This is a genomic window from Actinomyces procaprae (genome assembly GCF_004798665.1).
GTDB lineage: Bacteria > Actinomycetota > Actinomycetes > Actinomycetales > Actinomycetaceae > Actinomyces > Actinomyces procaprae.
Map to the genome: position 1 here is coordinate 1,728,057 of NZ_CP039292.1, position 57,671 is coordinate 1,785,727.

Genomic DNA, 57,671 nt, shown 5'->3' on the forward strand with positions numbered 1-57,671 from the left:
GGCAGTGGTCCGGCCCGAGGGTGCGCAGCATGGTGCGGTAGGTCTCCTCAGGAGCGGCATGGAATCCGTCCCGGTCGCCCGTCTCCAGGAGGATCTGGTACAGCTCCCCGAAGACCTCCTCAGCCTTGTCCGTCTCATCGTGGTAGGTGAGCTCGGTGTTGCGCAGCGCCTTGCGCACGTCACGGCGTCCGCGGGGCTTGAAGGAGGCCAGGAAGGCCTCGTCGTCGGCGCGGTCCACATCCAGGATGACGGTGTGGTCGTAGGCCATGGTCTGTAGCAGCTCACGCAGCCCGGGGTCGGGGTGAGTGAAGTGCAGCCGGACGAATACGATCGCCGGGTCGTGGAACCGCACTCCCTCAACCAGCAGTTCCCGCAGTTCCGCCTCCTCGGCGGCGGTCGGCTCCGCGCCCAGCCACACCGGGGCGTGCCGCGCCCACAGATAGGGGAAACCGCGTACATCCATGCGTGTCAGCGCGATCAGGGCTCGCGGAGTGCCGTCGGCGGTCTCGTACACGAGCCGTCCCCACGGCTCCCGTCCGTCCATCGCAGCATCGAAGGCGTCCCAGGCTGAGGTCTGCTCGATCGGCAGCGTGGTGGCGGCGTCCTCTGCGATGCGGCGGAAGGTCTCCCAGTCGATGCGCCGCATGGAGCCGCGGGATGCGAGCGGGCTGGCGTTCTCAGGCAAGGTCATGGAGTCGATTCCTGTCCTGTCTTCATAGCTGGTGTGGTCTCGCCGCCGCGAGCGAAGCCCGTCGGCCGGTCTCACGATAGACCACGAGTCCAGGCTACGGGGCGGTTGCATTGGTGAGACGTGTCGGCGCGCGGGATCGGCGTGGCAACATGTGCGGTGCATATCCGCCGGTAGCCTGAAGCAGTGCCAGACATTCCTCGCGTGCAGCCTCGTGAACCGGCTGCGCCCACTATGCCGGAGCGCTTCCGCACTGCCCTGGAGTCGCTGCGCATCCCGGCCCGGCCACGCGGCCTGATCCTTCAGGAGGTCCCAGCGCCGGCGCGGCTGGCCCCCTACGCTGCGGCCTTGACGGCGGAGACCGTGCAGACGGAGGCGGGCACACCGATCGCATCCGGTCGCTTCGTGGTGCTGCACGACCCCGCGACGCAGGCCGCCTGGGACGGTGACTTCCGTCTGGTTGTCATGGTGCGCGCGCGAGTGGACGAGGAGATCGGCACCGACCCGCTGCTCGGTTCCGCGGCCTGGTCCTGGCTCACCGATGCGCTCGACCATGCGGGTGCCGGCAGGCACGCCCTGGTGGGCACAGTGACCCGGGTGCTGTCAGACACCTTCGGCGGCCTGGAACTGACGGATGCCTGCGCCCATGTGGAGATTCGTTCCTCCTGGACGCCGTCAACACCAGATCTGTCCCCGCATCTTCTGGCCTGGTACGAGCTCATTCACCTCACCGCCGGGAACGAGCCGGAGAGCGCTGTGCCCCTGGGCCTGGCGGGGGCATCCCGGTGACCGGCCGCTCCACGCCAGTGCCGGTGAGGGTGCCCGGCACGACCGACTCCCCCGTTCCTGACGACGCCGTAGTCGCCTATCGGCGTCCGGCGGAGGGGCTTCCCCCGGTGACCGACACGCCGGCGGCGTTGGCGCATGCGGCCGCTGCACTGGCTGCGGGCACCGGGCCGATTGCGGTGGATGCCGAGCGCGCCTCCGGATTCCGGTATGGGCAGGACGCCTACCTGGTGCAGCTGCGCCGACAGGGCGCGGGAACAGTACTGATCGATCCGCTCGGCGCAGGAGACATGTCCGCCCTCGCCTCCGTCCTCGACGGGCCGGAGTGGGTGCTGCACGCCGCAGACCAGGACCTGCCCTGCCTGGCGGCGCTCGGGCTCAGGGCCTCCTCCTTGTTCGACACCGAGTTGGCGGCGCGACTGCTCGGACGTGCACACGTGGGGCTGGGCGCCGTAATTGAGGAGACGCTGGGCCTACGTCTGGCAAAGGACCATGCGGCCGCCGACTGGTCGACCCGGCCGCTTCCGGAGTCCTGGCTGACCTATGCGGCGCTCGACGTCGAGCTGCTCCTCCCCCTGCGCGCGGCACTCGCCCAGGAGCTCGAAGCCTCCGGCAAGGCCGAATGGGCGGCGCAGGAGTTCGAACACGAGCGCGTCCGCCCCCAGCGGCCGCCCCGGGTTGATCCCTGGCGGCGCACGCCGCGTTCAGGCCGAGCCGTTCGCACACCCCGGTCGCTCGCCGTGTTGCGCGAGCTGTGGACCGCGCGGGAGGAACTTGCACGGGAGCTGGACGTGACTCCCTCGAAGGTCCTGCCCCATCGTGCGCTGGTGGCGGCCGCCGTCGCCCAGCCGTCGTCGCGACGGCGCCTGGCATCCATCCGAGAGTTCTCCTCACGCTCTGCGCGCCAGCACCAGGAGCTGTGGTGGCGGGCGGTGGAGCGCGCGCTGTCGCTGCCCGAGGATCAGCTTCCGCCACTGCATGCACCACTGGCTCCCGGTGAGCTGCCGCAGCCGCGGTCGTGGGCCCGGCATCATCCCGAGTCCGCCGCGGTGTTGGAGCGGGTGCGCGGCACCGTCCGTGCGCGCGCCGAGGAGCTGCGGGTGCCCCACGAGCTTCTGCTGGGCACAGATGCGCAGCGACACCTCTCCTGGGATGTCGGAGAGGCGTTGGCCTTGGGCGAGCACGTCGACGTGTCCGTGGCCGCAGTGTCCGCGCGCCTGGAGGCCTTGGGCGCCCGGCCCTGGCAGGTGGAGCAGGCGGCGGGCCCCCTGTCGGCGGCCCTGTCCTGAGCTCCTGCCCCACGATCCCGACCGCCTGCCACACGCACATGGCAGGCGATCCGTGATCGCGTTGGGCACGCCCGAGCCGCACACACGTTCCGCCGGATGACCCCAGTTTTGAGGCGCTTTGCGTTTGAGGGTGTGGATGAAGCCGGGAGTCGGCTCGCCAGCATGCTGTGCGCTGACCTCGTCGACTACGCCGGTTCGGTGTTTACTACTCCGGTTAGGTGTCTGCTGAAGAGTTCTGAGCCCTCCAGCAGAGGTCGAACAGGCGTAGCAGAGGCCGAAGGGGCGTACCCAACGGAGCCTGTCAAGGTTTCTGTGTAAGCGGGTTGTTGTTACAGGTAGGGGCGGATTCGTTCGGGGTAGGCGGCGGCGAGCTGGGCGAGGGCTTGTTTCCAGTTGGTGGTGACTTGTCCTTCGACCATGCGGCCCTTGGCCTTGCGTTTGCTGGCGGGTAGGTTCTTCTCCTTGTCCCGTTCTCTGGCGCGCTTGTCCTCGATGTTGCAGATGGCCAGCCACAACAGCTCCCGCGGCGGCCTCGTCGGAGGGGAACTGGCCCCGGTTCTTGGACACCTTGCGCAGCTGGTAGTTCAGCGACTCGATGGAGTTGGTTGTGTAGATGACCCGGCGCAGCATCGGCCGGAGTACGCCAGGAACGGCGTGAAACGCTCCCAGGCCCTCTCCCAGGTCGCCACCGCCTCGGGATACTTGCTGCTCCACTGGTCGGCGAAGTCGGCCAGGGCCTCCAGGGCGGCCTCCTCGTTGGGGGCGGTGTAGACGGGCTTGAGAGCTTTAGCAGGCCTGCTTGCGGTCCCCATAGGCCACGAACCGCATCGAGGCGCGTATCAGGTGCACGACGCAGGTCTGGACCAGGGAGTTGGGCCAGGTCGCCTCGATCGCCTCGGGCAGGCCGGTCAGTCCGTCGCAGCACACGATCAGCACGTCCCTGAGGCCCCTGTTGGCCAGCTGCGCGCACACGTGCGCCCAGAAGGAGGCACCCTCCTCGCCCCTGGACCCAGATGCCCAGCACGTGCAAGATAGCCGTCCATATCGACCCCTACGGCGATGTGGGCTGACCTGGTGGTCACGCGGTGGTCGGCACGGACCTTGATGCGGATGGCATCGAGGTAGATGACCGGGTAGAACTCCTCCAGGGGTCGGTTCTGCCACTCCATGACCGCATCGCACACCGCGTCGGTGACCTGTGTTGATCGCCCCCGGCCGACAGCACCCGCCCCCAGGGTGGTCTCCAGGTGGTGGCGGATCTCCCGCACCGTCATACCGCCCGCGTACAGGCTCACAATCATCGAGTCCAGGCCGTCCATGCGCCGCTGGCCCTTACGCACCAGGCGGGGCGTAAACGAGCCGGCCCGGTCCCGGGGGACCACGGGTCTCGAAGGAGCCCACCTCCGAGTCGATCGTCTTGGTCGTGGTGCCATTACGGGCGTTACCGCGGGCGGCCTTGGCCGGCTCGCCCTTCTCGTAGCCCAGGTGATCGGTCAGCTCCGCCTGCAGGCCCCGCTCCAGCGCCTCCTTCAACAGCGCCGGCAGCAGACCGTCAGCACCAGTGAGCTCCACCTTGCCGGACCCGGGCCTGCTCAAACAGGTCATCCAACGCACCAGAGGCGGCCAGCTCCTGGGCCACACCACTACCAGTTGGAGCAGTCTCCCACGGGGCGGTCTTCTCCTTATCAGTCACACTCATCAGGGTCAGTCCTCTCAATCAGGGCTTACACAGACCATTGAACACGCCCACCCAACGACTACCCCTGGTCTCGATCCCAGCTCGCTCTACGTCCGTGACGCCGCCCCGAGGACGTCCCCGCCGCCTGCGACGTCGTCGTCAGCCCGAAAACGTCCGCACAAGCCCCACACCGACCCCGCCCGGACGCCCGAACACGACCACCCGCGAGCCCGAACCACCACACCCCGCAATCGCGAAGAGCCTATAACCCGTGGTGGGCGCGGCCACCACACTCGCCGGGGCCGCCAGGTCCGGTTGCGTGAGTGCTCGAGTGGCGGTGCGCGGTCAGGTGTCTGTGTGCGTCGTCGTCGAGCCCTCCAGTTGGACCCCTGTCCCGCCGTTGGACCCCTGCGCCCCCGTTGGACCCCTGTCCCGCCGTTGGACCCCTGCACCCCCGTTGGACCGCCGTAGCCGCCGTTTACAGCGGTCCAACGGGGCGGAAGCGGTCCAACGGGAAATAAGCGGTCCAACGGGGCGGAAGCGGTCCAACGGGAAGTAAGCGGTCCAACCAGGGCGGCGCAGGACCCAAGCGCACTGGACAACCGCCGAGGCATCAGACCCAAGCCCGAAGCAGGCCGCCGGGCGCGCAAGGGCTGGGACAGCCACCCGACCGGCACACCCGCACCGCACACTCGCGCCGACAACGCGAACAAGAAGGCCGGCCGAGCCCAGAATCGGGCTCGGCCGGCGCATCGGCGGGATCAGTCAATGGCGGGATCAGTCAATGCACATTAGTCGTCGCGCATCAGTCAGTGAACCGTGAATCCGTGTGCGCGGAAGATCTCACGGGTCGACTCAACCAGCTCCGGCTCTGGCGGGCGGGTGTCCCTGAGCCGGTACTCCAGCTTGAGAGCGTCCCACTTGTCGGTGCCCATCTGGTGGAATGGCAGCACCTCCACGCGGGAGACCACCGGCCGCCACCGTTCAACAATCCGAGCCACGTTCTCAACGTTCTCAGGATCATCGGTCAGGTCTGGGACCAGGACGAAGCGCGCCCAGGTCTCAATACCCCTCTCGGCGAGCCGGTCCCCGAAGGCGATGGTCGGAGCCAGCTCCCGGCCGGTGACTCGCTTATAAGTCTCCTCATCCCCGCTCTTCACATCGAGCAACACCAAATCGATGTTGTCCAGCATCTCGTCCGAGGCGTTGGCCCCGAGATAACCGGAGGTGTCGATGCAGGTATGGATGCCCATGGCCTTCGCCCCGGACAGGATCCGGTCGGCGAAGGCGGGCTGCATGAGGACCTCACCGCCTGACAGGGTTATACCGCCCCCGGTCGCCTTGAAGACATTCCGGTAGCGCCTGATCCGACGCAGAATCTCATCGACCTCGACCGGCTCCCCGTCACGCATCAGGAACGTGTCCGGGTTATGGCAGTACAGGCAGCGCAGCGGGCAGCCGTTGAGAAAAATCGTCATGCGTGTCCCGGGTCCATCGACCGCAGTCACCAGCTCCCAAGAGTGAATCGACCCAAGGGTGCCCTCACGCATGCGCGCCAGGCGCTCTGAACGCTCAAGGTCGGTGAGTTCCTCGAGCGCACCGATTCCGGCCCCGCGCAGACGGGCGGCCGGGGCCAGAAAGTCCTGGTCCCGGCCGCCCGCCTGTTCCGGGGTGATGGTCTCAGCCATCTGAGTCCTTCACCCGCTGCGGCTCAGGCGCCGGCGTGGAAGGTGCGGTTGAGCACGTCCAGCTGCTGCTCGCGGGTCAGCTTGACGAAGTTGACGGCGTAGCCGGAGACGCGAACCGTCAGGTTGGGGTAGTTCTCCGGGTGCTCCATGGCGTCCTCAAGGGTGGAGCGGTCCAGCACGTTGATGTTGGCGTGGTACAGACCCTTGACCCCGCCGTTGTCGTCACGCTGAGCCTTCATGGACTCCAGGCGCTCCTCATATGTGGCCATAGCAGGCCCCTTTCTGATGTGTGAGTGAAATGTGTATTCGGATGGTCTGGTGGCCCGCGCCCGCTTGGGCGGCGGGATCAGACCTCGGCGCAGTCGTCGGGGACGAAACCGGCGTCGAGGATGCCCACGAGGTTGGAAACGCGCTCGTCGAGCGTGCGGCCCAGGCCCTGGGGCGTGATCGTGTTGGTCAGGGAGATGCCGTCAAGGGCATCGTTGTAGTCGAGCTTGCCGACACTCAGCATGGAGGCGACCATGCCGTGGGTGTCCATGCCGTTCTCCGGGTTGGCTCCCGGGGAGAACGGGGTGCCCTTCTGGTGGCCGGACGGGAAGGAGCCGGTGGCCTTGCCGTAGACGACGTTGGAGGTAATCGTCAGCACGGACTGGGTCGGGATGGCGTCCCGGTAGAAGGGCTGCTCCTTGATCTTGGACATGATCGTGTGGACCACGGTCGCGGCGATATCGTCGGCGCGGTCGTCATCGTTGCCGTAGATCGGGAAGTCGCCCTCGGTGACGTAGTCGACCACCAGGCCGGTCTCATCGCGCACCGGAGTGACCTTGGCGTACTTGATGGCACTCAGCGAGTCGGCGACGATCGAGAGCCCGGCGATGCCGCAGCCCATGGTGCGCACGATCTCGGAGTCGTGCAGCGCCATCTCGATGGACTCATACGCGTAGCGGTCGTGGCAGTAGTGGATGATGTTCAGGGCCTCGACATAGGTGCCGACCACCCAGTCGAGCATCTTCTCGTACTTGTCCCACACCTCGTCGAAGTCGAGCGGGCCGTCGCCCTCGATCCCGGGCAGACCGGTGACGACCTGCTTGCCGGTCATCTCGTCGCGCCCGCCGTTGATGGCGTACAGCAGCGCCTTGGCGGAGTTGACTCGCGCACCGAAGAACTGCATCTGCTTGCCCACGCGCATCGGGGAGACGCAGCAGGCGATGGCGGCGTCGTCACCCCAGTGCTCGCGGATCTGCTCGTCGGCCTCGTACTGAATGGCCGAGGTGGTGATGGAGATCAGGGCGCAGAAGTCCTTGTAGCCCTTGGGTAGGTCCTCGTTCCAGAAGATGGTGATGTTCGGCTCGGGGGCGGGGCCGAGGTTGCGCAGCGTCTGCAGCAGGCGGAACGAGGTCTTGGTGACCAGCGGCCGCCCGTCCTCGCCGAAGCCGGCGTCCGACCACGTGGCCCAGTAGGGGTCGCCGGAGAAGATCTGGTCGTAGTCCGTGGTGCGCAGGAAGCGGGTGATGCGCAGCTTCATGACGATGTTGTCGATGAGCTCCTGGGCGCGGGACTCATCGATCACGCCGGCCTTCAGGTCGCGCTCGAAGTAGATGTCGAGGAAGGCGGACAGGCGGCCGATGCTCATGGCCGCGCCGTCCTGGGACTTCACGGAGGCGAGGTAGGCGAAGTAGGTCCACTGCACGGCCTCGTGGGCGTCCTTGGCGGGCCCCGAGATGTCGAAGCCGTAGGAGGCGGCCATGTTCTTGAGCTTCTTCAGGGCCTTGATCTGCTCGGAGTGCTCCTCACGGTAACGGGCCCAGTGCTCCGAGAAGGGCTTGTCCGCGACGGCGTCCTTCGCCTTCTGCTTGAGCTCGATGAGGCGGTCGACGCCGTAGAGGGCGACGCGGCGGTAGTCACCGATGATGCGACCGCGGCCGTATGCGTCCGGCAGGCCGGTGATGATGTGAGAGCTGCGTGCGGCCCGGATGCGCGGGGTGTAGATGTCGAATACCGCGTCATTGTGGGTCTTGCGGTAGCGGGTGAAGATCTTCTTGACCTCGGGGTCGACCTCCTTGCCCGCCTCCTTGATCGCCTGCTCGACCATGCGCCAACCACCGTTGGGCATCATGGCGCGCTTGAGCGGGGAGTCGGTCTGGAGACCGACGATGACGTCGTCGTCCTCGCTGATGTAGCCGGCGGGGAATGCGTCGATGTCAGACGGTGTGTGGGTGTCGACGTCGAGGATGCGCACCTTGCGCTCCTCCGACAGGTAGTTCTTCTCCAGGGTGTCCCACAGGCGCAGGGTCTTGTCGGTGGCGCCGGCGAGGAACGAGGCATCGCCGGTGTAAGGCGTGTAGTTGCGCTGGATGAAGTCCCGGACGTCGATATCCTCGGTCCACGGGCCCGCGGTGAAGCCCTCCCACGCGTCGTGGCTGGTGGTCTCCTCCGCAGTGGCGGATGCTGTGACCTCGGTTGTCATCCGTGCCCTCCTATAGGGTGAGTGGCCGCGGCCACTCGCTTGCTTGCGCCCTTGTGGGGCGTGGCGGTACATCGTTGCGCCGTCGACTCAAGCCTAGGCCAGACGTCCCGGCTTGTGTAAGGTCAGCCGAAGCCGCCCCGGTGTGATCACTCACAGGTAGCCTCAAGACATCACTAGCCTAGGACTTTAGGCCCACCTCAATGGGGACTCACCCCAGGTCCTCACCACCGGCTCATGACAGCAAGGAAGGGCAGAATCCCCGCGATTCACGGCCGGTTCGACGACTCCGGGTGACGGCCACCACCCAGACGCCGCCCTCCCGGGACACGTCACCCGGCGCGACGCATCCGCCCCGAGCACCATCGCCCTCGCACTCCGCGCGGAACCCGCCGCGCCCCACCCCACATCTGGGACCGCCGTCCTACGGCCGCTGCGCCCCGCCCGCCAGGCGCCGGGCGGCCGCGCAGATCCCTCCGCAGTCCATCCCGAAGTCCGCCAGCAGCTCCTCGCGCGCCCCGGTGGGGAGGAAGCGCCTGGGCACGCCCAGCCGGGCCACCCGCGCCACCGCGCCCACTCCCTCGGCGAGCGCCGCATCCTCAACGGCGTCACGCAGCTGCGAGCCGACACCGCCCTCCACGAGCCCGTCCTCCACGACCAGCACGCCGTGCGCGTCCCGAGCCATGGCCACCAGCGCCAGGGGAACGGGAACCGGCCAGCGGGGGCAGACCACTCGCACGTCCAGGCCCTCGGCAGCCAGCTGCCGCCCCGCGTCGAGGGCCGTACCCGCCATTGCACCCACGCCGACCAGCAGCAGTCGGCCAGCTGCCTCACCCGCACTGCCCGAAGCGGTGCCACCCTGAACCGGGGCCGACTCGGCGCACGGCTCCAGCAGCACATCCACCGCGCCGAAGGGGCCGTCCTCCTCCCCCACCGTACGCACCGCGGGCAAGGGCGCCGGGAGTGAGCCCTTGGGGTAGCGCACCACCGTGGGGCCATCGTCCACCCCGACCGCGTCCCGCACGGCCTGCCGCAAGGTGGCCTCGTCGCGGGGCGCGGCCAGATGCAGTCCGGGCACGTGCGCCAGCAGCGCCATGTCCCACATGCCATTGTGGCTGGCACCGTCGGTACCGGTGATGCCGGCGCGATCCAGCAGGATGGTCACGCCCGCCCGGTGCAGCCCCACATCCATGAGCACCTGGTCGAAGGCGCGGTTGAGGAATGTCGCATACAGGGCGACCACCGGGTGCATTCCGGCGAAGGCCATGCCTGCTGCGCAGGTCAGCGCATGCTGCTCGGCGATCCCGACGTCGACGACGCGCTCGGGCAGGGCGTCGGCCAGCGGCTGCAGTCCCACCGGCTGCTGCATGGCCGCCGTGATGCCCACGATCCGCTCATCGGCGCGGGCCAGATCCACCAGCTCCTGCGCGACGACGGCCGTCCAGCCGAACCGGGAGGGCACCACCGGCAGGCCCGTCTCCGGGTGGATGCGCCCGACCGCGTGGAAGCGGTCGGCGGTGTCCTTCTCCGCTGGGGTGTAGCCGCGGCCCTTCTGGGTGATCACGTGCACGATGACCGGCTCGGCGTACTCGCGAGCACGGGTGAAGGCGAACTCCAGCGCGGTCTCGTCGTGCCCGTCCACCGGCCCCGTGTACTTGATCCCCAGGTCCTCGAAGAACGCGGAGGGCACCAGGATGTCCTTCAGCCCGCGCTTGAGTCCGTGCAGCGCCTCGAAGGCGGCGCGGCCGGGCGCGCCCTGGGCGAGCAGGGTGTGCTTGACGCCCGCGAGCATGCGCTCATAGCCGGGATTGGTGCGCAGCGCGTCCAGGTGATGCGCCAGGCCGCCGATGGTGGGGGCGTAAGAGCGGCCATTGTCATTGACGACGATCACCAGATGCTTGTCCGCGGAGTCCGCGATGTTGTTCAGCGCCTCCCAGGCCATTCCCCCGGTCAGGGCGCCGTCCCCGATGACCGCCACGATGTGCCGTCGGTCGTGCCCGAGCAGGTGGTTGGCGCGAGCAATGCCGTCCGCCCACGACAGCGCGGTGGAGGCGTGGGAGTTCTCGACGACGTCGTGCACCGACTCCTGCCGGGAGGGGTATCCCGAGACGCCGTCGCGCTCGCGCAGCCTGCTGAAGTCCTGACGGCCGGTCAGCAGCTTGTGCACATAGGCCTGGTGGCCGGTGTCGAAGACAATGGTGTCCCGCGGCGACCGGAAGGTGCGGTGCAGCGCGAGGGTCAGCTCCACGACTCCCAGGTTGGGCCCCAGGTGCCCGCCGGTGCGCGCCACCGTTGCCACGAGATAGCGGCGGATCTCGGCCGCGAGCTCCTCAATCTCCTCACTGGTCAGGCCACGCAGATCGGCGGGCCTGCTGATGCGGGACAGCAGCGGCGTGGCGGGCAGGAGCACGGGCCGGTCCGCCCCGCGGTCCTCCGCACCGACCACAGCAGTGTCTTCGCTCATCGGTGCGGCTCCTCCTCGTCCTGGTCTCCGGCGCTCCGGACCGCCGCGGCGTCGGGGCGAGCCGTCGGCACTGCCTCTCAGCATATGCATATCGACCAGGCACCGCCGCCACGACCCGCGCCGGACGGCGCCGGACGCCGCAAGAACACGTAGGGTTGGCACCGGAACGCGTGCACCGCCCGTCGGCCGGGCGCGCACCCACCGCACCGCCTTCAGGAGGAACGATGAGCACGACAGCGCCGTACGGGACCTGGCCCTCGCCGATCACACCCGGCACCATCACCACCCGCACCCTCTCCCTGTCGCAGGTGCGCGTCGACGGCGGAGACACCTACTGGGTGGAGCAGCGCGCCTCCCAGGCCGGGCGCCAGGTGCTGCTGCGCCGTGACGGCGACGGCCAGATCGGTGAGGTTCTGCCGCTGACTCCCTCCGACGAGCTCGTGGACGCCCGCACCCGGGTGCATGAGTACGGCGGCCGCGCCTACGCGGTTGACTCCGGCATCATCGTCGTGTCCCACGCCGGGGACGGCCGGCTGTACCGCTACGACGTCGCACACCGCATGCGCGGCCTGGTACCGCTGACCATCTACGGTGATGTGCGTCACGGCGACCTCGAGATCGACACGGCCCGCGCCCTGGTGTACGCGGTGCGCGAGGACCATCGCGGCGATGGGGAGGCGGTGAACTCGCTGGTGGCGATTCCGCTGGACGGCTCGGCGGCTCGTGACGACTCCGCCGTGAAGACGATCGTGTCCGGCACCGACTTCGTGGTCTCCCCCACGCTGTCCCCCGACGGCGAGCACCTGGCCTGGATGACCTGGAACCACCCCGACATGCCGTGGGACAACGCCTCGCTTCACGTTGGCGACCTGCGTCCGGACGGCACCATCGGCTCCCAGACGGTGGTCGACGGCGGCTCCGGCTACTCGGTGTCCGAGCCGCGCTGGACCGAGGAGTGCGAGCTCGTGCACGTCTCCAACGCCTCCGGCTTCTGGAACCTGTACCGCACCGAGGGCTTCCCCCGCCGCGGCACCAACCGGGAGGGCTGGACCGAGTCCCTGCGCACCCGTCCCCTGTACCCGGTCGACGCGACCTTCACCTCCCCCGCGTGGATTCTGGGACCGCACCACTTCGACGTGCTCGACGGCGAGCACCTGATCGCCTCCTGGGCGCGCGACGGCGTCTGGCACCTGGGCACGGTGAAGCTGTCCAACGGGGAGCTGGAGGAGTGGAACGTGGGCTGGCAGCCGCTGGGCAACGTCGCCTCCTCCGCGGGCCGCGTGGTCATGCTCGCCGGCAGCGAGACCGACCTGCCGAGCATCGTTGAGGTGCGCGGCCGCCAAGTGGAGGTCCTCCGGGGCTCGGGCGACTTCAACGCATACGACGTCGGCATCTCCTTCGCGGAGCCCCTGTCCTGGCCCACCACGGACGGCGCCACCGCACACGGCTTCTTCTACCCGCCGGCCTCCGCCGCCTATACGGGCCCCGACGATGAGCTGCCGCCCCTGATCGTGGGCGTGCACGGCGGTCCCACGGCGATGGACCGCACCGGCTACGACCTGCGCATCCAGTTCTGGACCAGCCGCGGATTCGCCTACCTGGCCGTCAACTACCGCGGCTCCACCGGATACGGCTCTGACTACCGCCGTCTGCTCAACGGCAAGTGGGGCGTGTACGACGTCGACGACGTCGTCTCCGGCGCCCAGTTCCTGGCCGCTTCCGGCAAGGTGGACCCGGCCCGCATCGCGGTGCGCGGCGCCTCCGCCGGCGGCTTCACCGCGCTGGCCGCGCTGGTCCGTTCCGACGTGTTCAGCGCCGGCACATCCCTGTACGGGGTCGCCGACCTGGCCCAGCTGGCACGCACCACCCACAAGTTCGAGTCGCACTACATCCAGCGGCTGGTGGGTGAGGACGACCTGGACGCTCCCGTGTACGCGGAGAGGTCACCGCTACTGCACATCGACGACATTCACGCCCCGCTGCTACTGCTGCAGGGCAGCGCGGACCCGATCATTCCCGCGGTGCAGGCCACCAGCATGTACGAGGCCGTCAAGGCCAAGGGCCTACCGGTCGCCCTGGACGTGTTCCAGGGCGAGGGCCACGGCTTCAACCTCGCCGCCAACGTCCACCGCGCCCTCCAGGATGAGCTGAGCTTCTACGCCCAGGTCTGGGGCCTGGAGTCGCCGGCGACCGAGCGCGCGGTTCTGCGAGTCGACAACCTCGACCGCTGACGGCGCCGCTGGGAGTGGAGGCGGCAGTGGGCGCGCCGTGGCGGGCGGCCACCGGCCGGCTCCGGTCCCGGGCGTTGGGCCTGCTGCGCTACCACCGCACCGGACTGTTCATCCTGGCGGTTCTCACCGGCCTGTCGGCGGGGGCGGGCGCAGTCGTCTTCCGGATGGGCATTGACCTGTGGACCCGGGTACTGACCGGCACCACCGACTACACCGCGGCGTTGGGCGCCTCGACGGGTGCTCTGGCCGCGCTCGGACCCTGGTTCGTGGTGGCCGCACCGGTGCTCTCCGGTCTGGCGGTCGGACCGCTGATGCACCGCCTGGGCACCAACACCACCGGCCACGGCGTCTCGGGGGTGATCTGGGCGGCACGCCGCTCGGACGGGACCGTGGCGCCCGGTCCGGCCGCGGCGGGGGTACTCGCAGCCACCCTGACCATTGGTGGGGGGCGGCTCGGTGGGTCCCGAGGGCCCCATCGCCGAGCTGGGCGCGTCCACGGCCACCGTCTTCGGGAGGCGTCTGGGCCTCCCCCGGCGCTCGGTGCGCCTACTGGCGGCCGCTGGCACCGCGGCGGGGATCGCCGCCGCCTTCAACACCCCGCTGGCCGGGGCGTTCTTCGCCCTGGAAGTGATCCTCATGGACTTCACCGTTGACGCCTTCGCCTTCGTGGTGCTGGCCTGCGTGTCCGCCACGGTGCTGTCCCACCACCTGCTGGGAACCACGCTGTCCCTGTCCCTGCCGGCCCTCGACCTTGGGGGCGACGCCCAGCTGTTGTGGGTGGCGCTGCTCGGGGTGCTGGGCGGCGCGGTCGGAGTCGGCTTCTCCCGGTGCAGGTACCTGGTGGCCGACGCGCTCGGCGCCGTCGCCGACCGGTTGCGGCTACCGGCCTGGCTCCGACCCGGGGTCGGTGGACTGCTGGTGGGCGCGCTGCTCCTGGCCGCCCCGGAGATGTACGGGGAGTCCGCCGCCGTCCTGGATCGGGCACTGGGAGGCGGTTACACGGCGGCGGCGCTGCTGGGGCTGGCGACGGCGAAGATCGTAGCCACCTCGGTCACGCTGGGGGTGGGCATGGCGGGCGGCGTATTCGCGCCCTCGCTGTTCATCGGTGCCGCCCTGGGCGCGGCCTACGGGACCGCGCTCGCTCCGAGCAGCCCCGACGCGGCCGCCGTATTCGGCGTGATCGGCATGGGGGCCGTTTTCTCCGGTGCGGCGCGGGCGCCGATCACTGGCACCGTCCTGATCATTGAGATGACCGGCCAGTACAGTCTGCTGCTGCCACTGATGCTGGCGGTGGCACTGTCAACCACGATGAGCCGGTTCCTGACCCGTACCACGATCTACACCGAGGAGCTGCGCCGTCGGGGCCACGACATCGACGACCCGGTTCACGCCACACTGATCGGGCGGGCGACCGCACGCGGCGTCATGAACCAGCCCCCGGCGGTCCTGGCGGCCAACAGCTCGCTGGCTCAGGCCGCGGAGGCGCTACGGGCCGCCGGCGTGCCCCGCCTACCCGTCGTCGTTCCCAGTACTCCCCTCGCCCGGGCGGGTGCCCGAACCCGGGCCGGCACGGGCGCGCGGTGGCGCGGCTGCGTCTCCGCCGTCGCCGTCGCTGAGGCGCGTTCGCGCACCGACGGCGAGCGCCCGGAACGGGTGATTGAACTGCCACTGGACCGGGTTCACGTCACCGTCGACGACGACGTGGCGCATGTGCTGGAGACGCTGATCGAGTCCCATCTGGAGGCGGTGCCGGTGACCGAGCCGATCGCGGACGGCGACGGCGAACTGCGCCTGGTCGGCTGGGTCAGCCAGGAGGACATGGTGCGCCGCCTGTACCGGCAGCAGCGGCGTGCCGTCGCGGCCGCTGAGCAGCGCACCTCCTTCGGCTCGCGCACGCAGGCGTGGATGCGGCGCCGTCGAGCGCGCCGGGGCAACGGGGTCGGATCATGAGCGGTCGCGGTGGACCGTCCCCTGAATGGTGTCAGAGATATCGGTGATGCGCTCGGCGTTGGTGACGATGCGGCGCGGATCCGCCAGCCACAGCTGGACGGCGCCGACCAGCGGCAGCAGCACCGGCAGGTACCACAGCGCCGCGCCCCACTGCGACCAGGCGGTGCCGGCAAGGCCTGAGGCGTTGACGGCGAGCAGGCCCAGTACCTCAACCGCCAGGCACGCCCAGCCGACGCGGCGCATGCGCCGACCATTGTGCGCCACGGCGACCGCCAGTACCAGGTAGACCAGTCCTGCCAGCACGCTGAGCGCGGCCGGCAGCCGACTGCCCTCGCCCGCGCGGGCGAGGGCGACGAATGCGGGAGCGAGGACCACCACGCCGAAGATCGCGAAGACTCCGACGAGTGCACGCCCCCAGCCGTGCGCGGGACGGCGCGTGTCATTCAGAGCCCGCGGCTGGGAAGACTCATCCATGCAGTAGCTGACCTCGTGTTGAACTGCGGGCCCGTGGTTCGGGCCGACGGAGCCGGGCGGCGCCCTGGCCGGTAGCCGACCCTGCGACGTTACCATTCCCCGCATGACAGAGATTATGACTTCCAGCCTGCCACCGTCCGCCGTGGGCGGTGATGTGCTGGTTCTGGCCGTGCGTTCCGGCGAGGACGCCCCGGAGCCGCTTACTTCCAATGCCCTCCCGAGCACGCACCCGGGGTGGTCAGCCCTGGCGGCGCTGCTGCCCTCACTGGGCTTCACCGGTGCGCTCGACACACTCGTGCGCGTGCCCGCAGCTGCACTCGGCCTTGACGAACCCGGAGCGCTCCCACCGACCGTACTGGTGGTCGGCACCGGTGACGGATGCGACGCCAATGCCCTCAGACGCGCGGCGGGGCGGGCTGCCCGCGACCTGGCGGGAACCGACCATGCCGTATTCGCGCTGCCGGCCGACACCGCCGAGGCCCTGGCAGCGGTCGCCGAGGGGGCGCTGGAGGGCGCCTACGCGTGGTCACGGCGGGTGCCCGCTGCCACCGCTCCCCTGGCGCGCGCGACGGTACTGACCGAGCTCGCCCAGGGCCGCCGCCCACTGCTGCGCCGCAATGCGGAGGACCCGGCCGCGCCGGTCGTCAAACGCGCCCGTATCCTGGCCGACGCCGTCGCCGGGGCCCGGGACCTGGTCAATGACCCGCCCGCACGTCTGACCCCCGCGGCCTTCGCCGATCATGCCCGGCGGGCCGTGGACGCCGTCGGGCGGGGTCGGGGGCGCCTGGACATCGAGGTGTATGACCACAAGCGGCTGGAGGCGGAGGGGTTCGGCGGCATCGCCGGGGTCGGCCAGGGGTCGACCCATCCTCCCCGCCTGGTCCGAGTCGAGTGGACCCCCAAGGCACGTCGCGGTGTCGCGCATGTCGCACTGGTGGGCAAGGGCATCACCTTCGACTCCGGCGGCCTCTCCCTCAAGCCCCCGGCGTCGATGCCGTCCATGAAGTCCGACATGGCCGGGGCGGCCACGGTGCTGTCCGCCACACTCGCCGCGGCGCGCCTGGGCGTGCAGGTGAAGGTGACCGCGTGGCTCGCCCTCGCCGAGAACCTGCCCGGAGGCTCGGCGCAGCGTCCCAGTGACATTGTGACCATGTTCGACGGAACCACCGTGGAGATCACCAACACGGACGCCGAGGGTCGCCTGGTCATGGCCGACGCCCTGGCGGCGGCGGTAGCGGAGGGACCCGACGCGGTGCTCGACGTCGCCACCCTCACCGGCGCCCAGATCGTGGCGCTCGGTGAACGCACCGGCGCCGTGATGGGGGCGGTACGCGATGAGGTCGTGACTGCGGCCGAGCGCGCGGGCGAGGACTTCTGGCCCATGCCGCTGCCGGAGTATCTGCGCTCCAATCTGGATTCCCCCTTCGCCGACCTGCGCAACGCCACGATGGGCTACCGGGCCGGCGGCATGCTGGTGGCCGGACTGTTCCTGCGCCAGTTCGTCGGGACCACGCCGTGGGGACACCTCGACATCGCCGGCCCCGCCTATAACGAGAAGGCCGCCTGGGGACTGACCCCGCAGGGCGGTACCGGGTTCGGCGTGGCGACTCTGCTGACCTTCTTGGAGGCACGCGCCCAGGATGGTGGCGGCAGCTCACACTGAGCGGACGAACACGCCCCGAGGGATGGGCCTTGCAGCGGGTCATGCCGTAGGCTGTCTGGGACTCAGGTCCCCCGCTTGCGGGACTGCGCCCGCCGCAGGGCGCCGATGCTCAAGGCCAATACGTCAGCGCCGCAGTTCGCGCCACCGACAAGGAGTGTACAAATGACCGATGCCAGTGCAGTTGATGGGATGAGCACCCCCGAAGGACGCGTGTACGACATGGTCGTGCTCGGGGGCGGATCGGGTGGCTACGCCGCGGCGCTGCGCGGCGCCCAGCTCGGTCTGAGCGTGGCACTGATCGAGGCCGACAAGGTGGGCGGCACATGCCTGCACCGCGGCTGCGTCCCCACCAAGGCACTCCTGCACTCGGCGGAGACCGCCGACGCGGTGCGTGAGGCGACCGCCGTCGGCGTGCGGGCCGCCTTCGAGGGTATCGACATGCCCGCGGTCCAGGAATACAAGAACAGCATTGTCAGCCGCATGTACAAGGGCCTGCAGGGGCTGGTCTCCTCGCGCGGCATTGACCTGGTCAACGGTTGGGGCCGCCTGGTGGCAGCCGACACCGTGGAGGCGGCGGGCCGCCGCTACCGGGGCCGGAACGTGGTGCTCGCCTCCGGCTCCTACCCCAAGACCGTGGGACAGGAGATCGCCGGCCCCGTCATGACCAGCGAGCAGGCACTGGAGCTCGATCACGTGCCCGGGTCCGCGGTGATCCTGGGCGGCGGGGTCATCGGGGTGGAGTTCGCCTCGGCCTGGGCCTCCATGGGCGCGCAGGTCACCATCATTGAGGCCCTGCCGCACCTCGTGCCCAATGAGGACGAGGCGATCTCCAAGCAGTTGGAGCGCGCCTTCCGCAAGCGCAGGATCGGATTCAAGGTGGGCACCCGCTTCGAGTCCGTCGAGCGCACGGACGGCGGCGTGAAGGTACACACCGCGGACGGCGCGGCCATTGACGCGGAGGTGCTGCTCATCGCCGTCGGCCGGGGCCCGGCGACCGCGAACCTGGGCTACGAGGAAGTAGGCGTGGCCATGGAGCGCGGTTTCGTCCTCGCCGACGCCCACGGCCGCACCAACGTTGACGGCGTGTGGGCGGTGGGCGACATTGTTCCCGGCGTCCAGTTGGCACACCGGGGCTTCGCGCAGGGCATCGCCGTCGCTGAGCGCATCGCGGGTCTCGACCCCGCCCCGGTCGACGACGTCAAGGTCCCCAAGGTGACCTTCTGCGAGCCCGAGATCGCCTCGGTCGGACTCTCGCAGGCGCGCGCCGCTGAGATTCACGGCGCCGAGAACATCGTCACCAGTGAGTTCAACGTCGCCGGAAACGCCAAGTCCCAGATCCTGGGAACCCAGGGCTTCGTCAAGCTGGTGGCTCTCAAGGACGGACCAATCCTCGGATTCCACGCCATCGGCGCCCGCATGGGGGAACAGGTGGGCGAGGGCCAGCTGATTGTTTCTTGGGAGGCCGACGCGAACGACGTCGCCGCCCTGGTGCACGCCCACCCCACGCAGAACGAGACCATCGGCGAGGCGGCCATGGCCCTGGCCGGCAGGCCACTGCACAACCACGGCTGACCGGTTCCGCTCCGGTCGGTCACCTAACCGTTCAAACACTCGATTCAACAACAAGAGACGGAGAGTCGATCATGTCCGAGTCCGTGAAGATGCCCGCGCTGGGCGAATCGGTCACCGAGGGGACTGTCTCCTCCTGGCTGAAGTCCGTGGGAGACACCGTCGAAGTCGGTGAGCCGCTGCTGGAGGTGGCCACCGACAAGGTCGACACCGAGGTGCCCTCCCCCGTGGCGGGCACCCTGCTGGAGATCCGGGTCGCCGAGGACGAGACCGTTGAGGTCGGCACCGTGTTGGCGATCGTAGGGGATGCGGCGGAGGCGGGCAGCGCCCCTGCAGCCCCCGCGCCCGCATCCCAGGAGGCGGAGCCCGAGCCGACGGCGCCGGTCGCCGCCGCCCCGGCGGCACCTGCGGCTGCGGCCGCCGCCGAACCGGCCGCGGCGCCCCCGTCGGCCGCCTACGTAACCCCGATTGTGCGCAAGCTTGCCCGCGAGCGGGGCGTTGACCTGGCCACTGTTACCGGAACCGGTATCGGCGGACGCATCCGCAAGCAGGACGTGGAGGCCGCGGCCGCCGCACAGGCCGAGGCCCAGGCTGCGTCGGCTCCGGCACCGGAGGCCGTTCCCGCGCCGGCCGCCCCTGCGACCGCGCCCGCCGACGCTGCGCGGCGCGCTTCCGCGACAGACGGCGCGGACCTGCGCGGTCGGACCGAGAAGATGAGCAGGCTGCGCCGCGTCATCTCCGAGCGCATGATGGCCTCGCTGCAGACCTCCGCCCAGCTCACCACGGTCGTCGAAGTGGACGTCACCCGCGTGGCCGCACTGCGCGCCCGCGCAAAGGATGAGTTCCTGACGCGCAACGGCACCAAGCTGACGTACCTGCCGTTCTTTGTTGCCGCCGCCACCGAGGCGCTCAAGGCGCACCCGAAGCTGAACGCCACCATCAGTGGGGACCAGGTGACCTACCACGACGTTGAGCACATCGGCATCGCGGTCGACACGCCTCGGGGCCTGTACGTCCCGGTGATCAAGAACGCCGGTGACATGAACGTCCCGGGCCTGGCCAAGCGCATCAACGATCTGGCGGCGCGCACGCGGGACAACAAGGTCGAGGCCGGTGAGCTGTCCGGTGCCACCTTCACGATCACCAACACCGGATCTGGCGGCGCCCTGTTCGACACCCCGATCATCAACCAGCCCGAGGTGGCCATCCTGGGCCTGGGCGCCATCACCCGCCAGCCGCGCGTGGTTAAGGATGCCGACGGCAATGAGGTCATTGCCGTGCGCTCGGTGTGCTACCTGTCGCTGTCCTACGACCACCGGCTGGTGGACGGTGCGGATGCCTCCCGGTACCTCATGACCGTCAAGAAGCGTCTTGAGCAGGGCGACTTCTCCGGCGAGCTGGGGCTCTGACACAGTAAGAACACGGCCAGAGCCGGCATAGCCACTCCGACTCCCAATGGGGCCCGCACCCTTGCGTGCGGGCCCCATTGTCATCGGTAGGCGCCTGCCACGAGGACGTTCCTTCTGGGGAGGGCGGTTGGGTAGGTCTCTTCCGGTCTGCCGGAGTGGTGGGTGCCCGGTGACGATCGTCGGCCCGGTCAGGAGGGACCGTCATAGGCCCAATCGAATGAGCCACTAGGTCGTGTCGGGTAAGTGGTTTGTGGTGGTGGGGCGGTGCTGGCGATGTGGGTGGTGCCTGGTAGCAGATGGCGAGTTGGCGTGCCTGGTGGCAATGGGGCTCCAGTTTGAGGGCGCTGTGTGCGCCCGTCGAGGGGCGAGTGGGTCTCGCGCCGCCCTGGTTGGACCGCTCACGCCCCGATGGACCGCTCACGCCCCGATGGACCGCTCACGCCCCGTTGGACCGCTGTCAACGGCGGCTACGGCGGTCCAACGGGGCCACAGGGGTCCAACCGGGGCACAGGGGTCCAACCGGGGCATAGCGGTCCAACTGGCAGGCTCGACGGCCACGCACACAGACGCTCGACCGCGCACCGCCACCCAAGCACTCACATAACCGGGCCTGACGGCACCGGCGAGCGCGGTGGCGGCGTTGCGGCGACTCACCGAGTCCCTGGAACTCGCACAGGTCGAGGCCGCCCTGCGTGCCGACATGGGGTGGACCGAAATCGCCACACATCTGGGTGTCACCCGCCAGGCCATCGCGCGTCGACCAATTCGCACCGCAGCAGCCGAAACCCCGAACTCAAGCACCGCGGCAGTGCCGATAACTCAGTGCCACAGCAGTGCCGACAACTCAGTACCGCGGCGGATAGCAACAACGGTTGACAGCACCACCCATGTCAACGTACGTTGCTTACATGGGTTCTTCAAACACGCCAGCACCCGACCAGGTGGCCTCCGCCGCAGCGGATACAGCTGATCCCGCTGCCGGCCTACGTGCGGTGGCGGCGTTGCGGCGACTCACCGAGTCCCTGGAACTCGCACAGGTCGAGGCCGCCCTGCGTGCCGGCATGGGGTGGACCGAGATCGCCACACATCTGGGTGTCACCCGCCAGGCCGTACATAAGAAGTACGCCAAACGCGTGGAGCCGGGTCTGGCTCCCATACGAAGGAGGTCACGTTGACCATGAGTACGACCACACACCTGCTCGCCTTGATCACCTGCTCCTGGCATGAAGCCGGTCGACTGCGCCATCCCGAAGTCGATCTGGACCATCTGCTCCTGGGCCTGCTTGCTGAGGGCGGCGCGGCCGCGGCCCTACTGGGCGCCCACGGCGTCACTCTCGCCAACGCCCGAGGCGCGATACGGGATGTGGCTGACGCCGATCTAGCCGCTATCGGCGTCGACGTCTCCGCCATGCCGCAGAACCTTCCGGAAAGTGTAGGCACGGAACCATTGGCCAATTTCGGTGAGATACCCATGTCCGCTCGGGCCGAACAGCTCGTGAACGACCGAAACACCTCGTTCAAAACCTCACTGTCCGCGCTGCAGGCCCTGCTGGGCACCGAAGTAGCGATTCGCCCACTCGTCCTACTCGGTGTTGATCCGGATCACCTACGCAACGATGTTGCCGCCTACAAACAGCGCCGTCCGAACCCGGTGGCACGCCGTGCCGGCGTCATGGTCGACCACACGCTGCTTGCCGAACAGCCGTCGGCCGCTGAGCGCCTGAGCCGGTTCATCTCCGCACCGCCGGCACAGGTGCACGGCGTCCTGGCCGATCCGTCACTATTGTCCAGTTGGGCGGTTCTCGCCACGGAGATACGCGCAACCCGTCCGGACGGCATCATCACCCGTAGCGGCTCACGGTCCGGAAGCCGCCACATGGACCTGCGCTGGAGGCGCTTCGAACCGACGCCAGATTCAGTCGTCTGGGTCAAGACGATGTTGAACGGACCCGCACCCGGGCGGGGCATCGCATATGACCGCTTCGATCTTGCACCCGCCCCCGGCGGATGCGCGCTCACCTTCACCCGTGCTCACCGGATCTGGAACCTGTCCGGGCGGTTGCTGCACCCGGTTACGCAGCGGCTGACACGCATCGGCATGGTCACGGCCCTCGGCGCCCTGGCCCGGACCGTAGCCGCATCCGAGTGAGGCTCAGCGTCGGGGCGTTGCGCGCATTGGCTCTATGCGGCGCGCACCTCGGCCACACGCCACGGGCCCGGAACCAGCACCAGCACCACCTCACGTGCCGCCTGCGCCGGCACAGTACGCACGGCGCCGTCCGCGGCCGTCCTCGTTGACGCCGGCTGCGACTGTCGGACCCGCACCGCCCGGGCACTCGTCCAGGTCTGCGCACAGTCGTCCGGCACCTCGACCTCGACTACGCCCAGCACCGAGGTGTCCAATCCGCTCACGCTCTCCCCCGCCTCGTTGAGCGCCTCCAGCACCGCCGCATCCGCTGCCGCCGCCGGCGAGCCCGGGACGGTGGTCTCGGCGAGAGCGGCCGCGTCGCCCGCGTTCAGAGCGGCGTCGCGCCGCCCCGCCAGGTCCACCACCACATCCCGGAGCGACTCCTGCCCCGAGGCCACGGGCGGCTGCGCGGATGACGTCGCGACGGACGCCCCCGAAGCGCTCGCCGTCGCCGAGACCTGGGCGCCTTGACCGGCGCCGAGCATCCCTATGACCGCCGCGACGCCGACGAGCCCGACCAGGGCGACGCCTCCCAGCCGCGCCCCGGCGGCGAGTCGGCTGCGGCGCTCGGGGCGCAGCCGACGGCGCGAGGGAACAACTCTTGTGGGCCGAGCCACTGCGGCCCGCAGCGCACCTGCCGCGAGTCGGGCGCCGTCGGGGAGGGCGACGCCGCCCGGCTTGGCGATCTCGGGGGCGCGGGCGGCGAGTGCCCGCGCACTGGGGCGTCGTTGCGGGGACGTGGCGAGTGCGTCCGCGAGGATCCGGTCCAGCCTGGTCCGCAGCATCGCGGACTCGGTGGCGCACTCGCGCAGGAGCGCCGCCAGCGCGTACACATCGGATGCGGGAGTGGCTGGGCCGCCGCCGCGCCGCTCCGGCGCTGCGCAGCGATCGGTTCCGGATTCGAGGATGCCGCCGAACAGGTCTATGAGCACCAGGCCGCCCTCGGTGGTGACCATGACATTGGCCGGCGAGACGTCCCCGTGCGCCAGTCCGTGCGCGTGCAGGTGCGCCAGGGCGCTGCCGACGTCGTCGAGGACCTTGGCGGTCTCGGCCCGGGTAAGCCCGCCGCGCGCTCCGAGGACCACCGCGAGATCTGCGCCGACAACCAGGTCGACGGTGACGGCTGCGCAGCCTCCGGGGAGGGAGATGATCTCGCGCACGGGGGCGATCCCCGGGTGGGTGAGCGCACGCAGCTCATCCAGGCGTCGCAGCGTGCGCGCGCCGGAGGCGTCGTCGGGCAGGTCGAGCAGGTGAATCACCACGTCCCGGCCGGCGGCGTCAAGTCCGCGGCGGGGCGCCCGCCGCCCCGGACTGTCTGCCCCCAGGGGCGCGCCGACGGCGAGTCCCGCCCGGATCAGCGCATCCTGGAGTTCCGGCTCGAGTGCTTCGGGGTCCTCCGGCCGGCCCCCGATCCGGGGGCTGCGGTTACGGTGCTGCTTGGTGCCCATGACCACCATGGTCCAGTGCCCGGGGACAAGGTCGCCAGAGGCAATGTGGCGCCTGTGGATAACCGATCACATCCAGGTCCTCGGCACCCGGCTCCGCGCTCATGTCCGCAGGTCGGCGCGAGCGTCACCCATTGAGGCGCTACCGGGCGCGTTCCGCCGGTCCAGCCCTGTGGCCGCACTCGTCTAGGCTGTCCGGGTGCAGCACCTGGAACGCGTGGACGTAGGCCTGGGAACCCGGCACGTGCCCTATGCGGAGGGCTGGGAGCTCCAGCGCGCCGTGCACGCGGCCGTCGCCGCCGGCCGCCGCCCTGCGACCGTGCTGCTGCTGGAGCACGAGAGCGTGTACACGGTCGGTCGGCGCACTCATTCCTGGGAGCGTCCGGAGGGGCCGTTCGCGGGGCCTGAGCGCGTGCCCGTGGTGGATGTGGACCGTGGCGGCAAGACCACCTGGCACGGCCCCGGGCAGCTGACCGCCTACCCGATCGTGCGCCTGGCCCCGCCGATCGACGTCATCAAGTACGTGCGCGCGCTCGAGGCCTCGGTCATGGATGTGTGCGCGGAGCTCGGCGTCGACACTGTGCGTGTTGAGGGGCGGTCCGGTGTGTGGGTTCCCGCCGTGCCGGGTCGTGAGGGCGGCGACGTGGCGCGCAAGGTCTGCGCCCTGGGTGTGCGGGTTGCCCGCGGGACGACTATGCACGGCATTGGCCTGAACGTGGATCCCGATCTGGCCGCCTTCGACCTGGACCGGATCATTCCTTGCGGTATCTCCGACGCCGGAGTCACGTCGCTGACGGCCCTGACCGGCGTCCACTACGAGGCGGCTGAGTTGGCGGCGCCGCTGATGCTTGCGCTGGAGCGCCATCTGCGGCCGCTGCTTGCCGACGCGTAGCGGGGCGCCCCGGGCGAGCCTGGTCGAATGCGCCGTGTCACACCCAACCCGCCACTAGGCCCTCAGTCCCATTTTCCGTCGTCGCGGGCATAGACTGTCGGCCCATGGTCCTACGTTCCAGAGGAGTGCCAGTGCCAGACGCCGTCGCCCCCGAAGGCCGCCGCCTGCTGCGCGTGGAGGCCCGCAACGCCGAGACGCCGATCGAACACAAGCCGAAGTGGCTGCGCACCCGCGCGGAGGTCACGCAGACCTATCAGGACGTGCGTAACCTGGTGCACAGCAATGAGCTGCACACGGTCTGCGCCGAGGCGAACTGCCCCAATGTCTACGAGTGCTGGAACGACCGCGAGGCCTCCTTCCTGGTGGCGGGGAGCATGTGCACGCGCCGCTGCGACTTCTGCAACATCGCCACTGGACGCCCCACCGAGTACGACCCCGGCGAGCCTGCCCGGGTGACCGCCTCGATCGCGGAGATGCGGCTGCGCTACGCCACCGTGACGGGGGTCTGCCGTGATGACCTGCCCGACGGCGGCGCCTGGCTCTACGCCGAGACCGCCCGCCTGGTGCACGCGCGCGTGCCCGGCTGCGGAATCGAGCTGCTGGTGCCCGACTTCAGGGGCCGGCAGGACGCGCTGCAGGAGGTCTTCGACTCCCGTCCCGAGGTCTTCGCCCACAACCTGGAGACGGTCCCCCGCATCTTCAAGCGGATCCGCCCGGCCTTCTCCTATGAGGGCAGCCTGGAGGTGCTCGCCCGTGCGTCGCGGGCGGGGCTGCTGACCAAGTCGAACCTGATCCTGGGCATGGGTGAGACTCGGGAGGAGATCGAGCAGGCGATCGCCGACCTGGTGGAGGTCGGCGTGAACATCCTGACAATCACCCAGTACCTGAGGCCCTCCAAGCTGCACCACCCGATCGACCGCTGGGTCAAGCCGCAGGAGTTCGTGGAGCTGGCCGCACTGGCCGAGCGAATGGGCATCAACGCCGTCATGAGCGGTCCGATGGTGCGCTCCTCATACCGCTCGGGCATGCTGTGGGCGCGTGCGATGCGCGCCACCGGAAGGACGATTCCCGCGAACATGACCGATCTGGCCGAGCCCGGCACCGCCAGGCAGGAGGCCTCCGCGCTGCTGGCCGCCGGGGCAGGCGGCCGCGCCGCCTCCTGACCATCGCCGCCGTCGGCTACAGTGGTGTGCGTGAGCACAGCCCAGAGCGCCCAGCCGAAGAAGAGAAGGCGCCTCGCCCAGGTCGCCCAGAACATCAAGGACTCCTACACCATCTCCCGGCGCAGTTACCCGTGGATCGGGTGGGCGCTGCTCGGCATCGTCGTGGCGCTGCTGGTGCTTGCAGGTGTACTCGCCGCCGTGACCAGCCAGGCGCTTTGGTACTGGCTGCTGATGGCCCTGGTGTTCGCGCTGATGGTCGACATGATCGTGCTGAGCCTGGCGACGCGCCGCGCCTCCTACATGCAGATCGAGGGCCACCCCGGTGCGGTGAAGGCCGTGCTCGACCAGGCCGGTCGCGGCTGGTTCGTGGAGTCCAATCCGGTCGCCTTCAGCCCCAAGGGGCAGGACCTCGTGTGGCGGATGGTTGGGCGTCCGGGCGTGGTCCTGGTTGCCGAGGGCTCTCCGGGCCGCACCCAGCACCTGATTGAGGATGAGAAGAAGATGCTGCACCGGATCCTGTCCACCGTCCCCGTGCACGTCATCTCCGTGGGAACGGCAGAGGGCCAGGTGCGGCTGATTCATCTGGAGCGCGCCCTGCGGCGGCTCCCCACCAAGCCCACCAAGCTGACCAACACGGAGATCGACCGGGTTGCGAAGCGGCTGTCCTCCCTGTCCGCCAAGGGCCTGCCGATCCCCAAGTACATGGATCCGAACAACATCCGCCCCGACCGCCGCGCCATCCGCGGGCGCTGACGCCGGGGCCCGCTCCCCGCATCGCCTCTCCCGAAACACTGCCGACACATTTGCGGCACCTCGGTGACACTCCGCCGCCCTAGCCTGCGTACGCCCGCCGGGCACCCGTACCGCACCCTCTCGTCACCCCCTTGGAGGAAACTACATGTTCAGTGACGCATCCGAAGCGCTGGCCTTCATCGAGAAGCAGGGGGTGCAGCTGGTCGATGTGCGTTTCTGCGACCTGCCCGGCGTCATGCAGCATTTCACGATCCCTGTGGCCGCCTTCAAGGACGAGGCGCTGACGGACGGATTGATGTTCGACGGGTCCTCCATTCGCGGCTTCACCGCCATTCACGAGTCGGACATGAAGCTCATCCCGGACGTGACCACGGCCTTCCTCGATCCCTTCCGCGAGCAGCGCACGCTGGTAATCAACTTCTCGATCGTGGACCCCTTCACGGATGAGGTCTACTCCCGGGATCCCCGCTCTATCGCCGCCAAGGCGGAGGACTACCTGCGCTCCACCGGTATCGCGGACACCTGCTACATCGGCGCCGAGGCCGAGTTCTACCTGTTCGACTCGATCCAGTATGAGACCACGCCCGCCTCCACCCGCTACCTGATCGACTCCGCCGAGGCGGCCTGGAACACCGGCCGTGACGAGCCGGGCGGGAACAAGGGCTACAAGACCGCCTTCAAGGGCGGCTACTTCCCCGTCTCCCCCAATGACCAGATGGCCGATCTGCGGGACCGGATCGTAAGCACCTGTATCGAGGCCGGACTTGACATCGAGCGTGCCCACCACGAGGTCGGCACTGCCGGCCAGCAGGAGATCAACTACCGCTTCGACTCCCTGCTGGCGGCGGGCGACGACATGATGAAGTTCAAGTACATCGTCAAGAACGAGGCCTGGCGCAACGGCAAGACCGCCACGTTCATGCCCAAGCCGATCTTCGGCGACAACGGCTCCGGCATGCACACCCACCACTCCCTGTGGAAGGACGGCAAGCCGCTGTTCTTCGATGAGCGCGGTTATGGGCAGCTGTCCGACCTGGCCCGCTGGTACATCGGCGGGATCCTGCGCCACGCCCCGAGCCTGCTGGCCTTCACCAACCCGTCGGTGAACTCCTTCCACCGCCTGGTGCCCGGCTTCGAGGCCCCGGTGAACCTGGTGTACTCGGCGCGCAACCGCTCCGCCTGCATCCGTATCCCCGTGACGGGCTCCTCCCCCAAGGCCAAGCGCATCGAGTACCGCGTCCCCGATCCCTCGGCCAACCCCTACCTGGCCTTCGCGGCCACGTTGATGGCCGGCATCGACGGCATCCGCAACCGCATTGAGCCGCGCGAGCCCGTGGACAAGGACCTGTACGAGCTGGCCCCGGAGGACTACCACGACATCGACAAGCTTCCGGGCACACTGGATGAGGCCCTGGAGGCTCTCGAGGCCGATCACGACTACCTGGCTGAGGGCGATGTGTTCACCGCGGATCTGATCGAGACCTGGGTGGACTACAAGCGCACCAATGAGATCGCCCCCATGCGGCAGCGCCCGCACCCGTATGAGTTCGAGCTGTACTACGACCTGTAAGCCGTCTCCCAGTGGGGCCCGGAGCAGACGTTTGCATATGTATGCCCTGATCTGGATATCCTAACGGCGGCTGTGGCCCCCTACCGGAAGGAACCGCGATGAGACTGGCCCGCAAGCGCTGTGCCGCCCTCGCAGGCGGGCTGTGCCTGGCGCTCTCGTTGACACTGCCGCTGTCCGCCTGCACGAATGCGGCGGACTGGAGGGCGACCGGGGAGGACGGCGCGGCGGCCTTCACCGGCTATGACACCTCCGGCGTCCAGGCACAGCAGGACATCATCGACATGCTCCCCGAGGGCGCCCTGGACGACGGCGTACTGGACGTGGCCGCCTCCACCGATTACGCGCCCGCGGAGTTCCTGGACACGGACGGGACCGCCATCGGCTACGACGTCGACCTGACCAAGGCGATCGCGGCCGTGTTGGGGGTGAAGTCGACCACCCACACCGCGGAGTTCGACTCCATCATCGCCGCCGTCGGCTCCAAGTACGACGCCGGCATCTCCTCCTTCACCGTGACCGCCGAGCGGGAGTCGGAGATGGACATGATCGCCTACATCAACGTCGGCTCCCGCTTCAACGTGGTGGCCGGCAACCCTGAGGGCGTGGACCCCTCCGACCACATGAACCTGTGCGGCCTGACCATCGGGGTGCAGACGGGGACGGCCCAGGAGGACGCCATGAACGCCGATTCCGCCGCCTGCACCGATGCGGGGCTGCCGGCGATTTCGGTGCGCTCCTACTCCTCCCAGTCGGAGGCCACCACCGGCCTGATCGGCCACGTGGTCGACGCCGTCTACTCCGACTCCACCGTCGCCGGGTACGCCGTCGAGCTGACCGACGGCGGGGTGGAGACCATCGGCGAGATCGAGGACGCGCTCCCCCAGGCCATCGTCCTGACCAAGGACGACCCGCAGTTCAACGCCGCCATCCAGGCGGCCGTCCAATACCTGATGGATGAGGGCATCTGGGAGGAGATCCTGGATGCGTGGGGGATTGAGGACGCCGCACTCACGACCGCAGAGCTGAACCCGAACGTGGAGCAGTGATCACCACCATGACAGCGACAGCCCAAGCCGATTCCACCGCAGCTGCGCCCGGCGCCGAGCAGCCGGTGCAGCTGAACCGCCTCAAGCCGGTTCCCCGCCCAGGCACCTGGATCAGTGCCACCATCGTCGCCGTCCTCGGCGCGATGCTGGCCCACGCCCTGCTGACCAATGAGAAGTTCCACTGGAGCACGGTGTGGTTCTTCTTCCGGGAGGTCCACGTGGTGCGGGCGGTGGGCTGGACGCTGCTGCTGACCTTCCTGGCCATGCTGATCGGGATTGTGCTGGCGGTGACGACGGCGGTGATGCGCCAGTCGTCGAACCCGGTGCTGCGCGGGGTGTCGCTGGCGTACCTGTGGTTCTTCCGGGGCACCCCGATCTACACCCAGCTGGTGTTCTGGGGGGCGCTGTCCGCCCTGTACCAGTACTTGAGCCTGGGGGTTCCCTTTGGGCCGGAGCTGATCACCTTCCGCACCACTACGGTGTTCACGCCGTTCGTCGCCGCCGTGCTGGGGCTGGGCATCAATGAGGGCGCCTACCTGTCGGAGATCGTGCGGTCGGGCCTGGCCAGCGTGGACCCCGGCCAGACCGAGGCGGCCGGCGCACTGGGCATGAGCCGGGGGCAGATCCTGCGCCGCATCGTCCTGCCGCAGGCGATGCGGGTGATTGTGCCGCCCACCGGCAACGAGACCATCTCCATGCTGAAGACCACCTCGCTGGTGCTGGCGGTGCCCTTCACGCTGGACCTGACCTTCGTCACCAACTCCTACGCCTCCTACACCTACCAGACCATCCCCCTGCTGATCGTCGCGGCCCTTTGGTACATCATCATCACTTCGATCCTGATGGTGGGGCAGCACTTCATTGAGCGCTACTACGGCCGCGGCTTCGACGGCTCCACCAAGGCCAGTGGCAGGCGGGGCATGTCAGCGCGCCAGCAGGCGATCCTGGACTCCCACACCACTAAGGAAACGCCCTTCCTGGAGGTCACCCCGTGAGCGCATCGAACGCAACTCCGGCCACGTCCGAGTCGGCCGTGCCCAAGGTCCGCATCGCCGGGCTGCACAAGTTCTTCGGGGAGCTGCATGTTCTCAAGGGCATCGACCTGACGGTGGAGCCCGGCTCCGTGACGGTGCTGGTGGGCCCCTCCGGCTCCGGGAAGTCGACGCTGCTGCGCTGCATCAATGAGCTGGAGACCATCGACGCCGGGCGCGTGTGGGTGGATGGCGAGATGATCGGCATGCGGGAGGAGCGGCGCCCGGACGGATCGGTGCGGCTGCACGCCCTGACGGACAAGCAGCGCGCCGCGCAGCGCTCGAAGATCGGCATGGTGTTCCAGCGCTTCAACCTGTTCCCGCACATGACGGCGCTGGGCAACGTCATTGAGGCGCCCATCCACGTGCGCCGCATGGACAAGCAGCAGGCGCGGGCGCGCGGTGTGGAGCTGCTGGAGCGGGTGGGGCTGGGCGACCGGCTTGACCACTACCCCTCCCAGCTGTCCGGTGGGCAGCAGCAGCGGGTGGCGATCGCCCGGGCGCTGGCCATGGACCCGGAGCTGATGCTTTTCGATGAGCCCACCTCCGCCCTGGACCCGGAGCTGGTGGGTGAGGTGCTGCAGGTGATGAAGGACCTGGCCGCGGATGGCATGACCATGGTGGTGGTCACCCACGAGATGGGCTTCGCCCGGGAGGTAGGGGACCAGCTGATCTTCATGGACGGCGGCCTCGTGTGCGAGTCCGGGGATCCGGTTGAGGTACTGGACCACCCCAGTCAGGAGCGCACCAAGGCCTTCCTCGCGTCCGTATTGTGATCAGGTTGCGCATACCCCCACTCCTACGGCCACTAAAGTGATGTAAGGCACGCTTATTCCTCTTACTTCCCTGGAGCCTCATGGACACGCAGCTGATCAAGGGTCGTATCGGTGATCAAGAGGTCCTGATTGAGGTTGTTCGCGCCCCCGGAAGCCAGGAGCTGTCAGGCGTGCGGGAGCGGGCCGCGGACCTGTTCGAGCGGGCAGGGGATGTGGTTGATGCCGCGGCAAAACAGGCCGCGGGCATGGTCCGTCGGGTGTGCGACCAGGCGGAGCCACCGGATGAGATCACGATCCAGATGGGACTGAGCCTGTCTACCACTGGCGCGATCGTCGTCGCCTCCTCCACCACTACGGCTTCGCTGGCGGTGTCCATGAAGTTCACTAACGCCTCCGGCAACCGGGGCGCCGTATGACGGCCGCCGCGGTGCCTGGCTACCTCGGGGTGGTTCTGAACGACTCCGATGAGGCTGTTGGCACCTGCTGGCTGGTGAGTCCCGGAAGGGTGGTCACTGCGGCGCACGTTCTGAGCGCCGTAGGCGTGAATCTGGTGCAGGCACACGCCGCCTTGGCGGTACCCGACGCCGCAGCACCCGTCCCCGAAGGGAACTCCCCCGCTCCGCAAATCCGGCTGCGTCAAGGCTTGAGTTCCACCGCGGCCACCCTTCGCGCTCGCGTCCTGCACCTCGACCTGGTTCTGGACTTGGCCCTGCTGGAGGTGGAGACCTCAGCTTGGTCGGCCGAGCCGGCACGGCTCGCAACCACCGCCGGGATACAACCTGGTGCCGCCGTACGCATTACCGGTGCCTCCAGCCGCCCCGATCCCGCTGCCGAGCGCGGTGTTACTGCATCCAGCACCAGCGGTCAGTGGGACGGCTGGGATTTCTACAGTGACATCACCACCGAGTTGCTGACCGTCAAGGCCTCCGGCGCGCAGCCCGGAATGTCGGGAGCGCCGGTTGTGCTGGCCGACGGCGGGGCCGTCATCGGCATGGTGACGGGGCGCTACAACTCGTCCGACGGCTGGAGCCGGGACCTGGTGTTCGCCGTTGGCGCGGAGTCGCTGGTCAGGTCATGTGGCGGCTGGCTGGAGGTTGAGCTTGAGGGAGAGCCGCGTCCCACCGAGGCCTTGCAGGCAGAGATACGTCTGGGACCGGGTGACTCGGTGACCGTGTCCTGTCCGGCGCTGAGCGTTGAAGTGAGCGTAACGGTCGGCTCCAAGGCTGCACTGTTTGGTCCCGCAGAGCGTCTGCGGCTGGCTCGGGCGGGCAGCCCACTGCTGGGGAACCACTCAGCGCCCCAGAATCGGAACCACACCCCGCTGTTGGATGCGCTGGATGAGATGGGCGCAGCGCTCACTCGGGTCTTCCTGCCGGGCGAGGCCGGAGCAGCGCTCTCCCAAATCATTGCCAAGGCTGAGGGTCAGACGGTGCCAGTAGAGCTGGCGCTTGATCTGTCCGTACGGCAGGACCTTCGCAACCTCCCCTGGGAGGCCATGCATGTGCCGGGAACCAGACGGCCGCTGGCGCTGCACTACCTGGTGACCTTCTTCCGCAAGGCCGTCGCCGCGCCGACCCCACGACGCGTGCCCGGACCACTGCGGATCGTGGTGGCCATAGCCTCTCCGATTGAGGGCGGGGGCGGCGCCCTGGACTACCAGGCGGAGTTGCGCGCTATCACCACCGCCGTCCGCGAGGCGCGTAGCACCAATGCGCGGGTGCGAATAGTCCAGTTCGCTACCACCGGAGAGATCCGGCGGGCTTTGGAGCAGGAGAACCCGCATGTTCTGCACATCTCGGGTCACGGTGCCGCAGGCCTGCTCGTACTCGAGGACGAGCACGGTGCCGCCCGGCGTGTCAGCGCAAAGGAGCTCATTGAGGAGGCGATCCCGGCCGGCGGTATGCCGCCGCTGATCTGCCTGGCAGCCTGTGAGTCCAATGCGTCTGCGGGCAACGAGGCTACCTCCTTCGCCGATGAGCTTGTGGCTGCGGGAGCGCCAAACGTCATTGGCACAGAGGACGCGGTCTCTGACCACTATGCCACTCTGGTGTTCTCCAAGGTCTACGCCGAGCTTGCTGCAGCAAGGAACCCGGATCCCGTTTACGCCCTGGCCCAGGCTCGTCGGGAGGTCCGACGGATATGCGCTGAAAGCTCCAATCCGCGCCAGCAAACCGAGCAGGTGCTGGCGGGCTGGAGCATGGTAACGGTCCAGGCCTCCGGCTGTGGGCAGGCGATCACCGCACCACCAGAGAAGGAAACGCAGTCGTCGGCGCCGATGACTTCCGTGCGTGCAATGAATTCACTGCCCTCGTTGGGCACCGGATTCTTCGTGGGACGACGCCGGGAGCAGCTGCGCGTGCCCCAATTGCTGCTCTCCGATACCCATGCCGGCGTGGTATTTCATGGGATTGGCGGCATCGGGAAGTCAACACTGACAGCGGAGGTCCTCCGCCGTACCGCTGAGCTGCAGCCGGTGCTTGTGGTTGATATGCGTGGCATAGTACGAGTTGAGGAGCTCTTCCAGCGAATCGCGTCCCGCCTGCGCATCAGCCTCGGCAATCAGGCCTCTAACCCCCAGGTGAATCAGCTGCTGGGGCTACTGGCCAACACCGAGATCGGTTGGTCCGAGCGCCTGGACCTGCTGCAAGGCACGCTGCTGCAGCAGATTCCCCTCATCCTGGTGCTGGACAACTTCGAAGACAATCTCACCTTCATCGACGGCGCCTATCGCCTGACCGATCCCCTGCTTGCCGAGTTCTTAGTGCAGTTTCTGACTGTTCTCGGCCGTGGCAGGCTGCTGGTGACCTGCCGTTACCGTTTCAGCCTGCCCGAAGATGCTACGGCGGCGCTAGAGTGGATTGCCCTGGAGCCCTTGAGCTTTGCCGAGACCACTCACCTGGCCTGGTCCCTGCCGCAGCTGGATGCTCTGGAGGTCGCCGACCTGCGGACCCTGTGGGCAGGTGTGGGTGGGCACCCCAGAACCCTGGAGACAGTGGATGCGCTGCTGAACCGTGGAAGGGGGCGCCTGCCTCGAATAACCCGCGAGCTGCGCGGCCGATTGCGTAGCAGCCTTCCCGAAGGCGTTAGTCCGGAGGAATGGCTGGCGGAAGGGCGTACGCTTGATGCCGCCATCGCTGACGCTGTTACGGTCGCGGCCGACGATGTGCTCCTGCCGCAGTTGCTGGCGACTCTTAGCAGCGACGCCCAGCGCCTCCTGCTCGGCATGTCCGTGTTCCGGGAACCGGTTAGTCCTGCCGCGGCACTCTTCGCCGTGGGCGACGAGGTTCCTCCTTCTAAGGCCTCCGATGAGGATTCCTCCCTCGGTCTGCCGAGTACGGATCTGCCGCTAAACGATCTGCTCCATGAGCTCGTTGGATCCACGCTGCTCACGGTCATCACGCCCGGGGACGGCGAGGACACCAGGTTCTTCGTTCACCGTTGGCTGGCGGAGGCACTGGAACGCGTTGTGGCTGCCGCTAGCCCGAATGCCGAGGTGGAAGAGCTTGCCGCCGAACGGCATCGGCGCGCCGCGGAGTACTGGCGTTGGAGCTACCGGATGCGCCCCCAGGGTGCGAGTTCTGGTCCCATGGATGCGCACGACTTGCTCGAGGCGCGGCACCATCACTCCCGCTCTGGCGACGCGGAGGCAGCCGATGACGTTGCGCAGAACGCTGCGGATATTCTTCACACCGTCGGTTGGTGGGATGAGGATTTCTCTCTCGCACATCAGCAGCTTAGCGGCAGTAACCTGTCCGACATCCGCCGTGCCACCTGGATACACCATCTCGGCATCCTCGCCCAGGCCCGTGGCGACTACGAACAGGCCGAGGAGCACTACCACCACTCCCTCAAGATCAAGGAGCAGCTGGGCAACCAGGCCGGCATCGCCAGCGCCCACCACCAACTCGGCATTCTCGCCCAGAACCGTGGCGACTACGAGCAGGCCGAGAAGCACTACCACCACTCCCTCACAGTCTTCGAGCGGCTGGGAGACCAGGCCAGCATCGCCACCACCCACCACCAGCTCGGCAACCTCAGCTATCTCCGTGGCGACTACCAGCAGGCCGAGAAGCACTACCACCACTCCCTCAAGATCAAGCAGCAGCTGGGCGACCAGGCAGGCATCGCCAGCGCCCACCACCAGCTCGGCATGCTCGCCCAGAACCGTGGCGACTACGAGCAGGCCGAGAAGCACTACCAGCGCTCCCTCGCGGTCTTCGAGCGGCTGGGAGACCAGGCCGGCATCGCCGCCACCCACCACCAACTCGGCATGCTCGCCCAGAACCGTGGCGACTACGAGCAGGCCGAGAAGCACTACCACCACTCCCTCAAGATCGCGGAGCAGCTGGGCGACCAGGCAGGCATCGCCACCACCCATGGGCAGCTCGGCAACCTCAGCTATCTCCGTGGCGACTACCAGCAGGCCGAGGAGCACTACCACCACTCCCTCAAGATCGCGGAGCAGCTGGGCGACCAGGCAGGCATCGCCACCACCCATGGGCAGCTCGGCAACCTCAGCTATCTCCGTGGCGACTACCAGCAGGCCGAGGAGCACTACCACCACTCCCTCAAGATCGCGGAGCAGCTGGGCGACCAGGCAGGCATCGCCACCACCCATGGGCAGCTCGGCACCCTCGCCCAGGCCCGTAGCGACTATGAACAGGCCGAGGAGCACTACCAGCGCTCCCTCGCGGTCTTCGAGCGGCTGGGCGACCAGGCCAGCATCGCCACCACCCACCACCATCTCGGCATCCTCGCCCAGGCCCGTGGCGACTACCAGCAGGCCGAGAAGCACTACCAGCGCTCCCTCGCGGTCTTCGAGCAGCTGGGCGACCAGGCCAGCATCGCCACCACCCACCACCAGCTCGGCAACCTCGCCCAGAACCGTGGCGACTACCAGCAGGCCGAGAAGCACTACCACCACTCCCTCGCGGTCTTCGAGCAGCTGGGAGACCAGGCCAGCATCGCCACCACCCACCACCAGCTCGGCAACCTCGCACAGGACCGAGGCGACCCGGCAGAGCAGGCCATCCACGCATATAGCGCCGCCATGGACCACGCAGCGCGCTGCTCCACATCGGTTCAGGTCCTGGCAATCGCGACCTCGGTTGCTTCTCGCGCACAGGACCTTGGCGCACCTAAGCTCGCCGCTCGGGCGTGCCTATTCCTCGTCCGTAGAGCACCGGAGAGCGCCAATCCCAAAGATGCTCTCGCACAGGGGTTACTAGGTCTGAAGTCGCTTTTCGCCGCGGGCTATCAGGCAGAAGTTGATGCGTTGCTCTCGCCGTTCCTGGCCGAGCTGTCGCCTGACTTTGCACGCTCTATTCGCAGCTTCATACAGGGCGAATCAAACCCCGAGTGAAGGCCGTCCGGCAATCTCCGCAACCGTCTGAGCCGCCCACCTACCGCACGGCGTCGGTCCGCCAGCTGCCCTCGTCCCAGTCGACCAGCCGCCAACCCGACTCCGGGTCGCCCTCCACCACGCTGACCGCCGTGTTGCGCATGGGATGGTCCGCGATCCAGGCGGGGTCCGCGCCCCCGGCTGCGGCCGCCGCCAGCGCCACCCACAGCCGCAGGATGGTGCCGTGCGCCACCAGCAGGGCGGTGCCGCCGGTGCGGGTGGAGTTGTAGATCTCCTCCACCACGCCGTTGAAGCGGGCGAAGGTGTCGGCACCGTCCTCCGGGCTGCCGGGGATCCGCGCCGCCGTTCGCCCCACCATCCAGGAGCGGGTGGTGTCCGTGTAACAGGCCACCGAACGCACATCCGTGTTCATCTCGATATCGCCCGCCAGTACCTCACGCAAGCCCGGGCGGATGCGGGCAGCCAGGCCCGTGGCCCGCTCAATCGGCGCGATCGTCTCCCGGGCACGCTGAATCGGCGACACCCACAGTGAGGAGATCGCGTCCAGGTCCCCGCTGGACTCCAGGCGGGCGGGCAGCAGGGATGCCTGCTCCACGCCGACCGCGTCGAGGGAATTGCCGGGGAATGCGGTGTCCAGGGCGCCGGCGACATTCGCAATGGTGCGGCCGTGGCGGACGAGAAGAAGCTTCACGGCGCCTATCCTGCCAGGCGCCCGGGGACTCCCGCGAGGCCCCCAGGGGACGTCACGACCACGGATAGGGGCCACCGCCATGGGCGCCGCCCCCACGTCCCCGCCCACCGGCACGTGTCGGCGCCTTCCGCGGCGTTGCCGCGCGCGCCGCGCCCGCAGCACCCCGCCGCCCAGCGGTGGCCGCCCGCTGGGCGACGGCGGGCCGGACCGGGGCGGCATCGCCGAACACCACATGCTCCACCACACGCCGGGCGTGCCTGGCCGTACGCCGGTAGATGTCCTCCAGGTCCCGCTCACTGCCCGCCGGGATGCCCAGCAGTCGGGCCACCAGGCGGATCTCCCGCTGGTCCGTGGGCAGCACCTGCACCCGTTCCCCGCCCTCGCGGCCGGTCCCGAGCACCGTCGCGGCCCGCACCCGGGAGGCCAGGACCCAGGCGGCGGTAAGCCTGGCGGCATCATCCACCTCAACCAGGCCCGCCCTGGTGGCCGCAGACAGCGCCTCCAGTGTGGAAGTCGTGCGCAGGCCCGGCACCCGGGCCGCCTGGGTCAGTTGCAGCACCTGCGCCGACCACTCGACGTCGGACAGGCCGCCCGGGCCGAGCTTGACGTGCCGGCTCGGATCAGCGCCACGCGGCAGCCGCTCGGCCTCCATACGCGCCTTCAGCCTCCGGATCTCCCGCAGCCCGGCCTCGTCAAGGCCGTCCGGGCTCCACCTCAGCGGACCAATCAGCGCCTCGAAGCGCTCCCCCAGGTCCCGGTCCCCCGCGCAGGCGCGGGCGCGCAGCAGCGCCTGACGCTCCCACACCGCGCCCCACCGCTGGTAGTACTCGGCATAAGACTCCAGGCTCCTCGATACCGGCCCCTGCCGTCCCTCCGGGCGCAGGCCGGTATCCACCACCAGCGGATGCGGGCGCGCCTGGGCCAGCAGGCGCGCCACCAGCTTGGCGACAGCCTCCGCCTCCGCGGCCGCCACGTCCGGGTCCGCGCCGGGCAGGGGCTCATGGACGAACAGCACGTCCGCGTCGGAGGTGTAAGTGATCTCCCGCCCACCCAGCCGGCCCATGGCGATGATCGCGTGGCGGGCCGCCGCGGCGGGCCAGCCCCCATCCTCATCCGGGCCGGCGGCAACCGCCCCCTGCCCCTCCCGCTGAGCAACCACCAGGCCCGTGGCCACGGTCAACGCCGCCCCCAGGGCCGCGTCGGTGGCATCCCCGAGAATCCGCGCCGTCCGTCCCGGGTCGACGCCGTCCAGGGAGTCCGCCAGCGCAGCCCGGATCAGCTCCCGGCTGCGCACGCCCATAACCGCGCGGATAGCCTCAGTGGCCTGCCGCTCCAGGCCCGCCGCGTCACCGGCGGTGAAGGCGCGCCGACGCAGGACCCGTTCGGTCTCCGCACAGATTGAGCCGGGCGGGCGGGGGGCGAGCTCGGCGTCGTCGTCGAGCCACGCAATCGACTCGGGGCGCTCGGCCAGCCGGTCCGTGGTCCAGCGGGCACCCGACAGCACCTGGCACAGGCGGCGCGCGGCCACCGGCGAGTCCCGCAGCATCGCCAAGTACCAGTGGGAGCCGCCGATCGACTCCGACAGGCGCCGGAAGGAGAGCAGCCCGTTGTCCGGGTCGGGTCCCTGCCCGATCCACCCGATGATCACCGGCAGCAACTGGCGCTGAATGGCGGCACGACGACTCACCCCCTCGGTCAGCGCCTGAATGTGGCGCAGGGCGCCATCGGGGTCCAGGTAGCCGAAAGCTGCCAGGCGCTCCCGGGCGGCGTCGGGGGTGAGTGTCAGCTCCTCGGAGCTCAGGCTGGCGGCGGCACTGAGCAGCGGGCGGTAGTAGATCTCCTCGTGCAGGGCCCGCACGCGGCGCCGCACCGAGTTGAACAGCTTGCGCACCGCCGGCGGATCCTGCAGGCGGCGCCGGTCGATTCCCCGTCCGATGCGGCGCAGGTCCGCGTCACCGGCGGGCAGGTCGTGGGTGCGGCGCATCCGCAGCAACTGCGAACGATGCTCAAGCAGCCGCAGCATCCGGTAGCAGTCGCCGAGCTCCGCCGCATCCGTACGCCCCACGTAGCCGCTCGCCGACAGCTGCGCGAGCGCATCCAGAGTCCCCGCCACGCGCAGCCGCTCGTCCACGCGCCCGTGCACCAGCTGCAGCAGCTGCACGGTGAACTCCACGTCCCGCAGGCCGCCCGGCCCGAGCTTGATGCGGCGGTCGTCGGAGCCCGGGTGGGCCGACTCCGTCTCCACACGCCGACGCATGGCGCGGGCGTCGTCAACGAAGTTCTCCCTACGACTGGCCGACCAGACCAGCGGGGACACCCCGGCCTCGTACGCGGCGCCCAGCTGCCGGTCCCCGGCGCAGGCGCGCGCCTTTAGCAGGGCCTGGAACTCCCAGGAGGACGCCCACCGCTCGTAGTAGGCCAGGTGGGAGTCCAGGGTGCGCACCAGCGCCCCGTCCTTGCCCTCGGGGCGCAGCGCCGTGTCCAGCGGCCACAACGGCGGCTCGGTTCCGGAGGCGGAGGTGACGCGAGCGATCTCAGTGGCGAGCTGAGTGCCGATCCGGACGACGGACTCCTCATCCGCACTCCCGGCACCATCCCGGCCGGCCGGCCCCACCACGTACACGACGTCGACGTCGGAAATGTAGTTCAGCTCCCGGGCGCCGGTCTTGCCCATGGCGATGATGGCCATCTCCACCTCGGCCGCACCAGGGCCGACGACGGCGCGCGCCACGGCCAGCGCCCGCCTCAAGGGCCGCGTCGGCCAGCGCGGTCATGCGGCGGCCCACCACCGGCATGTGCGCCAGGGGCGTATCGCAGGTCAGATCGTCGGCGACAACCGCGAGCAGGCGGTCACGATAGGCCACCCGCAACGCACTGACCGCCAGTTCAGCAACCTCGCCGGACACGGGGCACGGGCACGCCATCCAGCACCGCGGCGACGGCGTCGTGCAGGACCGCTTCAGGCGCCGGCTGCTCGGGAGCGTCCCAGGCGTGCCGGGGGGCAAGGGCTTCGAGGTGCTCGGGGTGCGTGACGAGGAAGTCGCCGAGCGCCTGGGAGGCACCGAGCACGCAGACCAGGCGCCGCAGGTGGGCGACGCGGGCCGCGTCGGTGTCCTGCGGGCCCTCCCCGGCCGCCACGGGTTGCGCACCGCCAGTGGGCACGCGCGCCGCGGCGCCATCCCCCTGCAGCAGGGTGCTCAGTGTGCGCGCAGGCGCCCCCAGGCACTCCTGCGCGCCGTCGTCCCCGCCAATGACGGTGCATGCCTCCGCCAGCCGGACCAGGGCGAGCAGGGCGAGGTCCGGATCGGCGGCGCGGCCGAGCTCGTCCACAAGCTGTTCCCGAGCCGGGTCCAGCGGTGGCAGCTCACCCGGAGCCGGGGATTCGGGCTGGGGCGGGGCGGGAGGAAGGAAGGGCGCCAGCGCCGGGTCGGTGAGCAGCCCATAAGCACGCCGCACCTCAGTGAACCCGGCCCACAGCAGCCGCGCCCGCGTGCTCGGCCAGCGGCCACGCCGATTACCCGCCGGGCCGCCAGGCGCCGGCACCTCGGGCGTCAACTCGTCACGCCGTCCCCTCGTCTCCCCGCGACCGCTGGACATTTCCGCCTCACAGCCGTGGGAAGAACTGGCTGATCTCGAAGTCGGTGACCTGCGCGTCGTAGGCCAGGTACTCCCGGCGCTTGTTGCGGCGGAAGAACTCGAAGGCGTCCTCCCCCAGCGTGTCCGCCACCAGGTCCGACTCGGCCATCGCCGCCACCGCACTCTTCAGCGAGGTGGGCAGGGCGCCGATGCCAAGCGACTTGCGCTCCAGCTCCGACAGTGCCCACACGTCATCCTCCGCCTCCGCGGGCAGCTCGTAGCCCTCCTCGATTCCCTTCAGGCCGGCGGCGAGGATAACGGCGAAGGCCAGGTAGGGATTGGCCGAGGAGTCGATCCCCCGGTACTCGATGCGCGCGGACTGCGCCTTGCCGGGCTTGTGCATGGGCACGCGCACCAGGGCGGAGCGGTTGTTGTGGCCCCAGCACACGTAGCTGGGGGCCTCGTCGCCGCCCCACAGCCGCTTGTAGGAGTTGACGTGCTGGTTGGGTCACCGCGCAGATCTCGGTGGCGTGGTGCAGCAGGCCGGCGATGAAGGCGCGGCCGGTGGCGGACAGCTGGTACTGGCCGGCCGGGTCGTGGAAGGCATTGCGGTCGCCCTCGAACAGGGAGAAATGCGTATGCATGCCGCTGCCGGGCTGGCCGATGAACGGCTTGGGCATGAAGGTGGCCTGACAGCCCTCTTGCAGGGCCACCTCCTGGACGACGGCCCTGAACGTCATGATGTTGTCGGCCATGGACAGTGCGTCGGCGAAGCGCAGGTCGATCTCATTCTGGCCCGGGGCCGCCCTCATGGTGGGAGAACTCCACCGAGATGCCCATCTGCTCGAGCATCAGAATGGCGTGGCGGCGGAACTCGTGCGCCGTGCCCCCGGGAACGTGGTCGAAGTAGCCGGCGTAATCGGTGGGGGTGATCCGGCCGTCACCGTTGCGGTCCACCAGGTAGAACTCGATCTCGGGGTGCACGTAGCAGGTGAAGCCGGCGTCGGCCACCCGGGCCAGCTGCCGCTCCAGAACCGCACGTGGGTCGGTGCGGGCGGGCTCGCCGTCGGGGGTGAGCACGTCACAGAACATGCGGGCAACGCTGTTGACCTCCTCCCGCCACGGCAGCATCTGGAAGGTCGACGGATCCGGGGAGAGCAGCATGTCGGACTCGAACACGCGGGTGAGCCCCTCAATGGCGGAGCCGTCAAACCCGATGCCCTCCTCGAATGCGCCCTCAACCTCCGCGGGCGCGATTGCAACCGACTTCAGCTGCCCGAGCACATCGGTGAACCACAGGCGGATGAAGCGGATGTCGCGCTCCTCAATGGCGCGGAGCACGTACTCCTGCTGCTTGTCCATGACGTCTGCATTGCCTCCCTGCACGGCACTGACACGCGCTGACCCGCGACGGGCCGCCGCTGTCACCTTCCACGGCCAGCCTATCGGCTGAAGCAGTCCACCGGGCTTCACGCGGCGGTGTGGCGGGCACGGCTGGACCCCTGTGCCCCCGTTGGACCGCTGTCCCCCCGTTGGACCGCTGTAACCGGCGGCTACGGCGGTCCATCGGGGCGTTGAGCGGTCCAACGGGGCGTTGAGCGGTCCATCGGGGCGCGAGGGTGCTCGCGAAGGCGACTCCGCGTCCTCCACGGGCACACGCAGCCCACCCGAACTCGGGCCCCGCTGTCCCGAGTTGCCGGCGCGAACGCGCGCCTTTGCCCGGTGGCGTGCCGTGCGGGGCTGTCAAGGCACGGGGCTCGACAGCCCCCGCGCCCGCCAGCGGGGCCAACCACCACGCACTCCGCGTCTACTACGCCACTTCGGGGTTAACAACGCCAGTTAACCGTCTGCTGAAGGGCTCCGGGCCATACAGCAGAGCGTTAAGTAGCGTTGTTAACGCCCAACCGGCGCAGCAGAACCCCCAGTCCACTCACGCACCCGCCCCCCGGACCCCTGCTCCCGACCGGCCCGCAGACACCACACCCCCAAACCGGAAGCGCCCGAAGTGTCCCATTCGCTGTACTCCTGAGCGCCACACCGGCCGGGGTCTCGTCATCGGCGCACGCTCAAGGACCGGGCTCGGGAGCGTGATCCGCATGATTCCGCGGTTTTCCCGCACGGCTCAAAACACCACCAGGGCTCCAGCGTACGGCAAGGCCTCCGGCGCACGCTGGAGCGTTGCAGCAACTTCACCCCGATTTCACGGTTCGGCATAATTCCAACGAAAAACCGAGCTCATCCACATGCTCGCGACAGTTCGAGCGTGCAGCCCTCAACCGTCATACCGACAACAACCTCGCACCCCGGCTCCGCAGCCGCTCGTCGCCGTCAAGGAATCGAATGAGTAGCTCCGCACGGCGAGTAGGCTCCGGACATGAGCACTTCCGCTTCCGACCAGTCAGCCGCTAACACCACCGCGGTAGACGCCTCCCCCGCCACCGACCGTCCTGCCGCCGAAGTCACCACCCCGGCCGCAGCGGGGCTGCAGCTCTCACAGGTCAAGAAGGTGCGGGTACACCACCTGCTCAGCGCCAAGGAGCGCGGCGAGAAGCTGACCATGCTCACCGCGTACGACGCCGTCACCGCGCGGATCCTGGACGCGGCCGGCACCGACATGCTGCTGGTGGGCGACTCGCTGGGAAATGTCATGCTCGGCTATGACTCCACCATGCCGGTCACCCTGGATGAGATTGCGGTGGCCACTCGCTCCGTGGCTCGTGCCACCGAGCGGGCGCTGGTGGTGGCTGACCTGCCCTTCGGCACCTACGAGGCCGGCCCCGAGCAGGCCCTGGCCAGTGCGGTCCGGCTGATGCGCGTAGGCGCCAACGCCGTCAAGCTCGAGGGCGGACGCCCACGAGCGGCCACGGTGCGCGCACTGTCCGACGCAGGCATCCCGGTGGTCGGCCACCTCGGCTTCACTCCCCAGTCGGTCAACAAGCTCGGCGGATTCCGCGTGCAGGGCCGCGGGCAGGAGGCGCAGGAGGCACTGCTGGCCGACGCCGTCGCGTTGGCAGACGCGGGTGTGATCGGGATGGTGCTGGAGATGGTGCCTGAACCGGTGGCGGCGCGCATCACGCAGACCGTGCCGGTGCCCACGATCGGCATCGGCGCGGGGGTCCACTGCGACGGCCAGGTGCTGGTGTGGACCGACATGGCGGGCATGACCGCCTGGAAGCCGCGCTTCGCACGGCAGTTCGGCCAGGTGGGTCAGGCCCTGCAGCAGGCCGCCCAGGACTACAACACCGCGGTACGCGACGCCTCATTCCCAGGACCGGCGGAGAGCTTCGAGGCTTAGAAGAGGCCAAGAAGCTGTACCCGCCGGACTCATCCGTCGGGTACAGCCGCCCGCCGCGGTGGCACCCGCACTTATACGCGGGCGTCAAGCGCCAGCTTCGTACCGAATCCGAGCAGTACGCCGCCGGTGACCCGGTCCGTCCAGCGCTCCAGCGCGGCACCCGCACCGGACTCGAGCCGGGGCGCGATCCACGCCGCCCCGACTGCCAGTGCACCCATCCACACCACGCAGCACAGCCCGTGCACTGCGGCAAGCAGCACACCCATGAGCAGCGGTGGCACCCCGACGGCCATGAACTGCGGAATGGTGGCGAGGTAGAACACGCCCGCCTTGGGATTGAGCAGATCGGTCGCCAACCCGGTGAGCCAGCCCCGCCACAGTGGAGCACCCCCGCCGGCGGCAGCACCCGCGCCCGTTGCCGTCGATGCGTCCCCCGCCGCAGTCCCCACCTGTGGTGCGCCCGCCCGCGCGCCGATGGCGGAGCGGGAGCGAGAGCCACGGCTGAATGACCGAAGCAGCATGCCTGCGCCCATCCAGGCCAGGTAAAGGGCACCGGCCAGCGACAACAGCCGGTAAGCCGTGCTGGATGCGGCCAGCACCGCCGTCGCCCCGACGCCGGCGGCCGCTCCCCAGACGATCAGGCCGGTGAAGATGCCGGCGACCGTCGCCAGGCCGTAGCTGCGAGAGTGGTTGAGCGCGCCCCGCAGCACGACCGCGGTGTCGAGTCCGGGAACGAGCGTCAGCACAACCACGATGGCCGCGAATCCGATGAGCGCCTGAGGCAAGGTCATGCATCGGCCCCAACCACGTCGGCCGGGCCGGCTGCCAGGCCCTCCGGGTGCTCCCAGTCAATGGGCACGGGCACGACCCCCGCGAAGGCGTCGCTGAAGTCCCGCACCGGGTAGGTGACTCCCTGGTTCCCGGGGTCCTCCGCCCACGTGACCAGCCGGGGCGCACCATCGACGGCGCTCGGGCTGACCTCCACGGTGGTCACCGCACAGTTGGCCATCGGGGCCATGCCGTAGATCTGCGGCCCCACCCAGCGGGCCAGGATGGTCATCAGCGTCATGCCGTGGGAGACCACCAGCACATTGTCCGTACCATCGCCGCCCGCGGCGACGGAGCGCAGGTCGGTGAGGATACGCGCCAGAGCACCATCGACGTCGGCGAGGTAGTCGCGGGCGGCGATGCCGCCGGGGGCGCCGGGGTGCACGCCGGTCAGGACGGCGGGAAGGTGCTGCTCTGCCGGCAGGGCGGCATGCATGACCGGATCGGGCCCGCCGTCGTAGACGCCGTAGTTGTACTCGCGCAGGCCCACGAGGTTCACCGGGGTGATGCCCGGGTGAGCCTGAAGCAGGATGCCGCCGGTCTCCTGGACGCGCCCCTGCGGGCTGAAGTAGGCGCGGTTGAAGGGCACCTCGGCCAGGTAGTCGCGGCAGATCTCGGCGCCCACACGTCCCTCGGGAGTAAGCGGGGAATCGGCGGCGCCCTGGGTGCGGCGCTGCTCGTTCAGGACGGTGCGACCGTGCCGCACGAAGTAGATCATCGCCATGCGGCAATCGTATGACAATGCTCCGCCTACAGCGCGGCCGGTCGTCGCCACCGCAGCACGCCAGCATGCATGGCCGGCGGATTGCGTGTGCCTCAGTCCCCGGGCCTCTCCCCGCCGGCGGCCGCCGCCCGCTGCAGCCGGTTGATCTCCTCGGAGAAGGTCCAGCGGTTGAGCAGGTGCTCAAAGCGCCGACCGTCGATGTAGACGACCGGGCTCGAGTCATCGGTCAGGCCCTCGACGTCGCCGGCGTCGGCGAGGATCTTCGCCTCATCGACCCCGGAGTCGATGCGCGCCCACATGGCGTGGGCGTCGATTCCGACTTGCCGGGCGGCGCGGGTGATGGAGCGGGAGGTGATCCCGCCGCGCAGCCCGGCCAGGGCATCGTGGAAGTCCCACAGGGCCGGCTCGTCGTTTCCGGAGGCGGCCTCCAGCGCTAGCGCCGCCAGCAGGCTCCCGGGCCCCGACAGCTTGTGCCGCAGGATCAGTAGCACTTCGCCGGAGTCGATCAGCGGCTGCAGGCCATAAAGCGCCTCAGTCAGCCGCCAACGGTCCTCGTCGTCCATGTCGGCGTAGTTGATCAGCACATGCGGCGCATCCTGGCTGCCGAACGTCAGTTCGTGTTCCGGCGCGGGCGGACGGCACAAGCGCATCCCCGTGGGCTCCGGCAGTGGCCAGAGCCGGTTGGCCACCTGGAAGACGAGGGTCGCCAGCACCAGGGACAGCAGCGAGGCCAGCAGTACTCCGAGACGCGCCTGGTCGCGCAGCGCCTCCTCCTCCAGCGCAATGTTGGCCACCAGCAGGGAGATCGTGAAGCCCATGCCGGACAGGGCGCCAAGGCCCACGATGCGCGGCAGGTCCAGTCCCGGCATGCGGGAGGCGGGCACGAGCCACAGCACCAGCCCGGCTCCGAGGACGACGCCGATCAGCTTGCCTGCGACCAGGCCGCCGATCACGGCCCAAAGGATGCGGGAGGAGACGGCTGCGGACACGGTGTCGGCGCTGAGCACCACTCCGGCGTTGGCCAGGGCGAACAGGGGCACCACCAGGTAGTTGACATAGGGCGGCAGCAGGAAGGCCAGGCGCTGATTGAGCGGCATGGAGTAGTTCAGGGACTCGCGCAGCATCCGGGCGGTTCCGGGTGCGGGCGCCTGCCGGTACAGGGCGGCGAGCTCGCCGGCGGCGTCGACGTCCTGGCTGCGCACGTCGTAAACCGGCATGAGCAGGGCGATGAGCACGCCCGCGAGCGTGGCGTGCACGCCGGAGCGGTAGACCGCGTACCAGATGACGACGGCGAGCACCAGGTAGGGCGGCACGCGCCAGACCCCACGCCGTGCCATCAGCCAGACCAGGAGCAGCCCGGCCGCCGCGAGGGCCAGGGCGAGGAAGTTCAGCGACTCGGAGTAGAAGATGGCGATGACAGCCAGCGCGCCGATGTCGTCGATGACGGCGAAGGCCAGCAGGAACAGTCGCAGCCGCGGAGCGCGCTTGGGGCCCACCAGGGCGAGCATGCCCAGGGCGAAGGCGGTGTCTGTGGAGATCACGGACCCCCATGCATGCGCGCCGGGGGCGCCGCCCATGATCACCAGGTAGATCAGCGCCGGCACAGCCAGGCCGCCCGAGGCAGCCGCCGTCGGCAGCAGCGCGCGGCCGGGCAGCCGCAACTCACCCAGGGTGAGGTCCCGGCGGACGTCCAGTCCCACCATGAAGAAGAACACGGCCATCAGGCCCTCGTCGACCCACTCGTGCAGGGTGAGCTCCACGCCGAGGGGACCGATGGTGATGGCCGCTGACGTCTGCCAGAACTGGTGGTAGCTGCCACCTGCGTTGGCCCAGATCAGGGCGACGATGGTGGCCAGGGCGAGGGCGATCGCGGCGTAGGTCTCGTTGGTCTGGAAGGCGAGTGCGCGGCCCCGTCGGCGTAGGAACTCGTCGACTACATCGCGGATCTCGGTGCGAGTAGCGGAGCTGCGCGCATCGTTACTGCTCATACGGTGTCCGTGTCCTTGGGCGGAATTGCGGGATGGCGGCCGGAGTACCGGCTGGCAGGCGATTATAGGAACCGCCTCCCGGCCGTGGTCGGGGCGATGTTGGTCTCGTCTCCTCGGTTGTGCGGGCTCCTATGCTGGCGCCATGACTACAGCGACGATCTCACTTGCGGACCGGGCTCCGCGCGGCACCCTCACCAAAGGCGTTCTCACCCCCGAGAGGCATGTGCCCGCATCTATCGGACGCCCGGAGTACATGTTCCACGACGGCCCTGAGCGCGTAACCGCGTCCGACGTCAAGGATGCCGAGACGGTTGAGCGGATCAGGGCGGCGGGGCGGATAGCGGCGCGCGCCATGGCCGAGGCCGCAAAGGCGATCGCGCCCGGAGTCACCACCGACGAGCTGGACCGGATCGCCCACGAGTACATGTGCGACCACCACGCCTACCCCTCCTGCCTCGGCTACATGGGCTTCCCCAAGTCGATCTGCACCTCCATCAATGAGGTGATCTGCCACGGCATCCCGGACTCGACGGTCCTGCAGGAGGGCGACCTGATCAACCTGGACGTGACCGCCTACGTCGACGGAGTGCACGGCGACACCAACGCGACCTTCCCGGTCGGCCAGGTGGATGAGGAGACGGCGCTGCTGATCGAGCGCACTCGCCTCGCGATGGAGCGCGGGATCAAGGCGGTCAAGCCGGGCCGGGAGGTCAATGTGATCGGCCGGGTCATTGAGAAGTACGCCAAGCGCTTCGACTACGGCGTGGTGCGCGACTACACCGGCCACGGCGTGGGCGAGGCCTTCCACTCCGGGCTGATCATCCCCCACTACGACTCCGCCCCGCGGTTCGACGACGTGATGGAGGTGGGCATGGTCTTCACCATTGAGCCAATGCTCACGCTGGGCACGGAGGACTGGGAGCAGTGGGACGACGGCTGGACGGTGGTCACCAAGGACCGCTCCCGCACGGCTCAGTTCGAGCACACCCTGGTGGTGACGGAGAACGGCGCCGATATCCTGACTCTGCCGTGAGTCACGGCCACCGGCCGCGGGCGCCTGCGACCGCGCCTGAGTGTGTGGCTTGGACCACCATGTCGGGCTGGGGGCGGGGTCAGCTGGGCAGTTGTACCCATCGTCTCGGCTGAGACGGATGCTCCACAAACGGCTATACGCGTGTACATTCATTCTCGTGACATGACCGCGACCGACATCCGCGGCATGGTGTGACACCGTTCATCCCCTTTTCCCGGAGGTACTTACTGATGGCACTGCGATTCAACCCGCCGCCGAACTGGCCCGCTCCCCCGGAGGGCTTCAATCCGCCCGCGGGCTGGCAGCCGGATCCCGCGTGGGGCCCGGCACCCGAGGGGTGGCAGCTGTGGGTCGAGGACTCCGCCCCCGGTGCGAGCGCCGGTTCCGCTCCGCAGGCCGGCTCCGCCCCCGACGCCGGCTGGGCACCTACTCAGGCCGTTCCCACTGGCGCATCCGCCCCGGTGGCCGACCCGACCGGCCAGTCCGCGTCGGCTCCTTCCGGTGACTACGCCGCGGGGGCGAGTCCGTACGCCGCCAACATGAACTACGCCCAGTCCCCGACGCCGTATCACAACCAGCAGCAGGCCCCCGGAGCTTCTCCTCAGGCTGCGGGCTGGCAGCCGATCGATGTCACCCAGGGCGGTCCCGGCGGCAAGAAGCCGGTGACTAAGCAGTGGTGGTTCTGGACGATCATCGGTGTGGTCGTGCTGGCACTCGTGATCGGTCTGATCGTCGGGCTCAGCGGCGGCGACAAGAGCGACGAGCGTACCAGCACCACCACGTCCTCCAGCCGCAACGACGACTCCTCCGACGGCTCCTCCTCTGACGACACCTCCTCCGACACCACGTCCGATGACGGAGGGTCCGAGGACTCCTCCTCCAGTGGCGAGCCCGGCACCACCCTGGACAACCCGGGTGACCCGCAGAAGCAGAAGATCACCTTCCACGCCTCGAAGTACGCCGACGACCCGGACGCCACGATCGAGGTCACGGTCGGTTCGGTCGAGTGGAACGCGAACGCCTCACTGAAGAAGTCCGAGGACTCCGGGCGCTCGTACGCCTGGGGACGAGCCGCCCGCCGGCAAGGTGTACATCCGGGTCCCCGTCTCGGCCGTGTACCACGGCAAGGGCCAGATGAGCTCCAGCTGGGTGTCCCTGGACTTCGTTGTGGATGGGAACTCGACCGACGCCGAGTACCTGTTCAGCCCCGACGAGTTCACCAGTAAGGACATGCCGCGCGACGGAGGCTCCGCCACCGGCTACTTCACCTTCCTGATCGACGCCAGTGACGCCGAGTCCGAGTCCGCCCGCTTCGCCGTGTCCGGCTTCTACGGCAGCGACGAGTACTACATGCAGGCCAAGTCCTTCTGAGTTCTGAGGCCCTGCTGCTCAGCCGCGGGCTTCCCCACAAAACGTGAGGAGCCCGGAGAACGACGGCGGTCCCGCCCCCTTGAGGGGTGGGACCGCCGTCGTTTCGTGGTGCGGACCAGTCGACCTGTACGCCGGGTTCTGTTGCCGCCCACCGTTGCCGGTACTGGCGGTGGCGACCATCCATCTTGGGCCACCGTTGCCGGCGGCCTCACGCGACCTACCCGCAGGCTCGGGCGAGCAGCCCTTTCCGACACAAAGTGCCGGGCACCTGCTGCGCGGTCTTGCTCCGGGCGGGGTTTACCGAGCCGTGGCGGTCACCCGTCACGCTGGTGGGCTCTTACTCCACCGTTTCACCCTTACCGGCCGGGGCCGGCGGTCTGTTCTCTGTGGCACTGTCCCGCGGGTCACCCCGGGTGGCTGTTAGCCACCGCCCTGCTCTGTGGAGCCCGGACGTTCCTCGATCCGCGGGCCTGCCCGCGGTACCGCGGCCGCCCGGTCGGCTGTTCCGCAGGCGCGATTGTAGGCGACGGGCGCGTCGCAGCGGTAGCCGGGCTCCTGTCCGTCCTGGGGCGACGACGCTCGGCGTGCGCCGCTCAGTCCTCCATGCGGACCACGATCACGTCGTTGTCCTCCGCGTGGATGACGCGGTCCTTAGGGGCGGCGGCGATGCGGGCGTACTCCTGGGGGCTGATCTCGACGCTGCCGCCCTCGACGCGGCGCCCATACAGGGCGACTGCCCCCAGCCCGCCCGTCGACTTGCGCACTGCCTCGTACTCGGCCAGCAGAGCGTCGTCAATGGCTGCCGCCAGGTCGGCGCGCTTGCTTCGCGCTTCGGTTATCTCGGCGTCCAGGCGGGCGAAGTCGGCGTCCCGGGAAGCGGTCAGCTCCCGCCCGTCGGCACGTATCTCCTGCTCCTGCGCGGATGCGGCGTCCATCTCCGCCTGGGCCGTCTCCAGGGCCTCCATGGCGGCGATCTGGGCCTCCTCCAGGACCGCCTGCCGCCGGCCCAGCTGGTCGATCTCGGACTGGATGGCGGGCAGGTCTCGGGCCGCGGCCTGCCCGGAGGACAGGCGCTCGCGCAGTACTTGGGCGCGCCGCACCACCTGGGCCACCTCCTCCTCACGTGTCCTGGCGGCGGCTTGGGCCTCCTGCAGGGCGGCTGCGGCGACGACGGCGCGACGCCGGTTCGCCTTCAGGCGCTCCACCGTGGCCTCGATGCGTTCCAGCACGGGCAGGTGCTTGCGCTCGTGGGTGAGGCGCGCGAGCTGTGAATCGAGTCTTTGCAGGTCGATGAGGAGTCGCTGCTGGCTGAGGGGGGCGCTGGTCACGGCTTGATCCTTCGCTGGTCGGTCGGGATGGTGATTGAGTTTTGAGGGGCGGCGTGCTCGGCGGGCAGTGCTCCGCCCGACTGGTGACGCGCGTCCACGTCGGCCACCGGGGTGCCGGATGCGAGTCCGAGTCAGGCTCCGGTGCTCAGGCGCGCTGTCCACGGATCGGTGACGATCTGCGACACGTGCGTGCAGAGTCTATGCCCGTGGGCGGCCGCAGCCGCCTCCAGGCGGGCGGCCAGCGGTTCGAGCCCAACCCACTCGGTTGCCCAGTGGGTGCCGCACAGGAGGTAGGGGCGCCCGGCCTCCAGGTGCTCGCTGGCCGGGTGGTGCCGCAGGTCGGCGGTGAGGAACACGTCCGCCCCCGCGGCGCGGGCGGCTGCCAGCAGTGAGTCACCGGCGCCCCCGGAGACGGCGACGGTCTCGACGACGTCGTCCAGTTCGCCGCCCACGAGCAGGCCGGGGGCCGAGTCCGGCAGGGCGGCCGCCACGGCGGCGGCGAAGTCCCGCAGGCGGGTCGGTTCCGGGAGCGTGCCGACGCGGCCGATCCCCTGTGCCGGGTCGGTGGGGTTCGGCACCAGTGGTTGCGCGTCACGCAGGCCGACGCGGTCGGCGAGCGCTGCGGCCACTCCCCCGTGTGCCGCGTCGAGAGTGGTGTGCGCATTGGCCAGGGCGATGCCGGCGCGGATGAGCCGGTGCACCACCCTCCCCTTGGGTCCGGTGGCCGAGACGTGGTCCGTGCCCCGCAGGTAGAGGGGGTGGTGGGTGATCACCATGTCCGCGCCCCTCTCGATGGCCTCGTCGACGACGGCGGCTACGGGGTCGACGGCGAGCAGGACACTGCGGACGGGCTCTTCCGGGTCGCCGCAGATCAGCCGGTTGGAGTCCCAGGTCTCGGCCAGCTGCGGCGGGGCGGCCGCACGCAGCATCGCCTCCACCTCCCCGACCGTCAGCGGCGGGGTGGGTGCGGCCGTGGAAGCGGCGTCGGGCTGGGCGTGGGTCATGGGCTCAGGTTAGCGGCAGCGGTGCCCCTGGCGGGTTTCGAACCCGCACGCCCGCAGGCAGCGACTTTTAAGGTCGCCGTGTCTACCGTTCCACCACAGGGGCCGTGCTCGGACCGTCTGGTACCCCCTCTGGGATTCGAACCCAGGACCATGTGCTTATCAGGCACGGACGAGGTATAAGCTCGCTGCTCTAACCACTGAGCTAAGGGGGCGTGAAGCCGGGCCGCGGGTGCGGGAGCCGCTTCGTCGTCGGCCGCCGGGCCGACGGAGTAGAGACTATCAGTCCCTGAGGTGGTGAACTTCCCATCTCATCCCCTGTGCGTCGCCCGCCAGGCGGGCCTAGCCTTGCTAGTCCAATCGACCTGTGCCGCTCACCTCAGTCGGGCGTGCATATCCTGGAAGGGAATCATGAAGCTCGCGCAGCGCGCCGCCTCCGCACCACCGTTCCACGCGATGAGCATCGGTGCCCGCGCCCGCGAGATCGAGGCGCAGGGGCACTCCGTCTCCAAGCTGTCCCTGGGTGAGCCCAGCTTCGGCGCGCCACCCGCCGTCCGTGAGTCGCTTGCACGCGCCGCCCAGCAGGATCTGCCCTACACCCCCGCGGCGGGCCTGCCGCAGCTGCGCCGGGAGATCTCCCGCTTCTACCGCGAGCAGCACGGCGTTGAGGTGAGCCCCCGGCGCATCCTGATCACTTCTGGCGCCTCCGCGGCCCTGCTGCTGGCCACCGCGCTGACCACCGAGCCGGGTGACGACGTCGTCATCGCCGATCCCTGCTATCCGTGCAACCGTCAGCTGGTTGCCTCATTCGGCGGCCGCATTGTGCTGGCCGCCACCACCGCGCAGTCCCGCTACCAGCTGGACCTGGACTCGATGGAGGCGGCGTGGACGCCCTACACCAATGTGCTGATGCTGGCCACGCCGTCTAATCCGACGGGCACCTCCATCCCCCAGGATGAATTGGACCGGCTCTGCCGGGCGGCGCGGGCGCGGGGAGCCTGGCGGATCGTGGATGAGATCTACCTGGGGCTGGCCGACCCGGATGCACAGGGGCGTCCGGCCCGGACAGTGCTCGCCACCGACCCCGAGGCGATTGTCGTCTCCAGCTTCTCGAAGTACTTCGGGATGACCGGCTGGCGGCTGGGCTGGGTGGTGCTCCCGGAGGAGCTGGTCGACCCGGCGTGCAACCTGGCGGTCAACTACTTCCTGTGCGCCTCCACCCCGGCACAGATCGCCGCGCTGGAGGCGTTCACGCCGCAGTCGTTGGAACTGTGCGAGCAACGCCGCCTCGAGCTGGTGGAGCGGCGGCGGCTGGCGCTGGCACAGCTGCGGCAGATCGGCCTGGAGGTGCCGGTGGAGCCCGACGGCGCCTTCTACATCTACTTCGACGTGTCGGACACGGGGCGGTCATCCTGGGACTTCTGCATGCAGGCGCTGGAGGAGGCGCACGTGGCGCTCACCCCGGGGCGGGACTTCGGGGTGCGCACCGCCGAGTCCCACGTGCGCCTGTCATACGCCGCCTCCCGTGAGGAGATCACCGAGGGCCTGACGCGCCTGAGCCGCTTCCTCAATACGCTGCCCTGACCGCCGGCCAGCAGCCGCCTTGCCCCGGCCAGGCCGGAGGCGGACTCGGCCGCCCACCAGGGCACCCACGCGGACAGTCCCAGATCGACCAGCCCCGCCACCGTGCGGAGGGGCTTGCGCAGCAGGTCCTCCCCCGTCCGGTAGTCGTCCGCCCGGGCCAGGCGGGCGGCCAGTTCGGGCTCTCGTCGCCGCAGGAACATGCGCGCCTTGAGTGCGTGCACGGGATCGGAGACGACGACGATACGGGAGGCGTTCTCCACCAGGGGGATGATCGCGCCGATGTTCTCCCAGGTGGAGCGGCTGGAGACCTCAAGCACGAGCGGGCCGCTGTAGCCGAGGACCCCGGTCGCGTAATCGGCCATGAGCTCCGCCTCGGGCACCGGCCCGGCCACCGCTCCGCCGGAGAGCACGAGCACCGACTCGGGCGTTGCCAGGCTGCGCAGGCCTGCCCTGACCCGCCTGCGGTTCTCCGCCCCGGCCACGGTGCCGGCGTCGGCGTGCCCGAGCACCACTACCGCCTCTGCCCCATGTGCTCCGGGACGGCCGCCCGGGTTCGCGCCGGATCCGAGCAGGCAGTGGGATGCCGCCCACTGCACCGCCTCGCTGGCCGCTAGCACGCCGACGAGCAGGGAGCCTGCCAACAGCGCGGCGCCGCGCAGTCCGGGGGCCATGGACGCACCTCCCTCCTGGCGGGGCTCAGGTTCCGGGGTGAGCGCCCTTCTACGCGTAGTGGACCCGGCCGGGCTCGAACCGACGACCTACGCGGTGTAAACGCGTTGCTCTACCAACTGAGCTACAGGTCCTTGTGTGCGGGCGACACCGCCGCCCGCGGCGCGAGCATACTCTACGCCGACGGCGCAGCGGTAAGGCTCAGTGCCTGCGGCTGGAGACGCGGATGCCGCTCCAGTGCTCCCCCATCGAGGCGGCGGAGGTGGCGTGCATGCCGGCGGTGCGGGCCGCCTCCTCGATCTCAGTGGCGTCCACCGCCCCGGTCGTGCGGGCCTTGGGAGTCAGCACCCAGACCAGGCCGTCGCCGTCGAGGTTGGCCTGGGCGTCGACCAGCAGGTCGGTCAGGTCGTCGATGTCGCCGTCGTCGTCCCGCCACCAGATGATGGCCGAGTCCGCGACGTCCTCGAAGTCCTCGTCGACCAGCTCGGTTCCGGTCTGGGCCTCCGCGGCCTGTCGTAGGGTCTCGTCGACGTCGTCGTCGTATCCAAACTCCTGGATTATGAGACCGGGGGCGAAGCCGAAGGCTCCGGCCGCTGTGCTCGCCACTGTTGTCCTCTCCGTTTCATGCCTGGTCCACCGGGCCGGATCGCCGACCGCGGTCACGACGCTCGGTAATGTCTACGGCACTAGCCCACAGCACCGGACCGGCCGGGCGCAAGCGAACACGCCCGAAACACGCCCGCCGGAGCACCGCCCGTCCTGCCCTCCGCCTCCACCCCGAACGGCATGACGTGTTTGAACTCACGCGTTTTGTGGGACCTTCTTCCCGAGTCGGGGTGTGCTCTGGGCCTTTCGCCCCATAGATTAGGGCTGTCGGAGGAGACCGGCGCGACAGCGGCGACGCTCGTCGCACAGCCTCCGCCCTCAGCCCGCCAGAGCCGCCCGGACACGAAGAAAGAGGACTCCGTGAGCCCCACCAACGACTCCACCCCACTCATCGACGGCCTGCTGCACAAGGTAGCGGACAACGATCCGGAGGAGACCGGCGAGTGGCGCGACTCGCTCGACGCCCTCATTGAGGAGAAGGGCGGCCCCCGCGCCCGCTTCATCCTGCTGTCCATGCTCGCCGAGGCCCGGCGCAAGAACGTGACGGTACCCGCGCAGACCACCACCCCGTACATCAACACCATTGACGTGGTGGACGAGCCCTACTACCCGGGGGACGAGGACGTTGAGCGCACCTACCGCCGCTGGCTGCGCTGGAACGCCGCCGTGATGGTCACCCGCGCGCAGCGGCCCGGCATCAGCGTCGGCGGGCACATCTCCTCCTACGCCTCCACCGCCACCCTCTACGAGGTCGGCTTCAACCACTTCTTCCGCGGCAAGGACCACCCCGGGGGCGGCGACCACGTCTTCTTCCAGGGGCACGCCTCCCCCGGAAACTACGCCCGCGCCTTCCTCGAGGGCCGGCTCAGCGAGACGGACCTGGACGGGTTCCGCCAGGAGGTCTCCCGGCCTGCGGGCGGACGCGGCCTGCCCTCCTACCCGCACCCGCGGCGCATGGAGGACTTCTGGGAGTTCCCGACCGTCTCCATGGGACTGGGACCCGCCGAGGCGATCTACCAGGCCTGGTTCGACCGCTACCTGCAGGGCGCCGGCATCAAGGACACCTCCTCCCAGCACACCTGGGCCTTCCTGGGCGACGGCGAGATGGACGAGCCGGAGTCCCGCGGCATGCTGCAGCTGGCCGCCTCCCAGCAGTTGGACAACCTCACCTTCGTGGTCAACTGCAACCTCCAGCGCCTGGACGGGCCGGTGCGCGGCAACGGCAAGATCATTCAGGAGCTGGAGGCCTGCTTCAAGGGCGCCGGCTGGAACGTCATCAAGGTGATCTGGGGCCGCGGCTGGGACCGGCTGCTCGCGGCCGACAAGGACCATGCCCTGGAGCACCTGATGATGGAGACGCTCGACGGCGACTATCAGACCTTCAAGGCCAACGACGGCGCCTACGTGCGCGAGCACTTCTTCGGCCGCGACCCGCGCACCGCCAAGCTCGTGGAGAACTGGACCGATGAGGAGATCTGGGCCCTGCAGCGCGGCGGCAACGACTACCACAAGATGTACGCCGCCTACAAGGCCGCCACCGAGCACAAGGGCCAGCCCACCGTCATCCTGGCGCAGACCGTCAAGGGCTACCTGCTGGGGTCCCACTTCGCCGGCCGCAACGCCACCCACCAGATGAAGAAGCTCGGCCTGGAGGACCTCAAGGGCCTGCGCGACCGCCTGCACATCCCGATCACCGATGCGCAGCTGGAGGCCAATCCGAAGCTGCCGCCGTACTACCGGCCCGACCCCGACGACCCGGCGCTGGCGTACATGCTCGAGCGCCGTCGTCGGCTGGGCGGATTCGTGCCCGAGCGCCGCGACCCCGGCACGCAGCTGCAGCTGCCGGGCGACGCCCCCTACGAGATCCTCAAGGGCGGCTCCGGGAAGCAGCAGGTTGCCAGCACCATGGCCTTCGTGCGTCTGCTGAAGGAGCTCATCAAGGATGCGCACATCGGTCGGCGGATCGTGCCGATCATCCCGGACGAGTCGCGCACATTCGGCCTGGAGTCGCTGTTCCCGACCCGCAAGATCTTCAACACCCAGGGCCAGAACTACACGCCCGTGGACGCCGAGATGATGTTGTCCTACCGGGAGTCGACCTCCGGGCAGCTCATGCACACCGGCATCAACGAGGCCGGATCGGCGGCCCTGTTCCAGGTGGCCGGCACCAGCTACGCCACCCACGGCGAGCCGATGATCCCCGTGTACATCTTCTACTCGATGTTCGGGTTCCAGCGCACCGCCGACCAGTTCTGGGCGGCCGGGGACCAGCTGACCCGGGGCTTCATCATCGGGGCCACGGCCGGCCGCACCACCCTGACCGGTGAGGGCACCCAGCACATGGACGGGCACTCGCCGCTGCTGGCGGCCACCAACGAGGCGGTGGTCACCTACGACC

At 69.3% G+C, this 57,671-nt stretch carries 40 protein-coding genes, 3 tRNA genes, 1 other RNA gene and 3 pseudogenes (2 of these 47 cut by a window edge); 24 read left to right on the plus strand and 23 right to left on the minus strand.

The features are described from left to right. Nucleotides 1–691 carry the 5' portion of a lipid II:glycine glycyltransferase FemX gene (locus E4J16_RS06915; protein WP_136194412.1) on the minus strand. 446 nt of this gene lie to the left of the window's left edge, so only the first 691 of its 1,137 coding nucleotides appear in the window; its start codon is at nucleotides 689–691; the stop codon falls past the left edge of the window. A gap of 231 nt (nucleotides 692–922) precedes the next feature. On the opposite strand from E4J16_RS06915, the gene E4J16_RS06920 reads away from it, so the two are divergent. Together E4J16_RS06920 and E4J16_RS06925 are read left to right on the plus strand one after the other, a co-directional pair. Next, nucleotides 923–1,477 carry a DUF3000 domain-containing protein gene (locus E4J16_RS06920; protein ID WP_136194434.1) on the plus strand — a complete coding sequence of 185 codons (555 nt, stop codon included), beginning with the start codon at nucleotides 923–925 and terminating at the stop codon, nucleotides 1,475–1,477. A gap of 29 nt (nucleotides 1,478–1,506) precedes the next feature. Next, nucleotides 1,507–2,763 (plus strand): HRDC domain-containing protein, encoded by a 1,257-nt coding sequence (locus E4J16_RS06925; protein WP_136313613.1) that lies wholly within the window; start codon nucleotides 1,507–1,509, stop codon nucleotides 2,761–2,763. A gap of 329 nt (nucleotides 2,764–3,092) precedes the next feature. On the opposite strand, the pseudogene E4J16_RS06930 reads toward E4J16_RS06925, so the two are convergent. From E4J16_RS06930 to dxs, 5 genes and pseudogenes are all read right to left on the minus strand, one after another. Beyond that, nucleotides 3,093–4,462, minus strand: a pseudogene (locus E4J16_RS06930) (IS256 family transposase). A 788-nt stretch (nucleotides 4,463–5,250) separates the two neighbouring features. Beyond that, entirely contained in the window at nucleotides 5,251–6,129 is an 879-nt protein-coding gene (gene pflA, locus E4J16_RS06935; RefSeq protein ID WP_136194410.1) for a pyruvate formate-lyase-activating protein, read from the minus strand. 23 nt (nucleotides 6,130–6,152) lie between these two features. Further along, nucleotides 6,153–6,398, minus strand: a complete 246-nt coding sequence (gene grcA2, locus E4J16_RS06940; RefSeq protein WP_136194409.1) for an autonomous glycyl radical cofactor GrcA2 — start codon at nucleotides 6,396–6,398, stop codon at nucleotides 6,153–6,155. A gap of 77 nt (nucleotides 6,399–6,475) precedes the next feature. Then, a complete protein-coding gene (pflB, locus tag E4J16_RS06945) occupies nucleotides 6,476–8,596 on the minus strand; it encodes a formate C-acetyltransferase (RefSeq protein WP_136194408.1) in 2,121 nt (706 codons plus the stop codon). 421 nt (nucleotides 8,597–9,017) lie between these two features. Next, nucleotides 9,018–11,057 (minus strand): 1-deoxy-D-xylulose-5-phosphate synthase, encoded by a 2,040-nt coding sequence (gene dxs, locus E4J16_RS06950; RefSeq protein WP_136194407.1) that lies wholly within the window; start codon nucleotides 11,055–11,057, stop codon nucleotides 9,018–9,020. A gap of 224 nt (nucleotides 11,058–11,281) precedes the next feature. Here dxs and E4J16_RS06955 point away from each other — a divergent pair, with 224 nt between their 5' ends. Both E4J16_RS06955 and E4J16_RS06960 read left to right on the plus strand, forming a co-directional pair. Continuing rightward, the gene (locus E4J16_RS06955; protein ID WP_136194406.1) at nucleotides 11,282–13,288 is read left to right on the plus strand and encodes an alpha/beta hydrolase family protein; all 2,007 of its coding nucleotides are present in this window, start codon (nucleotides 11,282–11,284) and stop codon (nucleotides 13,286–13,288) included. Between the two features lie 441 nt (nucleotides 13,289–13,729). After that, nucleotides 13,730–15,238, plus strand: a complete 1,509-nt coding sequence (locus tag E4J16_RS06960; RefSeq protein ID WP_338028880.1) for a chloride channel protein — start codon at nucleotides 13,730–13,732, stop codon at nucleotides 15,236–15,238. Here E4J16_RS06960 and E4J16_RS06965 read toward each other — a convergent pair. Next, complete coding sequence (locus tag E4J16_RS06965; RefSeq protein WP_136313614.1) at nucleotides 15,233–15,712, minus strand: hypothetical protein; 480 nt, start codon at nucleotides 15,710–15,712, stop codon at nucleotides 15,233–15,235. The genes E4J16_RS06960 and E4J16_RS06965 overlap by 6 nt on opposite strands. 103 nt (nucleotides 15,713–15,815) lie before the next feature. Here E4J16_RS06965 and E4J16_RS06970 point away from each other — a divergent pair, with 103 nt between their 5' ends. The 5 genes from E4J16_RS06970 to E4J16_RS06990 all read left to right on the plus strand — a co-directional run bounded on the left by E4J16_RS06970 (nucleotide 15,816) and on the right by E4J16_RS06990 (nucleotide 22,502). Continuing rightward, nucleotides 15,816–17,375: a leucyl aminopeptidase gene (locus tag E4J16_RS06970; RefSeq protein ID WP_136313615.1), complete on the plus strand. Its 1,560-nt coding sequence runs from the start codon at nucleotides 15,816–15,818 to the stop codon at nucleotides 17,373–17,375. Between the two features lie 162 nt (nucleotides 17,376–17,537). Beyond that, entirely contained in the window at nucleotides 17,538–18,947 is a 1,410-nt protein-coding gene (gene lpdA, locus E4J16_RS06975) for a dihydrolipoyl dehydrogenase (protein WP_240038343.1), read from the plus strand. A gap of 71 nt (nucleotides 18,948–19,018) precedes the next feature. After that, the gene (gene sucB / locus E4J16_RS06980) at nucleotides 19,019–20,353 is read left to right on the plus strand and encodes a 2-oxoglutarate dehydrogenase, E2 component, dihydrolipoamide succinyltransferase (protein ID WP_136313616.1); all 1,335 of its coding nucleotides are present in this window, start codon (nucleotides 19,019–19,021) and stop codon (nucleotides 20,351–20,353) included. A 908-nt stretch (nucleotides 20,354–21,261) separates the two neighbouring features. Beyond that, on the plus strand, nucleotides 21,262–21,528 hold the full coding sequence (locus E4J16_RS06985) for a hypothetical protein (protein ID WP_136313617.1): 267 nt from the start codon (nucleotides 21,262–21,264) through the stop codon (nucleotides 21,526–21,528). Between the two features lie 2 nt (nucleotides 21,529–21,530). Beyond that, nucleotides 21,531–22,502: an SRPBCC family protein gene (locus E4J16_RS06990; RefSeq protein WP_136313618.1), complete on the plus strand. Its 972-nt coding sequence runs from the start codon at nucleotides 21,531–21,533 to the stop codon at nucleotides 22,500–22,502. Between the two features lie 32 nt (nucleotides 22,503–22,534). On the opposite strand, the gene E4J16_RS06995 is transcribed toward E4J16_RS06990, so the two are convergent. Then, on the minus strand, nucleotides 22,535–23,989 hold the full coding sequence (locus E4J16_RS06995; protein WP_136313619.1) for a serine/threonine-protein kinase: 1,455 nt from the start codon (nucleotides 23,987–23,989) through the stop codon (nucleotides 22,535–22,537). A 205-nt stretch (nucleotides 23,990–24,194) separates the two neighbouring features. Between E4J16_RS06995 and lipB the strand changes: the two genes are divergently transcribed. The 9 genes from lipB (at nucleotide 24,195) to E4J16_RS07040 (ending at nucleotide 36,579) form a co-directional block, all read left to right on the plus strand. Continuing rightward, nucleotides 24,195–24,878: a lipoyl(octanoyl) transferase LipB gene (gene lipB / locus E4J16_RS07000; RefSeq protein WP_136194564.1), complete on the plus strand. Its 684-nt coding sequence runs from the start codon at nucleotides 24,195–24,197 to the stop codon at nucleotides 24,876–24,878. A gap of 131 nt (nucleotides 24,879–25,009) precedes the next feature. Further along, nucleotides 25,010–26,041: a lipoyl synthase gene (lipA, locus tag E4J16_RS07005; RefSeq protein WP_136313620.1), complete on the plus strand. Its 1,032-nt coding sequence runs from the start codon at nucleotides 25,010–25,012 to the stop codon at nucleotides 26,039–26,041. A gap of 30 nt (nucleotides 26,042–26,071) precedes the next feature. Further along, nucleotides 26,072–26,794 carry a DUF4191 domain-containing protein gene (locus tag E4J16_RS07010; protein ID WP_136313621.1) on the plus strand — a complete coding sequence of 241 codons (723 nt, stop codon included), beginning with the start codon at nucleotides 26,072–26,074 and terminating at the stop codon, nucleotides 26,792–26,794. A gap of 145 nt (nucleotides 26,795–26,939) precedes the next feature. Next, complete coding sequence (glnA, locus tag E4J16_RS07015; protein WP_136313622.1) at nucleotides 26,940–28,364, plus strand: type I glutamate--ammonia ligase; 1,425 nt, start codon at nucleotides 26,940–26,942, stop codon at nucleotides 28,362–28,364. A 98-nt stretch (nucleotides 28,365–28,462) separates the two neighbouring features. Beyond that, nucleotides 28,463–29,410: an ABC transporter substrate-binding protein gene (locus E4J16_RS07020; RefSeq protein ID WP_136313623.1), complete on the plus strand. Its 948-nt coding sequence runs from the start codon at nucleotides 28,463–28,465 to the stop codon at nucleotides 29,408–29,410. A gap of 8 nt (nucleotides 29,411–29,418) precedes the next feature. After that, the gene (locus tag E4J16_RS07025) at nucleotides 29,419–30,405 is read left to right on the plus strand and encodes an amino acid ABC transporter permease (RefSeq protein ID WP_136194561.1); all 987 of its coding nucleotides are present in this window, start codon (nucleotides 29,419–29,421) and stop codon (nucleotides 30,403–30,405) included. Beyond that, nucleotides 30,402–31,217: an amino acid ABC transporter ATP-binding protein gene (locus E4J16_RS07030; protein WP_275669593.1), complete on the plus strand. Its 816-nt coding sequence runs from the start codon at nucleotides 30,402–30,404 to the stop codon at nucleotides 31,215–31,217. The genes E4J16_RS07025 and E4J16_RS07030 overlap by 4 nt, the downstream gene beginning before the upstream one ends. Before the next feature lie 80 nt (nucleotides 31,218–31,297). Next, nucleotides 31,298–31,633, plus strand: a complete 336-nt coding sequence (locus tag E4J16_RS07035; RefSeq protein ID WP_136313624.1) for a CU044_2847 family protein — start codon at nucleotides 31,298–31,300, stop codon at nucleotides 31,631–31,633. Beyond that, nucleotides 31,630–36,579 carry a tetratricopeptide repeat protein gene (locus tag E4J16_RS07040; RefSeq protein WP_136313625.1) on the plus strand — a complete coding sequence of 1,650 codons (4,950 nt, stop codon included), beginning with the start codon at nucleotides 31,630–31,632 and terminating at the stop codon, nucleotides 36,577–36,579. The genes E4J16_RS07035 and E4J16_RS07040 overlap by 4 nt, the downstream gene beginning before the upstream one ends. 40 nt (nucleotides 36,580–36,619) lie before the next feature. Here E4J16_RS07040 and E4J16_RS07045 read toward each other — a convergent pair whose 3' ends face one another. The 4 genes and pseudogenes from E4J16_RS07045 to glnA (E4J16_RS07055) form a co-directional block, all read right to left on the minus strand. Next, on the minus strand, nucleotides 36,620–37,270 hold the full coding sequence (locus E4J16_RS07045) for a histidine phosphatase family protein (protein WP_136193310.1): 651 nt from the start codon (nucleotides 37,268–37,270) through the stop codon (nucleotides 36,620–36,622). 52 nt (nucleotides 37,271–37,322) lie between these two features. Beyond that, entirely contained in the window at nucleotides 37,323–40,001 is a 2,679-nt protein-coding gene (locus E4J16_RS07050) for a bifunctional [glutamine synthetase] adenylyltransferase/[glutamine synthetase]-adenylyl-L-tyrosine phosphorylase (protein WP_338028881.1), read from the minus strand. Between the two features lie 155 nt (nucleotides 40,002–40,156). Beyond that, nucleotides 40,157–40,867: a hypothetical protein gene (locus E4J16_RS16050; protein ID WP_338028882.1), complete on the minus strand. Its 711-nt coding sequence runs from the start codon at nucleotides 40,865–40,867 to the stop codon at nucleotides 40,157–40,159. A gap of 7 nt (nucleotides 40,868–40,874) precedes the next feature. Further along, nucleotides 40,875–42,208, minus strand: a pseudogene (gene glnA / locus E4J16_RS07055) (type I glutamate--ammonia ligase). Nucleotides 42,209–43,352: 1,144 nt separating this feature from the next. On the opposite strand from glnA (E4J16_RS07055), the gene panB reads away from it, so the two are divergent. Continuing rightward, nucleotides 43,353–44,141 carry a 3-methyl-2-oxobutanoate hydroxymethyltransferase gene (gene panB / locus E4J16_RS07060; RefSeq protein WP_275669604.1) on the plus strand — a complete coding sequence of 263 codons (789 nt, stop codon included), beginning with the start codon at nucleotides 43,353–43,355 and terminating at the stop codon, nucleotides 44,139–44,141. Between the two features lie 71 nt (nucleotides 44,142–44,212). Here panB and E4J16_RS07065 read toward each other — a convergent pair whose 3' ends face one another. The 3 genes from E4J16_RS07065 to nhaA all read right to left on the minus strand — a co-directional run bounded on the left by E4J16_RS07065 (nucleotide 44,213) and on the right by nhaA (nucleotide 47,681). Next, complete coding sequence (locus E4J16_RS07065) at nucleotides 44,213–44,932, minus strand: LysE family translocator (protein WP_136313627.1); 720 nt, start codon at nucleotides 44,930–44,932, stop codon at nucleotides 44,213–44,215. Further along, nucleotides 44,929–45,693 carry a histidine phosphatase family protein gene (locus E4J16_RS07070; RefSeq protein ID WP_136313628.1) on the minus strand — a complete coding sequence of 255 codons (765 nt, stop codon included), beginning with the start codon at nucleotides 45,691–45,693 and terminating at the stop codon, nucleotides 44,929–44,931. Before E4J16_RS07070 ends, E4J16_RS07065 begins: the two co-directional genes overlap by 4 nt. A 92-nt stretch (nucleotides 45,694–45,785) precedes the next feature. Then, entirely contained in the window at nucleotides 45,786–47,681 is a 1,896-nt protein-coding gene (nhaA, locus tag E4J16_RS07075) for a Na+/H+ antiporter NhaA (protein WP_136313629.1), read from the minus strand. Between the two features lie 142 nt (nucleotides 47,682–47,823). On the opposite strand from nhaA, the gene map reads away from it, so the two are divergent. The 3 genes from map (at nucleotide 47,824) to E4J16_RS15700 (ending at nucleotide 50,085) form a co-directional block, all read left to right on the plus strand. Then, the gene (gene map, locus E4J16_RS07080) at nucleotides 47,824–48,714 is read left to right on the plus strand and encodes a type I methionyl aminopeptidase (RefSeq protein WP_136313630.1); all 891 of its coding nucleotides are present in this window, start codon (nucleotides 47,824–47,826) and stop codon (nucleotides 48,712–48,714) included. A 230-nt stretch (nucleotides 48,715–48,944) separates the two neighbouring features. Further along, a complete protein-coding gene (locus E4J16_RS07085; protein ID WP_240038344.1) occupies nucleotides 48,945–49,940 on the plus strand; it encodes a hypothetical protein in 996 nt (331 codons plus the stop codon). A gap of 4 nt (nucleotides 49,941–49,944) precedes the next feature. Next, nucleotides 49,945–50,085: a hypothetical protein gene (locus E4J16_RS15700; protein ID WP_240038348.1), complete on the plus strand. Its 141-nt coding sequence runs from the start codon at nucleotides 49,945–49,947 to the stop codon at nucleotides 50,083–50,085. Between the two features lie 111 nt (nucleotides 50,086–50,196). Here E4J16_RS15700 and rnpB read toward each other — a convergent pair. From rnpB to E4J16_RS07110, 5 genes are all read right to left on the minus strand, one after another. After that, nucleotides 50,197–50,589, minus strand: an RNA gene (gene rnpB / locus E4J16_RS07090) — RNase P RNA component class A. 89 nt (nucleotides 50,590–50,678) lie between these two features. Further along, on the minus strand, nucleotides 50,679–51,413 hold the full coding sequence (locus tag E4J16_RS07095) for a zinc ribbon domain-containing protein (RefSeq protein WP_136193301.1): 735 nt from the start codon (nucleotides 51,411–51,413) through the stop codon (nucleotides 50,679–50,681). A 131-nt stretch (nucleotides 51,414–51,544) separates the two neighbouring features. Next, complete coding sequence (locus tag E4J16_RS07100; protein WP_136313631.1) at nucleotides 51,545–52,417, minus strand: Nif3-like dinuclear metal center hexameric protein; 873 nt, start codon at nucleotides 52,415–52,417, stop codon at nucleotides 51,545–51,547. A gap of 22 nt (nucleotides 52,418–52,439) precedes the next feature. After that, nucleotides 52,440–52,520 (minus strand) — tRNA-Leu (locus tag E4J16_RS07105). Between the two features lie 15 nt (nucleotides 52,521–52,535). Beyond that, nucleotides 52,536–52,629: transfer RNA gene (locus E4J16_RS07110), tRNA-Ile, on the minus strand. A gap of 196 nt (nucleotides 52,630–52,825) precedes the next feature. Between E4J16_RS07110 and E4J16_RS07115 the strand changes: the two genes are divergently transcribed. Next, nucleotides 52,826–53,998, plus strand: coding sequence for an aminotransferase class I/II-fold pyridoxal phosphate-dependent enzyme (locus E4J16_RS07115; protein WP_136313632.1), 1,173 nt, complete (start codon nucleotides 52,826–52,828; stop codon nucleotides 53,996–53,998). 191 nt (nucleotides 53,999–54,189) lie between these two features. Here E4J16_RS07115 and E4J16_RS07120 read toward each other — a convergent pair. The 3 genes and pseudogenes from E4J16_RS07120 to E4J16_RS07130 form a co-directional block, all read right to left on the minus strand. Further along, a pseudogene (locus E4J16_RS07120) lies at nucleotides 54,190–54,669 on the minus strand (YdcF family protein); the annotation flags it as partial. A 59-nt stretch (nucleotides 54,670–54,728) separates the two neighbouring features. After that, nucleotides 54,729–54,801: transfer RNA gene (locus tag E4J16_RS07125), tRNA-Val, on the minus strand. A 67-nt stretch (nucleotides 54,802–54,868) separates the two neighbouring features. Beyond that, nucleotides 54,869–55,273, minus strand: coding sequence for a DUF3052 domain-containing protein (locus E4J16_RS07130; protein ID WP_136193298.1), 405 nt, complete (start codon nucleotides 55,271–55,273; stop codon nucleotides 54,869–54,871). 360 nt (nucleotides 55,274–55,633) lie between these two features. Here E4J16_RS07130 and aceE point away from each other — a divergent pair, with 360 nt between their 5' ends. Beyond that, nucleotides 55,634–57,671, plus strand: partial view of a pyruvate dehydrogenase (acetyl-transferring), homodimeric type gene (gene aceE / locus E4J16_RS07135; protein WP_136313633.1) — the 5' portion only. 716 nt of this gene lie beyond the right edge of the window; only the first 2,038 of its 2,754 coding nucleotides appear in the window; its start codon is at nucleotides 55,634–55,636; its stop codon lies beyond the right edge, outside the window.

What these genes read in the sequence shown, in the direction of transcription:
- E4J16_RS06920 (WP_136194434.1), top strand. Translation starts at nt 923, where the DNA reads ATGCCGGAGCGCTTCCGCACTGCCCTGGAGTCGCTGCGCATCCCGGCC.
- pflA (WP_136194410.1), bottom strand. Translation starts at nt 6,129, where the DNA reads ATGGCTGAGACCATCACCCCGGAACAGGCGGGCGGCCGGGACCAGGAC.
- grcA2 (WP_136194409.1), bottom strand. Translation starts at nt 6,398, where the DNA reads ATGGCCACATATGAGGAGCGCCTGGAGTCCATGAAGGCTCAGCGTGAC.
- pflB (WP_136194408.1), bottom strand. Translation starts at nt 8,596, where the DNA reads ATGACAACCGAGGTCACAGCATCCGCCACTGCGGAGGAGACCACCAGC.
- dxs (WP_136194407.1), bottom strand. Translation starts at nt 11,057, where the DNA reads ATGAGCGAAGACACTGCTGTGGTCGGTGCGGAGGACCGCGGGGCGGAC.
- E4J16_RS06955 (WP_136194406.1), top strand. Translation starts at nt 11,282, where the DNA reads ATGAGCACGACAGCGCCGTACGGGACCTGGCCCTCGCCGATCACACCC.
- E4J16_RS06965 (WP_136313614.1), bottom strand. Translation starts at nt 15,712, where the DNA reads ATGGATGAGTCTTCCCAGCCGCGGGCTCTGAATGACACGCGCCGTCCC.
- E4J16_RS06970 (WP_136313615.1), top strand. Translation starts at nt 15,816, where the DNA reads ATGACAGAGATTATGACTTCCAGCCTGCCACCGTCCGCCGTGGGCGGT.
- lpdA (WP_240038343.1), top strand. Translation starts at nt 17,538, where the DNA reads ATGACCGATGCCAGTGCAGTTGATGGGATGAGCACCCCCGAAGGACGC.
- sucB (WP_136313616.1), top strand. Translation starts at nt 19,019, where the DNA reads ATGTCCGAGTCCGTGAAGATGCCCGCGCTGGGCGAATCGGTCACCGAG.
- E4J16_RS06985 (WP_136313617.1), top strand. Translation starts at nt 21,262, where the DNA reads ATGGGTTCTTCAAACACGCCAGCACCCGACCAGGTGGCCTCCGCCGCA.
- E4J16_RS06990 (WP_136313618.1), top strand. Translation starts at nt 21,531, where the DNA reads ATGAGTACGACCACACACCTGCTCGCCTTGATCACCTGCTCCTGGCAT.
- E4J16_RS06995 (WP_136313619.1), bottom strand. Translation starts at nt 23,989, where the DNA reads ATGGGCACCAAGCAGCACCGTAACCGCAGCCCCCGGATCGGGGGCCGG.
- glnA (WP_136313622.1), top strand. Translation starts at nt 26,940, where the DNA reads ATGTTCAGTGACGCATCCGAAGCGCTGGCCTTCATCGAGAAGCAGGGG.
- E4J16_RS07020 (WP_136313623.1), top strand. Translation starts at nt 28,463, where the DNA reads ATGAGACTGGCCCGCAAGCGCTGTGCCGCCCTCGCAGGCGGGCTGTGC.
- E4J16_RS07025 (WP_136194561.1), top strand. Translation starts at nt 29,419, where the DNA reads ATGACAGCGACAGCCCAAGCCGATTCCACCGCAGCTGCGCCCGGCGCC.
- E4J16_RS07035 (WP_136313624.1), top strand. Translation starts at nt 31,298, where the DNA reads ATGGACACGCAGCTGATCAAGGGTCGTATCGGTGATCAAGAGGTCCTG.
- E4J16_RS07040 (WP_136313625.1), top strand. Translation starts at nt 31,630, where the DNA reads ATGACGGCCGCCGCGGTGCCTGGCTACCTCGGGGTGGTTCTGAACGAC.
- E4J16_RS16050 (WP_338028882.1), bottom strand. Translation starts at nt 40,867, where the DNA reads ATGTCCAGCGGTCGCGGGGAGACGAGGGGACGGCGTGACGAGTTGACG.
- E4J16_RS07065 (WP_136313627.1), bottom strand. Translation starts at nt 44,932, where the DNA reads ATGACCTTGCCTCAGGCGCTCATCGGATTCGCGGCCATCGTGGTTGTG.
- E4J16_RS07070 (WP_136313628.1), bottom strand. Translation starts at nt 45,693, where the DNA reads ATGGCGATGATCTACTTCGTGCGGCACGGTCGCACCGTCCTGAACGAG.
- nhaA (WP_136313629.1), bottom strand. Translation starts at nt 47,681, where the DNA reads ATGAGCAGTAACGATGCGCGCAGCTCCGCTACTCGCACCGAGATCCGC.
- map (WP_136313630.1), top strand. Translation starts at nt 47,824, where the DNA reads ATGACTACAGCGACGATCTCACTTGCGGACCGGGCTCCGCGCGGCACC.
- E4J16_RS07085 (WP_240038344.1), top strand. Translation starts at nt 48,945, where the DNA reads ATGGCACTGCGATTCAACCCGCCGCCGAACTGGCCCGCTCCCCCGGAG.
- E4J16_RS15700 (WP_240038348.1), top strand. Translation starts at nt 49,945, where the DNA reads ATGCCGCGCGACGGAGGCTCCGCCACCGGCTACTTCACCTTCCTGATC.
- E4J16_RS07100 (WP_136313631.1), bottom strand. Translation starts at nt 52,417, where the DNA reads ATGACCCACGCCCAGCCCGACGCCGCTTCCACGGCCGCACCCACCCCG.
- E4J16_RS07115 (WP_136313632.1), top strand. Translation starts at nt 52,826, where the DNA reads ATGAAGCTCGCGCAGCGCGCCGCCTCCGCACCACCGTTCCACGCGATG.